The 45,003-nt window shown below is 75.7% G+C and carries 37 protein-coding genes and 1 riboswitch (1 of these 38 only partly in view); of the genes, 20 read left to right on the top strand and 17 right to left on the bottom strand.

The genetic code is table 11. From position 1 onward, the window contains the following. Nucleotides 1-298 precede the first annotated feature (298 nt). A riboswitch (SAM riboswitch) is annotated at nucleotides 299-393 on the top strand. Between the two features lie 308 nt (nucleotides 394-701). From ACRYM6_RS04335 to ACRYM6_RS04300, 8 genes are read left to right on the top strand one after another with little or no spacing between them, the layout of a single operon-like run. After that, the gene (locus tag ACRYM6_RS04335; protein WP_432541425.1) at nucleotides 702-2,354 is read left to right on the top strand and encodes a TIGR04028 family ABC transporter substrate-binding protein; all 1,653 of its coding nucleotides are present in this window, start codon (nucleotides 702-704) and stop codon (nucleotides 2,352-2,354) included. A gap of 37 nt (nucleotides 2,355-2,391) precedes the next feature. Continuing rightward, the gene (locus ACRYM6_RS04330) at nucleotides 2,392-3,327 is read left to right on the top strand and encodes an ABC transporter permease (protein ID WP_432541424.1); all 936 of its coding nucleotides are present in this window, start codon (nucleotides 2,392-2,394) and stop codon (nucleotides 3,325-3,327) included. Further along, nucleotides 3,324-4,169 (top strand): ABC transporter permease, encoded by an 846-nt coding sequence (locus ACRYM6_RS04325; protein ID WP_432541422.1) that lies wholly within the window; start codon nucleotides 3,324-3,326, stop codon nucleotides 4,167-4,169. The genes ACRYM6_RS04330 and ACRYM6_RS04325 overlap by 4 nt, the downstream gene beginning before the upstream one ends. Continuing rightward, a complete protein-coding gene (locus tag ACRYM6_RS04320) occupies nucleotides 4,166-5,824 on the top strand; it encodes a dipeptide ABC transporter ATP-binding protein (RefSeq protein ID WP_432541420.1) in 1,659 nt (552 codons plus the stop codon). Before ACRYM6_RS04325 ends, ACRYM6_RS04320 begins: the two co-directional genes overlap by 4 nt. Further along, complete coding sequence (locus tag ACRYM6_RS04315) at nucleotides 5,821-6,897, top strand: putative FMN-dependent luciferase-like monooxygenase (protein ID WP_432541418.1); 1,077 nt, start codon at nucleotides 5,821-5,823, stop codon at nucleotides 6,895-6,897. The genes ACRYM6_RS04320 and ACRYM6_RS04315 overlap by 4 nt, the downstream gene beginning before the upstream one ends. Further along, complete coding sequence (locus ACRYM6_RS04310; RefSeq protein WP_432541417.1) at nucleotides 6,894-7,529, top strand: CMD domain protein; 636 nt, start codon at nucleotides 6,894-6,896, stop codon at nucleotides 7,527-7,529. Before ACRYM6_RS04315 ends, ACRYM6_RS04310 begins: the two co-directional genes overlap by 4 nt. Next, a complete protein-coding gene (locus ACRYM6_RS04305; protein ID WP_432541415.1) occupies nucleotides 7,526-8,179 on the top strand; it encodes an alkylhydroperoxidase domain protein in 654 nt (217 codons plus the stop codon). Before ACRYM6_RS04310 ends, ACRYM6_RS04305 begins: the two co-directional genes overlap by 4 nt. Then, nucleotides 8,176-8,772: a VOC family protein gene (locus ACRYM6_RS04300; RefSeq protein WP_432541413.1), complete on the top strand. Its 597-nt coding sequence runs from the start codon at nucleotides 8,176-8,178 to the stop codon at nucleotides 8,770-8,772. Before ACRYM6_RS04305 ends, ACRYM6_RS04300 begins: the two co-directional genes overlap by 4 nt. Before the next feature lie 57 nt (nucleotides 8,773-8,829). Here the strand turns inward: ACRYM6_RS04300 and glgB are convergent, their stop codons facing one another. The 3 genes from glgB to ACRYM6_RS04285 all read right to left on the bottom strand — a co-directional run bounded on the left by glgB (nucleotide 8,830) and on the right by ACRYM6_RS04285 (nucleotide 14,644). Then, nucleotides 8,830-11,016 carry a 1,4-alpha-glucan branching protein GlgB gene (gene glgB / locus ACRYM6_RS04295; protein WP_432541412.1) on the bottom strand — a complete coding sequence of 729 codons (2,187 nt, stop codon included), beginning with the start codon at nucleotides 11,014-11,016 and terminating at the stop codon, nucleotides 8,830-8,832. 37 nt (nucleotides 11,017-11,053) lie between these two features. Continuing rightward, nucleotides 11,054-12,433 (bottom strand): maltokinase N-terminal cap-like domain-containing protein, encoded by a 1,380-nt coding sequence (locus ACRYM6_RS04290; protein ID WP_432541410.1) that lies wholly within the window; start codon nucleotides 12,431-12,433, stop codon nucleotides 11,054-11,056. A 180-nt stretch (nucleotides 12,434-12,613) separates the two neighbouring features. Continuing rightward, the gene (locus ACRYM6_RS04285; RefSeq protein ID WP_432541409.1) at nucleotides 12,614-14,644 is read right to left on the bottom strand and encodes an alpha-1,4-glucan--maltose-1-phosphate maltosyltransferase; all 2,031 of its coding nucleotides are present in this window, start codon (nucleotides 14,642-14,644) and stop codon (nucleotides 12,614-12,616) included. Nucleotides 14,645-14,745: 101 nt separating this feature from the next. Here ACRYM6_RS04285 and glgP point away from each other — a divergent pair, with 101 nt between their 5' ends. Next, nucleotides 14,746-17,310, top strand: coding sequence for an alpha-glucan family phosphorylase (glgP, locus tag ACRYM6_RS04280; RefSeq protein ID WP_432541407.1), 2,565 nt, complete (start codon nucleotides 14,746-14,748; stop codon nucleotides 17,308-17,310). Nucleotides 17,311-17,327: 17 nt separating this feature from the next. Here glgP and ACRYM6_RS04275 read toward each other — a convergent pair whose 3' ends face one another. Further along, on the bottom strand, nucleotides 17,328-17,540 hold the full coding sequence (locus ACRYM6_RS04275; protein ID WP_432541405.1) for a hypothetical protein: 213 nt from the start codon (nucleotides 17,538-17,540) through the stop codon (nucleotides 17,328-17,330). 34 nt (nucleotides 17,541-17,574) lie between these two features. Next, nucleotides 17,575-19,737, bottom strand: a complete 2,163-nt coding sequence (gene glgX / locus ACRYM6_RS04270) for a glycogen debranching protein GlgX (RefSeq protein WP_432541403.1) — start codon at nucleotides 19,735-19,737, stop codon at nucleotides 17,575-17,577. A 34-nt stretch (nucleotides 19,738-19,771) separates the two neighbouring features. Between glgX and ACRYM6_RS04265 the strand changes: the two genes are divergently transcribed. Together ACRYM6_RS04265 and mnmA are read left to right on the top strand one after the other, a co-directional pair. Beyond that, nucleotides 19,772-21,007: a cysteine desulfurase family protein gene (locus ACRYM6_RS04265; protein WP_432541402.1), complete on the top strand. Its 1,236-nt coding sequence runs from the start codon at nucleotides 19,772-19,774 to the stop codon at nucleotides 21,005-21,007. Further along, nucleotides 21,007-22,104 (top strand): tRNA 2-thiouridine(34) synthase MnmA, encoded by a 1,098-nt coding sequence (mnmA, locus tag ACRYM6_RS04260; protein WP_432541401.1) that lies wholly within the window; start codon nucleotides 21,007-21,009, stop codon nucleotides 22,102-22,104. Before ACRYM6_RS04265 ends, mnmA begins: the two co-directional genes overlap by 1 nt. Here the strand turns inward: mnmA and ACRYM6_RS04255 are convergent. The 3 genes from ACRYM6_RS04255 to ACRYM6_RS04245 all read right to left on the bottom strand — a co-directional run bounded on the left by ACRYM6_RS04255 (nucleotide 22,047) and on the right by ACRYM6_RS04245 (nucleotide 27,064). Then, nucleotides 22,047-23,987, bottom strand: a complete 1,941-nt coding sequence (locus tag ACRYM6_RS04255; RefSeq protein WP_432541400.1) for a putative bifunctional diguanylate cyclase/phosphodiesterase — start codon at nucleotides 23,985-23,987, stop codon at nucleotides 22,047-22,049. The two genes, mnmA and ACRYM6_RS04255, sit on opposite strands and share 58 nt — an antisense overlap. A gap of 76 nt (nucleotides 23,988-24,063) precedes the next feature. After that, nucleotides 24,064-25,332 carry a DUF445 domain-containing protein gene (locus ACRYM6_RS04250; RefSeq protein ID WP_432541399.1) on the bottom strand — a complete coding sequence of 423 codons (1,269 nt, stop codon included), beginning with the start codon at nucleotides 25,330-25,332 and terminating at the stop codon, nucleotides 24,064-24,066. Between the two features lie 73 nt (nucleotides 25,333-25,405). Then, nucleotides 25,406-27,064, bottom strand: coding sequence for an alpha/beta hydrolase (locus tag ACRYM6_RS04245; protein ID WP_432541398.1), 1,659 nt, complete (start codon nucleotides 27,062-27,064; stop codon nucleotides 25,406-25,408). Nucleotides 27,065-27,224: 160 nt separating this feature from the next. Here ACRYM6_RS04245 and ACRYM6_RS04240 point away from each other — a divergent pair, with 160 nt between their 5' ends. Then, nucleotides 27,225-28,223 (top strand): uroporphyrinogen decarboxylase/cobalamine-independent methonine synthase family protein, encoded by a 999-nt coding sequence (locus ACRYM6_RS04240; RefSeq protein ID WP_432541396.1) that lies wholly within the window; start codon nucleotides 27,225-27,227, stop codon nucleotides 28,221-28,223. Further along, nucleotides 28,216-28,758, top strand: coding sequence for a GNAT family N-acetyltransferase (locus ACRYM6_RS04235; protein WP_432541395.1), 543 nt, complete (start codon nucleotides 28,216-28,218; stop codon nucleotides 28,756-28,758). The genes ACRYM6_RS04240 and ACRYM6_RS04235 overlap by 8 nt, the downstream gene beginning before the upstream one ends. A gap of 42 nt (nucleotides 28,759-28,800) precedes the next feature. On the opposite strand, the gene ACRYM6_RS04230 is transcribed toward ACRYM6_RS04235, so the two are convergent. Continuing rightward, nucleotides 28,801-30,009 carry an esterase-like activity of phytase family protein gene (locus ACRYM6_RS04230; RefSeq protein ID WP_432541393.1) on the bottom strand — a complete coding sequence of 403 codons (1,209 nt, stop codon included), beginning with the start codon at nucleotides 30,007-30,009 and terminating at the stop codon, nucleotides 28,801-28,803. A gap of 84 nt (nucleotides 30,010-30,093) precedes the next feature. Here ACRYM6_RS04230 and ligA point away from each other — a divergent pair, with 84 nt between their 5' ends. Beyond that, complete coding sequence (ligA, locus tag ACRYM6_RS04225) at nucleotides 30,094-32,226, top strand: NAD-dependent DNA ligase LigA (protein ID WP_432541392.1); 2,133 nt, start codon at nucleotides 30,094-30,096, stop codon at nucleotides 32,224-32,226. 88 nt (nucleotides 32,227-32,314) lie between these two features. Continuing rightward, nucleotides 32,315-33,037 carry a hemerythrin domain-containing protein gene (locus ACRYM6_RS04220; RefSeq protein ID WP_432541390.1) on the top strand — a complete coding sequence of 241 codons (723 nt, stop codon included), beginning with the start codon at nucleotides 32,315-32,317 and terminating at the stop codon, nucleotides 33,035-33,037. A gap of 180 nt (nucleotides 33,038-33,217) precedes the next feature. On the opposite strand, the gene ddaH is transcribed toward ACRYM6_RS04220, so the two are convergent. Further along, on the bottom strand, nucleotides 33,218-34,039 hold the full coding sequence (gene ddaH / locus ACRYM6_RS04215) for a dimethylargininase (RefSeq protein ID WP_432541388.1): 822 nt from the start codon (nucleotides 34,037-34,039) through the stop codon (nucleotides 33,218-33,220). An 83-nt stretch (nucleotides 34,040-34,122) separates the two neighbouring features. Between ddaH and gatC the strand changes: the two genes are divergently transcribed. Genes gatC through gatB form a run of 3 tightly spaced genes read left to right on the top strand, consistent with a single transcriptional unit; the run spans nucleotide 34,123 to nucleotide 37,459 of the window. Beyond that, the gene (gene gatC, locus ACRYM6_RS04210) at nucleotides 34,123-34,422 is read left to right on the top strand and encodes an Asp-tRNA(Asn)/Glu-tRNA(Gln) amidotransferase subunit GatC (protein ID WP_432541387.1); all 300 of its coding nucleotides are present in this window, start codon (nucleotides 34,123-34,125) and stop codon (nucleotides 34,420-34,422) included. A 5-nt stretch (nucleotides 34,423-34,427) separates the two neighbouring features. After that, the gene (gene gatA, locus ACRYM6_RS04205; RefSeq protein WP_432541436.1) at nucleotides 34,428-35,945 is read left to right on the top strand and encodes an Asp-tRNA(Asn)/Glu-tRNA(Gln) amidotransferase subunit GatA; all 1,518 of its coding nucleotides are present in this window, start codon (nucleotides 34,428-34,430) and stop codon (nucleotides 35,943-35,945) included. Further along, a complete protein-coding gene (gene gatB / locus ACRYM6_RS04200; RefSeq protein ID WP_432541385.1) occupies nucleotides 35,942-37,459 on the top strand; it encodes an Asp-tRNA(Asn)/Glu-tRNA(Gln) amidotransferase subunit GatB in 1,518 nt (505 codons plus the stop codon). The genes gatA and gatB overlap by 4 nt, the downstream gene beginning before the upstream one ends. A gap of 50 nt (nucleotides 37,460-37,509) precedes the next feature. Here the strand turns inward: gatB and ACRYM6_RS04195 are convergent, their stop codons facing one another. Then, a complete protein-coding gene (locus ACRYM6_RS04195) occupies nucleotides 37,510-38,112 on the bottom strand; it encodes a DedA family protein (protein WP_432541384.1) in 603 nt (200 codons plus the stop codon). Nucleotides 38,113-38,150: 38 nt separating this feature from the next. Between ACRYM6_RS04195 and pdxY the strand changes: the two genes are divergently transcribed. After that, nucleotides 38,151-39,002 (top strand): pyridoxal kinase PdxY, encoded by an 852-nt coding sequence (gene pdxY / locus ACRYM6_RS04190; RefSeq protein WP_432541383.1) that lies wholly within the window; start codon nucleotides 38,151-38,153, stop codon nucleotides 39,000-39,002. A gap of 20 nt (nucleotides 39,003-39,022) precedes the next feature. On the opposite strand, the gene ACRYM6_RS04185 is transcribed toward pdxY, so the two are convergent. After that, nucleotides 39,023-40,192: a PQQ-dependent sugar dehydrogenase gene (locus ACRYM6_RS04185; protein ID WP_432541382.1), complete on the bottom strand. Its 1,170-nt coding sequence runs from the start codon at nucleotides 40,190-40,192 to the stop codon at nucleotides 39,023-39,025. Nucleotides 40,193-40,288: 96 nt separating this feature from the next. Here ACRYM6_RS04185 and ACRYM6_RS04180 point away from each other — a divergent pair, with 96 nt between their 5' ends. Then, nucleotides 40,289-41,209 (top strand): 2-hydroxyacid dehydrogenase, encoded by a 921-nt coding sequence (locus ACRYM6_RS04180; RefSeq protein ID WP_432541380.1) that lies wholly within the window; start codon nucleotides 40,289-40,291, stop codon nucleotides 41,207-41,209. Here the strand turns inward: ACRYM6_RS04180 and ACRYM6_RS04175 are convergent. The 5 genes in view from ACRYM6_RS04175 to nirB are tightly spaced (each overlapping or abutting the next) and all read right to left on the bottom strand, a layout consistent with a single transcriptional unit that may run on beyond the window. Continuing rightward, nucleotides 41,173-41,871, bottom strand: a complete 699-nt coding sequence (locus tag ACRYM6_RS04175; protein WP_432541379.1) for a sirohydrochlorin chelatase — start codon at nucleotides 41,869-41,871, stop codon at nucleotides 41,173-41,175. The two genes, ACRYM6_RS04180 and ACRYM6_RS04175, sit on opposite strands and share 37 nt — an antisense overlap. Further along, complete coding sequence (locus tag ACRYM6_RS04170; protein ID WP_432541377.1) at nucleotides 41,868-42,965, bottom strand: uroporphyrinogen-III synthase; 1,098 nt, start codon at nucleotides 42,963-42,965, stop codon at nucleotides 41,868-41,870. Before ACRYM6_RS04170 ends, ACRYM6_RS04175 begins: the two co-directional genes overlap by 4 nt. Continuing rightward, a complete protein-coding gene (gene cobA / locus ACRYM6_RS04165; RefSeq protein WP_432541376.1) occupies nucleotides 42,962-44,245 on the bottom strand; it encodes a uroporphyrinogen-III C-methyltransferase in 1,284 nt (427 codons plus the stop codon). Before cobA ends, ACRYM6_RS04170 begins: the two co-directional genes overlap by 4 nt. After that, on the bottom strand, nucleotides 44,242-44,562 hold the full coding sequence (locus ACRYM6_RS04160) for a Rieske (2Fe-2S) protein (RefSeq protein ID WP_432541374.1): 321 nt from the start codon (nucleotides 44,560-44,562) through the stop codon (nucleotides 44,242-44,244). Before ACRYM6_RS04160 ends, cobA begins: the two co-directional genes overlap by 4 nt. Further along, nucleotides 44,559-45,003: the end of a nitrite reductase large subunit NirB gene (gene nirB, locus ACRYM6_RS04155; protein WP_432541434.1), read on the bottom strand. 2,033 nt of this gene lie beyond the right edge of the window; only the last 445 of its 2,478 coding nucleotides appear in the window; its start codon lies off the right edge, out of view — the gene reads right to left on this strand; its stop codon occupies nucleotides 44,559-44,561. Before nirB ends, ACRYM6_RS04160 begins: the two co-directional genes overlap by 4 nt.

The following is a 45,003-nucleotide window of genomic DNA, read 5'->3' as shown; positions in this document are numbered from 1 at the left end:
GGTGATCCGCCCGGGCCGCGACCGTGCCGTCGCGGGGCCGACGGGCGCGTGCGGGGCACCCGGTCGTCAGCGTCGACGACCGGTGGACCCGCACCGCCCGGCCCGCCTCGCCGACCGGGTCCCGTCCCGCGCCCACGGCGCGGGGGACCGCGTCCCGCGACCGCCGACCGGCTCCTCCGGACCCTCGCGACGGCCCGGCCCGACGCCGCCGCCGCGCCGACCCCGGCGGGTGGCCCCGCGCGGGGACCGTCGCGCGTGTTGACACGCGCCGAACCCGTCCGGCATCGTGACCCGCGCACACCCATCCAGAGCGGCTGAGAGATCTGGCTCCGTGACTCCGCAGCAACCCTCCGCGCGAGCGGGCGTGGGTGCTTCCGCCAGAACCGATGGAGGAACGTTGTCGAGCAGTTGCGCCCGGGGGTTCTTCGCCTCGCGCCGTCGCCACATCGACTACTGCCGCTGCGGCGCCACGTTCTGTTCCTGACCCCCCACGCCCACCGGCGCTGACCCCCTCCGCGGGGCACGACCCGGGGCACGGCCGCACCGTGCCCGGGCCGCCGGTGAGGCGACCCGTGGCGCAGCCCCGCCGCGGACCCGCTCCCCGTTCGTGACGTCCCCCGGCCGTCGCGTCCCCGCACACCCCCACCGTCGACCCGGTCCTGCGCGCCAGGAGACCGGGCGCCCCACCGTTGGAGCCCACCATGCTCGTCCGTCGCCGCACCACCCTCGCCGCCGCGGCCGCCGCCGCCCTCGGCGGTCTCCTCGCCGGCTGCTCCTCGGGGGCCTCGGGGAACCAGGAACCGGCGGGGGAGCCGAAGGCCGGCGGCAAGCTCACCTACCTCGAACCGCAGACGTGGACCACGCTGTACCCGCCGGCCGCGGGGTTCTACCCCAACGGGGGGATCGTCAACAACATCACCGACCGGCTGCTGTGGCAGAACCCGCAGACCCTCGAGCTGGAACCGTGGATCGCGGTCGCCCTGCCAGAGGTGAACGCCGACGCCACCCAGTACACGTTCACGCTGCGCGAGGGCGTCACCTACTCCGACGGGTCCCCGCTGGACGCGGCCAACGTCGTCGCCAACCTCGACCTGTTCGGCAAGGGCGACCCCGCCAGGGCCCTGACGGTGTCGGAGGCCATCAACAACTACGACCGCGGCGAGGTCGTCGACGAGCGCACCGTCCGGTTCCACTTCACCGCTCCCGCACCGGGTTTCGCGCAGGCCGTGTCCACCATCAACTCCGGTCTGCTCGCGACGTCCACCCTGCAGCAGGACAGCGAGGGCTTCGGTCCCGGCAGCGCCGCGACCGTCGTCGGCTCCGGGCCGTTCGTGATCGACTCCGAGGAGGTCGGCACCCGGATCTCCCTGGTGGCGCGCGAGGACTACGCCTGGGCGCCGCCGTCGCGCCCCCGCCAGGGCCGCGCCTACCTCGACGGCATCGACGTCGTCGTGGCCGGGGAGGACAGCGTCCGCGTCGGCACCGTCGTCGCCGGCCAGGCCGACGTCGCCCGCCAGATCGAGGCCCCCGACGAGGCGCAGTTCCGCGCCGACGGCCTGGCGCTGCTGGCCGCCGCCACCAACGGCGTCAACAACGGGTTCAGCTTCCGGTTCCGCACCCCCCAGCTGCAGGACCTCGCCGTCCGGCAGGCCATCGTCGCCGGGATCGACCGGCAGGCCGTCATCGACACCCTGTTCAGCGACAGCTACGTGCTGGCCACCGGGGTCCTCGCGAAGTCGGCGCTCGGGTACGTCGACACCTCGCAGGAGTACCGGTACGACCCGGCCGCGGCGAAGCGGCTGCTCGACGGGGCCGGCTGGACCCCGGGCCCCGACGGCGTCCGCGAGAAGGACGGCGTGCCGCTGGCGATCACGTTCAACGAGGCGCTGCCGCAGCCGCGCTCGAAGGAGGTCGTCACCCTCGTCCAGGAGCAGCTGGCCGACCTCGGCGTCCGCGTCGACCTGTTCCCCGGCGACCAGGCCGCGCAGACCGCGGCCTCCCTGGACCCCGAGACCGTGCAGGTGTACCACTCCATGGTCGGGCGGGCCGACTTCGACGTCCTGAAGTCGCAGTTCTTCTCCAAGAACCGCAACACCCTGCTGAACCTGGACACCACCGACGGCTCCCTCGGCGACCCCGAGCTCGACGCCCTGCTGAACGCCGTCGCCTCCGAGCCCACCGCCGCCGGGCGCCAGGCCGCCTCCGAGGCCGCGCAGCGCCGGCTGGCCGAGCAGGCCTACGTCGTCCCGCTCTTCGAGGAACCGCAGGTGTTCGGGTTCCGCTCCGACGTGCAGGGTTTCGCGACCGAGTCGGTGGGCCGGCCGCTGTTCCACGCGACGTGGCTGGACCGGTGAGCACCCCGCACCGGACCGGCGCACCGGGAGGACGGCGGTGACGTACGTGCTGCGGCGCGCCGGCCAGGCCGTCGTCGTCCTGGTGCTGGCCTACGCGCTGACCTACGTGCTGCTCGCCGCGCTGCCCGGCGACGCCGTCCTGGCCCGCTTCGGCAGCCCCGAACTGGGGTTGTCCCCCGAGCAGCTGGCCGAGATCCGCGCCGCCTACGGGGCCGACCGGCCCCTGCCGGTGCGGTTCGCCGAGTCCGCGTGGGCCTTCCTCGGCGGGGACCTGGGGTACTCGGTGCAGAGCGGGGCCGCGGTCTCCACCCTCGTCGCCGCCGCCCTGCCGCCCACCCTGGTGCTGGCCGCGCTGGGACTGGCCGTCGCGGTCGTCCTGGCCGTGGTCATCGCCGTCACCGCCACCCACGGCCGGGTCCGCTGGCTGCGCCGGGCGTTCCGCAACCTCCCGCCGCTGTTCGTGTCCCTGCCGGTGTTCTGGATCGGCATCCTGCTCATCCAGGTCCTGTCCTTCCGCCTCGGCCTGGTGCCCGTCATCGGCGCCGGCCCCGTCGAGGCGCTGGTCCTGCCGGTCCTCACCATCGCGGTGCCGATCGCCGCGCCGCTGGCGCAGGTCCTGATGCGCAGCATCGACGACGTCGTGCGGATGCCGTTCGTCCCCGTGGTGCGCGCCCGCGGCGCCGGCACCGGCTGGCTGCTGTGGCACGACGTCAGCCGCAACGCCGTCCTGCCCGCGCTGACGATGGCCGGGCTGCTGTTCGGCGAGCTCGTCGGCGGCGCGGTGGTCACCGAGGCCGTCTTCGGGCGCGCCGGCATCGGGCAGCTCACCGCCCAGGCCGTCGCCAACCGCGACACCCCCGTCCTGCTGGCCGTGGTGGTCCTGTCCACGGTGGCCTACGTGGTCGTCAACCTCGTCGTCGACCTGCTCTACCCCGTCCTCGACGCGCGCCTGCGCACCGGAGCAGCCCGATGAGCGCCACCACCCTCCCCGCCCCGGCCCCCGACCGCCCGCGCCGCCCCCGGCGCCGGGTCCCGGTGGGGGTCCTGGTCCCCGCCGCCGTCGTCCTGCTCGCCCTGGCGTGGGCGCTGGTGCCGGGCCTGTTCGCCCCCGGCAGCCCCACCGCGACGGTCGCCCCGTCGCTGCAGGCCCCCAGCGCCGAGCACTGGTTCGGCACCGACGCCACCGGGCGCGACGTGTTCACCCGCGTCGTCCACGGGGCCTCGCACTCGATCCTCGGCGCCGTCGTGGCCGTCCTCGTCGGCTTCGTCGCCGGCACCCTGACCGGTGTCCTCGCCGGGTCGCTGGGCGGCGCGGTCGACGACGTCCTCATGCGCCTGGTCGACGTCCTGCTCGCCGTCCCCGGCCTGCTGCTGTCCCTCAGCGTCGTCATCCTGCTCGGCTTCGGCACCACCAACGCCGCCGTCGCCGTGGGCGTCACCTCCATCGCCGTCTTCGCCCGCCTCGCCCGCGCCGAGGTCGTGCGGGTGCGCGTCAGCGAGTACGTCGAGGCCGCCTACGGCTCCGGCGGCACCTTCGGCGCGGTCCTGCGCCGGCACGTCCTGCCGAACTCCCTGACCCCCGTCGTGGCGCTGGCGGCCCTGCAGCTCGGCTCGGCCGTCCTGCAGATCTCCACCCTCGGCTTCCTCGGCTACGGCGCCCCGCCGCCCACCCCGGAGTGGGGCCTGCTCATCGCCGAGGGCCGCAACTACGTCGCCACCGCCTGGTGGCTGACCGTCCTGCCCGGGGTCGTGGTCGTCGCCGTCGTGCTGGCCACCAACCGCCTCAGCCAGTCGATCCGGGGGAGCGTGGCGTGACCACCCTGCTGAGCGTGCGCGACCTGCGCGTGGACTACACCACCGCCCGCGGCGCCGTCCGCGCCGTCGACGGGGTGTCCCTCGACGTCGAACCGGGCCGGGTCACCGCCCTGGTGGGGGAGTCCGGCTCGGGCAAGTCCAGCGTCGCGCAGGCCGTCATCGGCCTGCTCGCCGGCAACGGCCGCGTCAGCGGCGGCCGGGTCGACCTGCGCGGGGAGGACCTGCTGGCCCTGTCCGAGCGGGAGCTGCGGGCGGTGCGCGGGCGCCGGATCGGCCTGGTCCCGCAGGACCCGGGCAACTCCCTGAACCCCGTCGCGACCATCGGGGCCAGCGTGGCCGCGGGCCTGCGCATCCACGGCGCGCGCGACCGGCGGGCCACCCGGGCCCGCGTCCTGGACCTGCTCGAGCGCGTCGGCATCGACGACCCCGCCCGGCGGGCCCGGCAGCACCCGCACGAGCTGTCCGGCGGCATGCGCCAGCGCGTCCTCATCGCCGCCGCCCTCGCCCTCGAACCCGAGCTCCTCATCGCCGACGAACCCACCAGCGCCCTCGACGTGACCGTCCAGGCCACCGTCCTGGACCTGCTCGACGACCTGCGCGCGGCCACCGGCACCGGCGTCCTGCTCATCACCCACGACCTCGCCGTGGCCGCCGAGCGGTCCGACGCGGTCGTCGTCCTGCGCCGCGGGACCGTCCAGGAGGCCGGCGCCACGGCCGACGTGCTGGCCCGCCCGCGCGCGGAGTACACGCGGGCCCTGCTGGCCGACGCCCCCTCGCTGACCCGCGTCGTGGACCGCGACCCCGTCGACCCCGGCGACGGGCCGCCGCTCGTGCGGGTCGAGGGGCTGCGGCAGGAGTTCCGCCGCCGCGGGGCCGACCCCCTGGTGGCCGTCGACGGCGTCTCCTTCACCGTCGCGCGCGGCACCACCCACGCCCTGGTGGGGGAGTCCGGTTCGGGCAAGACGACCACCGGGCGCGCGCTGGCCGGGTTCGGGCGGCCCACCGCCGGCACCGTCCTCGTCGGCGGCACCGACGTCACCGCCCTCGGCGGGCGCCCCACCTCCCGGGCCGCGCGCGCCTACCGCCGCACCGCCCAGCTGGTCCACCAGAACCCGTACGCCTCGCTGGACCCCCGCCTGGAGGTGGGGGCCATCGTCGCCGAGCCGCTGCTGAACTACCGGATCGGCGACGCCGCCGAGCGCCGCGATCGGGTCGCCCACCAGCTCGAGGTCGTCGGGCTGCCCGCCGACGTCGCCGGCCGCCGGCCGCGGGAGCTGTCCGGCGGGCAGCGCCAGCGGGTCGCCATCGCCCGCGCCCTGGTCCTCGAACCCGACCTCGTCGTCCTCGACGAGGCCGTCTCCGCCCTCGACGTGAGCGTGCAAGCGCAGGTGCTGCGCCTGCTGGCCCGGTTGCAGGCCGACCTGGGCCTGACCTACGTCTTCATCTCCCACGACCTCGCGGTCGTCCGGCAGGTCGCCGACACCGTCTCGGTCCTGCGCCGCGGCCGGCAGGTCGAGTCCGGCCCGGTGCGGGACGTCTTCGCCGACCCGCAGCACCCGTACACCCGCGAACTGCTCGACGCGGTCCCCGGCGCGGGCCGGTCCCGCCGCGCCGTCCCCCGCCAGCACGTCCCCACCGAGGAGGCCCGACGGTGACCGCGCCCACCACCCCCCGCCCGGGGTTCTTCACCCGCCTGCTCGAAGCGGCCCCCGCCCCCGACCGGTACCGCTTCGCGCTGGAGCAGGTCCAGCAGGCCGAGCGCCACGGCTTCGCCTCGGCCTGGGTCGCCCAGCACCACTTCGGCGAGCACGAGGGCGGTCTCCCGTCGCCGTTCGTGCTGCTCGCCGCCGCCGCCGAGCGCACCACCCGCATCGCGCTCGGCACCGGCGTGGTCACCCTGCCGATCGACGACCCCGTCCGCGCCGCCGAGGACGCCGCCGTCCTGGACGCCCTGTCCGGCGGCCGCGTCCAGCTCGGCGTCGCCTCCGGCGGCACCGACAGCTCCTTCGCCCCGTTCGCGCGCGAGGCCGGCCGCCGGCGCGACCTCTTCGACGACCACCTCGCCGTCTTCCTCGACGCCCTGCGGGGCAACGGGATCCGCGGTACCGGCGCCCACCTGTACCCGGCGGCGGGCACCCTGGCCGACCGGGTCTGGCAGGGCACGTTCTCCATCGCCGGAGCTCGGCGCGCCGGGGCCGCGGGCCACGGCCTGATGCTGTCGCGCACCCAGCCGCGCCCCGCCGGGGTACCGCTGCACGACGTGCAGCTCCCGATCGTCGAGGCCCACCTGAGCGCGCTGCCCCCGGGGGCCCCCGTCCGGGTCCTGGCCTCACGCACCGCGCTCGTCGTCGACGAGGAGGACCGCACCCGCGCCCTGGAACTGGCCGAGGACGGGCTGCGCCGCCTGGCCGCGACGTTCCTCGGCGTCGACGCCGACCACCTCGGCCTCGACGACCTCGTCGCCGTCACCGACACCCACGTCGGCACCGTCGAGGAGGTGACGGCCTCCCTGGCCGCCGACCGCACCCTGGAGGTCGCGACCGACGTCACGTTCCAGGTCCACTCCATCGCCGCCACCCACGACCTCACCCTGCGCAGCCTCGAACTGCTCGGCACCGCCGTCGCCCCGCGGCTGGGCTGGGCCACCGGCCCCGACGCGGCCACCGCGCTGCGCCACGCCCACGACCCCGAACCCGCCCTCGTCCCCACCCCCGGAGGAACCGCGTGAGCACCCCAGCGACGGCCCCGGCCGCCGACGTCATCGACCTCCTGGCCGGCATCGCCCCCGGCAGCCCCCTGGCCCGCACCCGCGACCAGCGCCCCCAGGCGCGCGAGAACGCCCAGCGCAGCTTCGAGGCCCTGCTCGAACCGGCCGAGGCGGGGGAGTTCACCCACGCCGAGCGCTACGCCGTCGCCCTGTTCGCCGCCCGGCTCCACGGTTTCGACCGGGCCGCCGCCTTCTACGCCGACCTGCTCGCCGACCAGGCCGACGACACCCTCCTGGACGGGGTGGAGGACGCCGCGAGCGCCGCCGCCGCCACCGGCCCCGTCGGCACCTACCGCGAACCGGGACTGGCCGCCGAGAGCGCACCCACCACCGCCTGGGTGCCCGACGCGGCGCTCGCGGCGGCGCTGGGGACGCGGCTGAGCGCGGCCCTGGCCCACACCCACCTGCTGGTGTTCCGCCCGCGCGAGGCGAGCCCGGCGGCGCTGCGCGCGCTCGTCGAGGCGGGGTGGAGCGCCGACCACGTCGTCAGCCTCTCCCAGCTCGTCGCGTTCCTCAGCTTCCAGCTGCGCACGGCGTGGGGCCTGTCCGTCCTGCAGTCCCACCCCGCCACCGCCACGGAGGCCACCCGATGACCGACACGCTCCCCGCCGCCGCCGACGCCGACGTGGTCACCGAGCACCCCGACCTGCACCGCCCGGAGGCGTTCACCCAGCAGGGCCTGGGGTGGGTGCCGTGGCTGCGGCCCGTCGCCGAGGCCGACCTCACCGACGTCCAGCGCGAGGCGCTGGTCGAGCCGTCCCGGGCGGCGATGCCGTACTTCCGCCTGCTGGCCCGCGACCCCGAGGCGCTGCGCGCCCGCACGCTGACCGACCTGGACATCTTCTTCAACACCGACGGCGGGGTCGGCCGCGCCGAGCGGGAACTGGCCGCCGCGGCCACCTCCCGGCACAACGGGTGCGTCTTCTGCGCCTCCGTCCACGCCGCGGCCGCCACCCGCGAGTCCGGTCGCCGGGACGACGTGCAGCGCCTGCTCGACGAGGGCGTGCACGCCGACTTGGGCGACGAGCGGTGGAACGCCGTCGTGGCCGCCTCGGTGCACTTGGCCGAGACCCCGCTCGCGTTCGGCGCCGCCGACGTCGAGCGGCTGCGCGCGGCGGGGCTGGACGACGCCGAGATCGTCGACGTCGTCAACGGGGCCGCGTTCTTCAACTGGGCCAACCGCCTGATGCTCTCCCTCGGGGAACCGGAGGTCCCCACCTCCCGGCGGGGCGGCGCCGCGTGAGCTTCCCGCCGCTGCTCGACCACGTCGTCGTCGCCGGCCCGGACCTCGGGGAGCTCGTCGCCCGGTTCGCCGACGCCACCGGCGTCACCGCCGCCCCCGGCGGGGTGCACCCCGGCGCGGGCACCGCCAACGCGCTGGTCGCGCTGACCGTCGCGGGGGAGCGCCGCCCGCACTACGTCGAGCTCATCGGCCCCGACCCCGACGGCACCGTCGAACCGGCGATCTTCGGCATCGCGGAGCTGACCGGCCCGCGGGTGGTCACGTACGCGGTGCACCCGGCCGACCTCGACGCGACGGTCGCGGCGTGGCGCGCGCGCGGCGACGACCCCGGCCCGGTGGAGGCGATGTCCCGCCGGACGCCGGACGGGACGCTGCTGAGCTGGCGGCTGACCCGCGCCCGGCCCGGGCGCCCCGACGTGCCGTTCCTCATCGACTGGGGCACCACGCCGCACCCGGGGACCACGGTCGGGCCGGCGCTGGACCTCCTCGGCTTCGGCCCGCCGGAGGCGGGGGGACCGGGGTACGTGCTGCGCGTCCGCGGCACCGACGGCGGCCCCGTCGCGCTGGGGGAGGGACTCGCGCCCCGCCGGTGAGCGGACACGGCGAAGGCCCCCACCGCACGCGGTGGGGGCCTTCTCCGGGGAGGGGGGTCAGGCCGGGACGAGCCAGGTCACGCCCAGCGGCGGGACCCGCAGCCCGGTGGAGAACCGCTGCCCGTTCCACGGCGTGTCCTCCCCGGCGAGGGTCCCGGTGTTCACGACCCCGGACCCGCCGAACTCGGGGGCGTCGGTGTTGAGGAGCTCCCGCCACGGCCCCGGCTGGGGCAGCCCGACGCGGAAGTCCTCGTACGCCGCACCGGAGAAGTTGCAGACCGCCACCAGCGGTTTCCGGTCGGTGCTCCACCGGACGAACGAGACGATGTTGCGCGTGTCGTCGCTGCCGTCGATCCACTCGAAGCCGCTCGCGCTGAAGTCGTCCGACCACAGCTCCGGCTGCGCCTTGTACACGGCGTTCAGCCGACTCACCAGGTGGTGCAGGCCCTGGTGCCACGGGGTGTCCAGCAGCCACCAGTCCAGCGAGCGCGCCTCGGACCACTCGGCCTCCTGACCGAGCTCGGACCCCATGAACAGCAGCTGCTTGCCGGGGTGGGACCACATGAACGCCAGGTACGCGCGGACGTTCGCGAGCTGCTGCCACCGGTCGCCGGGCATCTTGCGCAGCAGGGACCCCTTGCCGTGCACGACCTCGTCGTGCGAGATCGGTAGGCAGAAGTTCTCGCTGAAGGCGTAGACGAGGCTGAAGGTGATCTGGTGGTGGTGGTACCGCCGGTTCACCGGGTCCTCGGCGGTGTACGCCAGCGAGTCGTGCATCCAGCCCATGTTCCACTTCAGCCCGAACCCGAGCCCGCCGGCGTCGGTGGGGGCCGTGACGCCCGGGTAGGCGGTGGACTCCTCGGCGATCATCATGATGCCGGGGGTGCGCTTGTAGGCGGTGGCGTTGGCCTCCTGGAGGAAGGCGATCGCCTCCAGGTTCTCCCGGCCGCCGTAGCGGTTGGGCACCCACTCGCCCTCGTTGCGGGAGTAGTCGAGGTACAGCATCGAGGCGACGGCGTCGACGCGCAGGCCGTCGGCGTGGAACTCCTCCAGCCAGTACAGCCCGGACGCCACGAGGAAGTTGCGGACCTCGCTGCGCCCGAAGTTGGGGATGTACGTGCCCCAGTCCATGTGCTCGCCCAGGCGCGGGTCCGGGTGCTCGTACAGCGCCGTCCCGTCGAACTTCGCCAGGGCGAACTCGTCCTTGGGGAAGTGCCCGGGGACCCAGTCGATGATGACGCCGATCCCGGCCCGGTGCAGGGCGTCGATGAGGTGCCGCAGCTCGTCGGGGGTCCCGAACCGCGAGGTCGGCGCGAAGTACCCCGTGACCTGGTAGCCCCACGACCCGCCGAAGGGGTGCTCCATGACGGGCAGGAACTCCACGTGGGTGAACCCGGCGTCCTTGACGTACTCCACCAGCTCGGTGGCGAGGTCGGTGTAGGACAGCCCCTGCCGCCACGACCCGAGGTGGACCTCGTAGATGGAGACCGGCCCGTCCTGGGCGACCGTGGCAGCCCGCTGCTGCATCCACTCGTCGTCCTGCCACTGGTAGGACGACTCCGTGACGACCGAGGCCGTCGCGGGCGGGACCTCGCTGAACCGGGCCATCGGGTCGGCCTTCTGCCGCCAGTGCCCGTCCGCGCCGAGGATCTCGTACTTGTACCGGGAACCGGCCCCGACGCCGGGCAGGAACAGCTCCCAGACCCCGGAGGAGCCCAGCGTCCGCATGGCCTCGCCCCGGCCGTTCCAGTGGTTGTGGTCGCCGACGACGCGGACCGCGCGGGCGTTGGGCGCCCACACCGCGAACGACGTGCCGTCGACCGGGCCCATCGGGCCCTGCCAGTGCCGCACGTGCGAGCCCAGGACGTTCCACAGCTCCTCGTGCCGGCCCTCGCCGATGAGGTGCAGGTCGACCTCGCCGACGGTGGGCAGGAACCGGTACGGGTCGTCCAGCAGCACCGGCTCGGCGTCCGGGTAGGTCACCTCGACGCGGTAGTCGCCGACGGTCCCGCCGGGCAGCACCCCGGCCCAGACGCCGTCGTACTCGTGCACCAGCCCGACGCGGCCGCCGTCCTCGGTGACGACGGTCACGGAGGAGGCGAACGGCTTCAGGACGCGGTACGTCACCGCGTCGTCGTGCGTGTGCGCCCCGAGGACCGAGTGCGGCGACCAGTGCGCCCCGGCAGCGACCCGGGCCAGGTCGTCGGCGTCCACAGGGCGGGGGGTGGGGGGGTGACCGGACATGCGTGTGAGTCTCCCGTGATCGTCGGGGACCCGCCTCTCAGGACGGGTCGGAGAGCAGCCGGTGGACGGCGTCCAGCGGGATGCGCAGCCAGTCGGGCCGGTTGCGCGCTTCGTACACCACCTCGTAGAGGGCCTTGTCGAGCTCGAGCGCGGCCAGCAGCACCGCCGACGGCCCCACCCGCGGGTCGGACCCGGCGACGGCCGCGTAGCCGTCGAGGAACGCCGCGCGCGCCGCCGCCCCCCACGACCCGGGGTCGGCGACGGTGGAGGCGGCGTAGTCGAAGGACCGCAGCATGCCCGCGACGTCGCGCAGGGCCAGGTCGGGCAGGCTGCGCTCGGCCAGCGGCCGCAGCGGTTCGCCCTCGAAGTCCAGCAGCACCCAGCCGCGCGCGGCCGAGTGCAGCACCTGGCCCAGGTGGTAGTCGCCGTGCACGCGCTGCAGGTCCGGGGCGCCGGTGACGTGCCGGACGGCGTCGACGCGCTCCCGGGCCGCGGCCGCGACCCCGTGCAGCTGCGGGACGGCCGTCGTGGCCCAGGCGACCCGTTCGAGCAGGCCGTCGGCCAGCGCCGCGAGCCGTTCGGGGGTCGCCGGCTGCGTGGGCAGCTCGGCGGCCAGCACGGCGTGCACCTCGGCGGTGGCGCGGCCCAGCTCGGCCGCCTCGGCGGAGAAGTCGCGGCCCTCGGCCACGGCGGCCGTGGCCACCCGCCAGGCGTCCTGGGAACCGGCCAGGAACTCGGTGACGTGCGCGAGGTGGCCGTGCGCGGCCGTCCCGTCCGGGCCGGTCCACTGCCCGTCGACCCAGCCGGCCGGGCGGGGCACCCGCCCGCACCCGGCGTCGGCCAGCGCCGTCTGCACCACCACGTCGGGGTTGTCGCCGGCGGACAGCACCCGGAACACCTTGGCGATGAGCGGCACCTCGCCCTCGTCGGCCGACACCACGATCGAGGTGTTCGACTGCTCGCCCGAGAGCACCTTCGTCCGCAGCCCGGCGGGCACCGGCAGACCGCCCTCGGCGCTGTGCCCGTGGACGCCGAACGTGCGCGAGCCCGCGCCCTCCTCGCTGGCGACCAGCGTCAGCAGCGCCCGCGTCCACGTCGGGTCGTGCGGGCCGTCGTAGACCCAGGCCGGGGCGCCGTCGACGTCGGGCAGTTCCCCGACGAGGGCGGCGGCCAGCGCCTCGTCGGGCGCCGGGCGCACCGAGATCGGCACCGAGTAGACGGTGCGGGGCGCGTCCTCGCCCTCACCGGCCCGCACGGTCAGCGCGACGAGCTGGGCGACGCCGCCCTCGTCCAAGGGGGTGCGCTCCAGGCGCACGACGTGCGTCGCGACGCCCTTGTGCGCGAACCACCGCTGCCGCGGCGCCCACTCGCGCAGGAGTTCGGCGATCGCCTCGTCGGAGGCCTGCGACGTCTTCACGGGTGCTCCCACGGTCAGGACACCTCCGGTCGTTGGGGACCCCGGCTGGGGTGGGGCGAGTTGTTCACGGACAGCACCGTCTCACCATCGGCCCCGGCCGACCTCCCGGGGACGGGAGCCACCGGCCCCCGGTCGAGGGGGGTCACCCGACGGGCCGCGGGTCGGGCGGACCCGCCACCCTCAGCCCCGGACGTGGAAGACGTGCACGGGCTCGACGTGCGGGTCGAGCCGGACGAAGTTGTGCTCGCCCCACTCGTACTCCGCGCCCGTCAGCTCGTCGTGCACGGGCAGCCGGTCCCACCACTGCCGGCCGAGCGCACCCATGTCCAGGTGGACGGTCGTCTCCCGCGTCGCGTGCGGGTCGAGGTTCACCACGACGATCAGCAGGTCCTCGCTGCCGTCGGCCTCGACGCGGCGGCGGGAGAACGCCAGGACGTTCTCGTCGTCGCTGGCGTGGAACACGGTGCCCCGCAGCTGCTTCAGCGCCGGGTGCTGGTTGCGGACCTGGTTCAGCCGGCCCAGGTACGGGGCCAGCGACCAGCCCTCCCGCTCGGCCTTGGCGAAGTCGCGGGGGCGGTACTGGTACTTCTCGTTGTCGAGCTGCTCCTCGGCGCCGGGGCGGGCGGCGTGCTCGATCAGCTCGTACCCGGTGTAGATGCCCCACGACGGCGACAGCAGCGCCGCCAGCGCCGCGCGCAGCTTGAACACCGGCGGCCCGCCGTACTGCATGGTGGGGGTGAGGATGTCGTGGGTCGTCGGCCAGAAGTTCGGGATCATGTAGTGCGCCGACTCGGTGGTCAGCTGCGTCAGGTACTCCCGCAGCTCCCAGGCCTGGTTGCGCCACGCGAAGTACGTGTACGACTGCTGGAAACCCACCTTCGCCAGCGTGTGCATCATCGCGGGCTTGGTGAACGCCTCGGCCAGCCAGATGACCTCCGGGTGCTCGGCGTTGACCTCCGCGATCAGCCACTCCCAGAACTCGACGGGCTTGGTGTGCGGGTTGTCGACGCGGAACAGCGTCACGCCGTGCTCGACCCAGAGCAGGATCATGCGCTTGACCTCGGCGTAGATCCCGGCGGGGTCGTTGTCGAAGTTCAGCGGGTAGATGTCCTGGTACTTCTTCGGCGGGTTCTCCGCGTAGGCGATGGACCCGTCGGCGCGGGTGGTGAACCACTCCGGGTGCTCGGTGACCCACGGGTGGTCGGGGGCGCACTGCAGGGCGATGTCCATCGCGACCTCCAGGCCCAGCTCCTTGGCGCGCGCGACGAAGAAGTCGAAGTCCTCGAACGTGCCCAGGTCGGGGTGCAGGGCGTCGTGACCGCCCTCGGCCGCCCCGATCGCGTAGGGCGACCCCGGGTCCAGCGGCCCGGCCGTCAGGGAGTTGTTCGGGCCCTTGCGGTTGACGCGGCCGATGGGGTGGATCGGGGTCAGGTACGCGATGTCGAACCCCATCTCCTTGATCGCCGGGAGGCGCTCGGCCGCGGTGCGGAACGTCCCGGAGATCCAGCGCTGCTCCTGCTCGTCCCAGCGCGCGCCCTCGGAGCGGGGGAAGAACTCGTACCAGGCGCTGAACGCGGCGCGCTCGCGCTCGACCCGCACGGGGTAGGTCGCCGACGGGCTGACCAGCTCGCGCACCGGCAGCCGGTCCAGGACGGCGCGCACGGCCTCGCTGCGCCCGGCGTCCAGGCGCTCGTGGTCGCCGCGGGAGGTGTCGCGCAGGGCGTTCGCGGCCTCGCGCAGCACGTCCGCGTCCTCGCCGGAGCGGCCCGGCTGCGCGGCGGCGCCCTCCAGCAGCCGCGCGCCCTCCTCCAGCATGAGGGCGACGTCGACGCCGGCCTCGACCTTGATCGTCGCGTCGTGGTCCCAGGTGCCGTACGGGTCCGACCAGCCCTCCACCCGCAGGCCCCACAGGCCCTCGGCGTCGGGGGACAGGGTCGCCGCCCAGGTGCTCAGGCCCGCGTTCTCCACGGTCATCCGCGCCGACGGGCCGTCGGTGCCGTCGGGCCGCACGAGCACCGCGGTGGCGGCGACGGCGTCGTGCCCCTCGCGGAACACGGTGGCGCGCACCGGGATCAGCTCGCCGGGGACGGCCTGGGAGGGCCACCTCCCGCCGTCGACGACGGGTTGGACGTCGAGCACGGGGATGCGCCCCACCACCGGGGTCCCGGTAGCGCTCGTCTGCACGGTCAGCCGGTCCTGGTCGATCGTCACGGTGCGAACCTACCCAGACGGGGGCCGATCGTCGCGCGGGAGCACCGGGGCCTTCCCCGATCCCGTCGCGCGGGGGTGATCACCGGTCTAGGGTCGGCGCCGTGAGAGCTATCAGGCGCTTCACCGTCCGGACCGTCCTGCCCTCCCCGCTCGCGCCCCTGGGCGAGCTGGCGAGCAACCTGCGCTGGTCGTGGCACAAACCCACCCGGGACCTGTTCGAGTCGATGGACCCGGCGGCCTGGGTGGCCGTCCACCGCGAGCCGGGCGCGCTGCTGGGAGCCCTGAGCACCGAGCGCCTCGAGGCCCTCGCCGCCGACGCCGCCTTCGTCGAGCGGGTCCGCGCCACCGCCGCCGACCTGCGGGCCTACCTGTCCCGGCCGGGCTGGTACGCCGGGCTGGGCGCCGACGCCCCGGCCTCCATCGCCTACTTCTCCATGGAGTTCGGCATCACCGGGGCCCTGCCCCAGTACTCCGGCGGCCTGGGCATCCTCGCCGGGGACCACCTGAAGTCCGCCAGCGACCTGGCCGTGCCGATCGTGGGCGTCGGGTTGTTCTACGCCACCGGCTACTTCAAGCAGTCGCTGTCGCGCGACGGGTGGCAGCAGGAGACCTACCCCGTCCTGGACCCCGACGGCCTGCCGCTGGCGCTGCTGCGCGAACCCGACGGCAGCCCCGCGAAGGTGTCCGTGGACCTGCCCGGCGGCCGGCGGCTGCACGCGCAGGTCTGGAAGGCGCAGGTCGGGCGGGTGCCGCTGCTGCTGCTGGACTCCGACGTGGAGGACAACGACGACGCCGCCCGCGGTGTCACCGACCGCCTCTACGGCGGCGGCGGGGAGCACCGGCTGCAGCAGGAACTGCTGTGCGGGATCGGCGGGGTCCGCGCGCTGCGGCTGTGGTCGCGGCTCACCGGCGCGCCCGAGCCGGAGGTCTACCACACCAACGAGGGGCACGCGGGGTTCCTGTCGGTCGAGCGCATCCGCGAGCAGGTCGAGCGCGGGCTCAGCTACGACGAGGCCCTGGAGGCCGTGCGCGCGGCGACCGTCTTCACCACCCACACCCCGGTCCCGGCCGGGATCGACCGGTTCGGCCGCGACCAGATCGAGCTGTACTTCGGCGGCGACAACCCGCTGCCGGGGGTCCCGACCGAGCGCATCCTCGCCCTCGGTGCGGAGGACTACCCCGGCGGGGACCCGAGCGTCTTCAACATGGCCGTCATGGGCCTGCGCCTGGCCCAGCGCGCCAACGGCGTGTCCCAGCTGCACGGCGCCGTCAGCCGCGGCATGTTCGACGGGCTGTGGCCCGGGTTCGACGCCCCCGAGGTGCCGATCTCGTCCATCACCAACGGGGTGCACGCCCCCACGTGGGTGGCCCCGGAGGTCATCGCGATGGGCAAGCAGTACATCGGGCCCGAACTGCCCCGGGAGGGGCTCGGGTTCGAGAAGGTCGGCCAGGTGCCCGACGAGGAGATCTGGCGGACGCGGCGGCTGCTGCGCGGCCGGCTCGTCGAGGACGCCCGCCGCCGCCTGAAGCTGTCCTGGCTCCAGCGCGGCGCCTCCGAACCCGAGCTCGCCTGGACCAAGGACGTCCTGGACCCCGACGTGCTGACGATCGGCTTCGCCCGCCGGGTCCCGACGTACAAGCGGCTGACGCTGATGCTGCGCGACCCCGAGCGGCTGAAGTCGCTGCTGCTGCACCCGCAGCGGCCCGTGCAGCTCGTCATCGCCGGCAAGTCCCACCCGGCCGACGAGACCGGCAAGCGCCTCATCCAGCAGATGGTCCGCTTCGCCGACGACCCCGCCGTGCGGCACCGCATCGTGTTCCTGCCGAACTACGACATCACCATGGCCCTGAGCCTGTACCCCGGCTGCGACGTGTGGCTGAACAACCCGCTGCGGCCCTTCGAGGCGTGCGGCACGTCGGGCATGAAGGCCGCGCTCAACGGCGGGCTGAACCTGTCGATCCTCGACGGCTGGTGGGACGAGTGGTACGACGGCGGGAACGGCTGGGCCATCCCCACCGCCGACGGCGTCGAGGACCCCGACCACCGCGACGACCTGGAGGCCGCCGCGCTGTACGACCTCGTCGAGAACTCGGTGGCGGCGCGGTTCTACGACCGCGACGAGCGGGGCCTGCCCGCGCGCTGGCTGGAGATGGTGCGGCACACGCTGGCCTCCCTGGGCCCGAAGGTCCTCGCCAGCCGCATGGTCACCGACTACGTCCAGCAGCTGTACGTCCCCGCCGCCCGCGCCGGGCGCTCGGCGCTGGCCTCCTCGGCGGCCGGGGCGAAGGACCTGGCGCGCTGGAAGCAGGCCGTGCGCGGGTCCTGGCCGGCGGTGCGGGTCGACCACGTGGAGTCCTCCGGCGTGGGGGACTCCGCGCAGATCGGCGACGTCGTGCACGTGCGCGGCGTCGTCTCCCTCGGGGAGCTGTCCGTGGACGACGTGGAGGTGCAGGTCGTGCACGGCCGCGTCAGCGAGTCCGACGAGCTGCGGCCCTCCGGGACCGTCCGGCTCACCCCCACCGAGTCCCTCGGGGACGGCCGGCACCGGTTCGAGGGGGAGTTCACGCTGCACCAGACCGGGCCGTTCGGGTACACGGTGCGGGTCCTGCCCCGGCACGAGGGGCTCGCGGTGCCCGCTGAGCTGGGGCTCGTCGCGAACGCCTGACGTTCCCCGGGAGGGGTTCAGCGGGGGGCGGGGTGGAGGACCGCGAACGCGTGCCGGGCGGTCCACACCGCGGCCTGGCCCCGGCGCAGCGACCGGGGCGGCCCCGGGCCCGTCCCCCCGCCCCGTGCGGCCCCCTCGGGAGCCGGGTGACTCACCGGCCCCCGGACGGCGTCCAGGACCGCGGGGTCGAGGGCGTGGAACGTCACCAGCGGGTCCACGACGTCGGGCACGCGGCCGGGGTGCCAGCCCCCGGCCCCGGCGCGCTCAGGAACCGGCCAGCACCCGCACCGACCACGGCGCCAGCCGCAGCGCCCGGCCGGCCGCGGTGGCGCGGCGACGGCGGTCGGGGGTGGAGGCCCACCGGGGGGTGAACCTCGTCAGGCCCTCCACGGTGGGCAGGGTGACGTCCAGCTGCCGCGCCCCGCCGTTCACGACGACCAGCACCGAGTCCTGGCCCCGGTCGCGGCCGTCGACGAGGACCTGCAGGATCCGCCGGTCGCCCTCGTGCCACTTCTCCACGCTCATCGGGGCACCGTCCTCGGCGAACCACAGCAGGTCCTGCCGCTGCTCGCGCACCGGCGACCCGCGGCGCACCCCGGCCTCGCGCAGGACCGGGTAGCGCCGGCGCAGGGCCAGCAGCTCGCGCACGTCGCCGAGCAGGTCGCGCTGCCAGTCGGCGAGGTCCCAGTCGACCCAGCCGACCTCGTTGTCCTGGCAGTAGGCGTTGTTGTTCCCGCCCTGGCTGCGGCCGAACTCGTCGCCCGCGGTGATCATCGGGACGCCGGAGGACAGCACGAGCGTCGCGAACAGGTTGCGGATGCTGCGGCGGCGCAGCTCCAGCACCGCCGGGTCGGCCGTCTCGCCCTCGACGCCGTGGTTCCAGCTGGTGTCGGAGTCGCTGCCGTCGCGGTTGCCCTCGCCGTTGGCCTCGTTGTGCTTGCGGTCGTACGCCACGAGGTCGGCCAGGGTGAACCCGTCGTGGGCGGTCACGAAGTTCACGCTGGTCAGCCGGCCGCGCTGGACGTCGAAGGTGTCGGCGGACCCGGCGAAGCGGGTCGCGAACTCCCGCAGGCCCCGGCCGGCGGCCACCGGCGGGGAGTACCCCGCGCTGATCTCCCGCGCGTCCGACAGCCAGAACCGGCGCACCCCGTCGCGGAACCGGTCGTTCCACTCGTGCAGCGGCGGCGGGAACTGGCCGGTGCGCCAGCCGAAGGGGCCGACGTCCCAGGGTTCGGCGACGAGCTTGGTCTGCGCCAGCACCGGGTCCGCGGCCAGCGCGACGAGGAACGGGTGGTCGGGGGAGAAGCCGTCGCGGCCGCGGGCCAGCGTCGTCATGAGGTCGAACCGGAAACCGTCCACGCCGTACTCGGTGACCCAGTACCGCAGCGAGTCCAGCGCGAACTGCACGACGCGGTGCTCGGCGAAGTCGAGGGAGTTCCCGCAGCCGGTGACGTCGAACGGCCGCCCCCCGGCGTCGCGCAGGTAGTACGTCGCGTCGTCCAGCCCGCGCAGCGACAGGTGCGGGCCGTCGGGCCCCTCCTCGCAGGTGTGGTTGTAGACGACGTCGAGCAGGACCTCGATGCCCGCGGCGTGCAGGGCCGCGACCGCCCGCCGGAACTCCTCGCGCACCGCCTGCGGCCCCGCCTCGCGCGCCGCGCGGGTCGCGTACCCCGGGTGCGGGGCGTTGAAGGCGAGGGTGTTGTAGCCCCAGTAGTTCGACAGCCCGCGCCGGCGCAGCGCGATCTCGGAGGTGCTGGCGTGGATCGGCAGCAGCTCCAGCGCGGTGACGCCCAGGGACGTCAGGTGCTCCAGGACGGCGGGGTGGGCCAGCGCCGCGTAGGTGCCGCGCTCGTCCTCGGGGACGGCGGCCAGGCGCCGGGTCAGGCCGCGCACGTGCGCCTCGTAGACCACCGTGTCCGCCCACGGCACCCGCGGCCGCTCGTCCTCGCCCACCCGCAGGTCCGCCGGCAGCGGGGCGACGACGACGCCCCGGGGCACGTGCGGGGCGCTGTCGCGGGGGTCGGGGACCGTCAGGTCGCCGCGCAGGTCCTCGCCCACGGCGTGGCCGAAGATCTCCGGCCGCAGCGCCACCTCGCCCTCGACGCCGCGGGCGTACGGGTCCAGCAGCAGCTTCGCCGGGTTGTGCCGCAGCCCCCGCTCGGGGTCCCAGCGGCCGTGCACCCGCAGGCCGTAGCGGGACCCGGCGACCAGCCCCGGGACGTGCCCGTGCCAGACGCCGAGCTCGACGTCCGGCAGCCGGGTGCGGGTCTCGGTGCCGTCCGCGGCGAACACGCACACCTCCACGGCGTCGGCGTGCGCGGCGAGCACCGCGACGTCCGACCCGGACCCGTCCGCGCGCGGGGTCACGCCCAGCGGGTGGCTGCGGGTGGTCTCGGCGGCGGCTGCGGGGCGGATCGGGACGGGCACCGGGGCAGTCTTGCAGTTCCTTACACTCGAGGGCGTGACGGCGGACCCCCAGCGCGCCTACCTCGACCACGCCTCGACGACGGCGCTGCGACCGCAGGCCCGCGACGCGTGGGTCGCCGAGACGTCCCGGGGCGCGGGCAACCCCTCCTCGCTGCACTCGGCCGGGCGGCGGGCCCGGGTGAGCGTGGAGGAGAGCCGCGAGACCGTCGCCGAGCTGCTCGGCGCCCGCCCCGGGGAGGTCGTCTGGACCTCCGGCGGCACCGAGAGCGACAACCTCGCGCTGACCGGCCTGTACCGCGCCCGCCGCGACGCCGACCCCCGCCGCCGCCGGGTCCTGCTGACCGCCACCGAGCACCACGCCGTCCTGGACTGCGTGGAGTGGCTGCAGGCCCGCGAGGGCGCGCAGGTCACCTGGCTGCCGGTCGACGGCACCGGCCTGGTCGACCTCGACGCGCTGGCCGCGGAGCTGGACGGCGACGCCGCGGGCACCGTGGCCTGCGTCTCGCTGATGTGGGCCAACAACGAGGTCGGGACCGTCCAGCCCGTCGCGGCGGCCGCGGCCCTGGCGCGCGCCGCCGGGGTGCCCCTCCACACCGACGCCGTGCAGGCCGTCGGGCAGCTGCCCGTCGACTTCGCCGCCTCCGGCGCGGACCTGCTGTCGTTGTCGGCGCACAAGTTCGGCGGCCCGGTCGGCACCGGCGCCCTGCTCGTGCGGCGCGGGACGACGCTGGTGCCGCTGCTGCAGGGCGGCGGTCAGGAGCTCGGGGTCCGCTCCGGCACCCTCGACGCCCCCGGGGCCGTGGCGACCGCCGCCGCGCTGCGCGCCGCCGTCGGGGACCAGCCGGGCCAGGCGGCGCGGCTGTCCGCGCTGCGCGACCGGCTGCTGGCGGGGCTGGCGGCGGTGCCCGGCGCGGTGGTCCGGGGGGCCGCGACGGGCCCGGGCCGGCTGCCGGGGAACGCGCACGTCACCTTCGCCGGCTGCGAGGGCGACTCCCTGACCTACCTGCTCGACGCCGCGGGCGTGCAGTGCTCCACCGGGTCGGCCTGCCAGGCCGGTGTCCCGCAGCCCAGCCACGTCCTGCTGGCGATGGGCGTGGACCCGGCCGAGGCGGCCGGGGCGCTGCGCTTCTCCCTGGGCTGGAGCTCCACCGACGCCGACGTCGACGCGGCCCTGGCCGCCATCGGCCCGGCCGTCGAACGGGCCCGGCGCGCCTCCGGGGCCCGCCGCGGCCGGTCCCGCCGCCGCCCCGCCCTGGCGGGGGGTGCCTGATGCGCGTCCTGGCCGCGATGAGCGGCGGCGTCGACTCCGCGGTCGCCGCCGCCCGGGCCGTCGACGCCGGGCACGAGGTCGTCGGCGTGCACATGGCCCTCAACCGCAACCCCGGCACCCTGCGGACCGGGTCCCGGGGGTGCTGCACCATCGAGGACTCCCTGGACGCCCGCCGCGCCGCGGACCTGCTGGGCATCCCCTTCTACGTGTGGGACCTGTCCGACGACTTCGTCGAGGACGTCGTCGCGGACTTCGTCGCCGAGTACGGCGCGGGCCGCACGCCCAACCCGTGCGTGCGCTGCAACGAGCGCATCAAGTTCGCGGCGCTGCTGGACAAGGGGATCGCCCTCGGCTTCGACGCCGTCGCCACCGGCCACTACGCCCGCGTCGTGACCGGCCCGGACGGCACCGCGGAGCTGCACCGCGCCGCCGACGCCGCCAAGGACCAGTCGTACGTGCTGGCGGTGCTGGACGCCGACCAGGTCGCCCACGCCATGTTCCCCCTCGGCGACGCCCCCACGAAGGCGCAGGTCCGGGCCGAGGCCGAGCGCCGGGGGCTGCCGGTGGCGGCCAAGCCCGACAGCCACGACATCTGCTTCATCCCCGACGGCGACACCCGCGGGTTCCTGGCCGACAAGCTCGGGGAGGTGCCCGGCGAGATCCTCGACGAGGACGGGCGGGTCCTGGGCACCCACAGCGGCACGTACGGCTTCACCGTCGGCCAGCGCAAGGGACTGGGGATCTCCCGGCCCGCGCCGGACGGCCGACCCCGGTACGTCCTGGGCATCGAGCCGGTGCGGCGCACCGTGACCGTCGGCCCGGCGGAGCGGCTGGCGGTGTCGGGGCTGCGGGCCGTCGACCCGGTCTGGAACTGCCCGCCGCCGGCCGGGCCCGTCGAGGTCCACGTCCAGGTCCGCGCCCACGGCGAGCCCGTCCCCGCGGTCGCCGAGCTGCGCCCGGCCGCCGGGGCCGGCCCGGAGCTGCACGTCGAGCTGCGCGAGCCGCTGACCGGCGTCGCCCCCGGCCAGACGGTGGCGGTCTACCGGGGGACCCGCGTCCTGGGGTCGGCGACGATCGCGGGCACCACCGGAGCCTGAGCGGGGGCCTGAGCCGGGACCTGGGCCGGGTCCGCCGGCACCTCCCCGGCCGGCTGGGGCCGGGCGTACAGGTAGCCCTGCGCGTACGTGCACGACAGGTCGCGCAGCACCTGCGCCTGCTGCTCGGTCTCCACGCCCTCGGCCACCACGTCCAGGCCCAGGCTGCGGGCCAGCTCGATGATCGAGGCGACCAGGGTCGTCGCCGACCCGCCGTGGGTCAGGTCGCCGATGAACGACCGGTCGATCTTGACGGTGTCCACCGGCAGCCGGCGCAGGTACGACAGGCTGGAGTACCCCGTGCCGAAGTCGTCGATCGCGACGAGCACCCCCGCCGCCCGCAGCTGCGCCAGCCGCGCCGACACCGCCTCCAGGTCGTCGACCAGCAGGCTCTCTGTGACCTCCAGGGTCAGCTGGTGCGGGCGCAGCCCGCTGTCGCGCAGCGCGTCCCGCACGACGGCCAGGACGTCGTCGGAGGCCAGCTGCACGGCCGACAGGTTCACCGCGACGCCGACGGGGTAGCCGCGCTCGGCGGTCCACCGCGCGGCCTGCTGCGTCGCCGTGCGCAGCACCCACGACCCGATGGGCAGGATGTCGCCGCTGGCCTCGGCCAGCGGCACGAACTCCAGCGGGGGGACCATGCCGCGCTCGGGGTGGCGCCAGCGCAGCAGCGCCTCGTACCCCTTGGCCCGCGGCTGCTCGCCGTCGACGGTGCGGCGGAAGTCGATCGTCGCCTGGTAGTGGACCTCCAGCTGCCCCAGCGCGAGCGCCCGGCCCAGGTCCTCGCGCAGCGCCGCCTTGTCCTGCGCCTCCTTCGCCATGCCCTCGGAGTAGGCGACGAGCCGGTTCTTGCCGCTGGACTTGGCCCAGTACATCGCCAGGTCCGCGTTGCGCAGCAGCTCGGCGGAGGCGTCCAGCTCCGAGCGGGACCCGCACATCGTGGCGGTGTCGGCCGTGCCGAGGCTGGCGTGGACGTGCACCTGCTGGCCCTCGACGTCGACGGGCTGGGCCAGGCTGGCGAGGAACCGCTCGCCGACCCGGCGGGCCGGGGCGTGCCCGCCGTGGATGACGACGGCGAACTCGTCCCCGCCCAGCCGGGCGACGAGGTCGCCGCCGCGCACGCACGCCCGCAGCCGCTGCGCGACGGCCAGCAGCAGCTGGTCGCCGGCGGCGTGGCCGCGGGAGTCGTTGACGTTCTTGAAGTCGTCGAGGTCGACGAACAGGACCCCGACCTCGTCGCGCCGGGCCAGCGCCCGGGTGAGGAACTCCTGCAGCAGCGTCCGGTTCGCCAGCCCCGTCAGCGGGTCCCGCAGGCCCTGCTGCTCGTTGAGCCGCCACGACGCCAGGTGCGTCAGGCTGGCGGCCAGGACGAACCCGGCGTGGACGGCCATCCAGGCCCACGGGTGCTCGTGGGCGGCGTGATGGCTGTACACGAACTGCGGTCGCAGCGCGCCCAGGAGGCCGTGGTGGACGACGACGACGCCGAGCCCGATCGAGAACGGCACCCAGTCCTGGTACAGGGCGACGAGGCCGACCATGACGAAGAAGTGGAAGTGCGCCTCGGTCTGCCCCTCCCAGAACTGCACGAGCACCGTGGAGGCGAGGAACAGGCTCACCGAGGCCCCCGCCGAGCGCAGCTTCCGCCCCTGGGAGGCGGGCAGCGCCAGCACCAGGGGGGCCGCGACGAGCACCCCGCCGGCCACGCACGCCAGCGCTGCGTGCCCCAGGAAGGCGCCGAAGAGCACCAGGAGGGCGGCCTGCGCGGCGGCGACCCGCACGACCGCCCGGTGCCGCCGCTGCCACACCTCGTCGGGCAGCATCCGCCCGCGCGGCAGCAGGGAGAAGGCGGTCACGGCGCGACGGCGCAGGTCGCGGGCGGGGCTCACCCGGTGCCCATCGGCGCGCCGGGTCCCCGACCCGCGTCTAGAACACCCGATCGGTCCAGGCGCACCGGTCACCGGCTCAGCTGACCAGCACCGTCACCGCGTGGATGAACAGACCCACGAGCCCGCCGACGACCGTCCCGTTGATCCGGATGAACTGCAGGTCCCGGCCCACGTGCAGCTCGATGCGGCGCGCGGCGTCGTCGCCGTCCCAGCGGGCGACGGTGTCGGAGATGACGGTCGCCAGCTCGGGCGCGAAGCGGCGCACGACGTGCCCGGCGGCGTCGGTCAGGTGCCCCTGCACGCGCAGCGCGAACGCCTCGTCCTGCACGAGCCGGTGCCCCACGTCGACGAGGGCCTCGGTGCTGCGCACCCGCAGCGAGCTGCCCGGGTCGTCCAGCGCCTCCCGCAGCAGGCCCCGCACGGTGGACCACAGCCCGGCGACCGTGTCGGCCAGGCCGGGGGAGCTGAGCAGCCGCCGCTGGAACTCGTCGGCCTTGGCGCGGGTCTCGGGGTCGTTCTGGAGGGCGTCGGCGTAGCGGGCCAGCAGGTCGTCGATGGCCTTGCGCCCGGCGTGCCCGCGGTCGGCGACGACGTCGTCCACCCACGTCTGGGCCTCGGTGTACACCCGCTTGCCGAGGCGGTCGTTGAGCCAGTCCGGCGCCCACAGCGGGGCGCGGTCGGTGACCATGCGGCGCACCCGGTCCTCGTTGGCGCGCAGCCAGGTCTGGACCTCCACGAGCGTCAGGTCCACCACGGGGTGGTGGGTGCCCTCGTTGACGACCTCGCCCAGCAGCCGCCCCAGCGTGGGGCTCCACGGCTGCGCCCCGAGGCGGCGCACCAGGACCTGGTCGATGACGGTGGTGACCTCCTCGTCGCGCAGGATCCCCAGCGCGCCGGTGAGGATCGTGGACGCCTCCTCCACCACGCGGGCCGACCCGCCCCGCTCGACCAGCCAGGTCCCCACCCGCCGGGGGATGCCGGCCCGCACCACCTTGTCCCGCACGACGTCCTCGGCGAGGAAGTTCTCCGCGACGAACTGCTCCAGGCTCTGGCCGAGGGCCTCCTTGCGGCGCGGGATGAGCGCGGTGTGCGGGATGGGCAGCCGCAGCGGGTGCCGGAAGATCGCCGTCACCGCGAACCAGTCGGCCACGGCGCCCACCATGGCCGCCTCGGCGGCCGCGTTGACGAACCCCCACCCGCCCGCGCGCCCGGTCGTCAGGGCGTACACGACGGCGGCCAGCACCAGCAGGCCGGTGGCCAGCCACCGCATGCGGCGCAGCGCCAGGCGGCGCTCCTCGTCGGAGACGCCGTCGGCGCCGAGGGCGGGCGGGCGGGGGGTGCTCACGTGGTCGACCTCACGGGGTCATCCTCACCCACCCGCCGCCGGGGGCACGAACGACCTCACCCGCACCGCGTGATCACCGGGTCGCCGCCGACCGGGCCGCGCGCAGCACCTCGGCGAGGACGTCGGCGCCGCCGGAGGAGGCGGTCACCGGGGCCGGGGAGCCCTGGCAGGTCACGTCCCCGGCCGGGACCTCGCCGTCGGTGAGGAACGCCCCGACGACGTCGTCGACGCAGGCGTTGCCCATGCCGTACAGGCCGTGGTCACCCTCGTCCTCGACGGTGATCATCACCGAGGAGCCCAGCGCCTCGTGGGTCTTCAGCGCGCCCTCGTAGGCCGTCGCGGGGTCGTTGCGGGACTGCACGATGAGCAGCGGCGGCAGGTCGGCGCCCGTCACCGCGGGCAGGTCCAGCCCGGGGCGGTCCCAGTACGCGCAGACCTGGGTGGACCGGCTGTAGCCCACCAGCGGGTACTTCGCGCCCTGCTCGTCGCCGTAGGCGTCCCAGTAGGCCTGGTCGGTGGTCCACGGGCTGTCGTTGCAGGTGGTGGCGAAGAAGGTGGCCTGCATCTTCTGGGCCTCGGTGGGGCCGGCGGGGCTCAGCTGCCGCACGAGGTCGGCCAGGTGCGCCGACACGCCCGCCGGGACGGGGGCGCCGGTGCCGCCGCGCAGCCCCTCGACGGCCTGCAGCGCCGCCAGGACCCACGCCTGCAGCGCGAAGGAGTCCTTCGCGTACAGGGCCTGGACGGTCAGGGAGTCCAGGGCGTTGCCGTCGACCTGCAGCAGCCCCGGCAGCACCAGGGGGTGCTGCACCAGGCCCGCGCGCAGCCGCTCGTACGTCGCCCCGACCTCCTCTGCGCTCGCGCCCAGGCCGAACGTGGCGTGCCGGGAGGCCACCCACGGCAGGAAGTCCTGCTCGAACCGGCGCTGGAACGCCATGGGCTGGTAGGAGAACACCTCCTGGTACCCGGCGGTGGCGTCGACCGTGGAGTCGAGCACGAACCGGCCGACGCGGCCGGGCAGGTGCGTCGCGTACTGCGTGCCCAGCCAGGTGCCGCCGGAGTACCCGACCCAGTCGATCGTCTCGCGGTCCAGCGCGTCGCGGACGAGGTCGATGTCGTAGACCGTCTGCCGGGTGTCGACGACGTCGGCCAGCGGGTCCGCCGCGCACACCTCGGCGACCGTCCGCGCCTGCTCGGCGGCCAGGGCCAGCGCCTCGGGGGAGCGGTCGCGCACGTCCGGCGCGGCCTCGCCCGCCGGGACGGCTGCCCCGCAGGTCAGGGCGGAGCTGGCGCCGGTGCCGCGCACGTCGAGGCCGATGACCTCGGTGCCGGCCAGCGCCGGCACCGACGAGCCCAGCGCCGCCATCGACAGGCCCGCGCCGCCCGGACCACCGGGGTTGGTGATGATCGTCCGCTCCGGCCGCGGGCCCTGCCGCGGTTCGCGGCTGATGGTGACCTGCAGCGGGTCCCCGGTCTCGGGGGCGTCCCAGTCGCGCGGGACGGCGACCTGGGCGCACTCCAGCGCGCCGACCAGGCTCGCCAGGAAGCCGACCTGCTCCGCCGAGCACGGCGCCCAGGTGAGCTGCTGGTCGCGGTAGCGCTCGGGGGTGCGCTCGGCGAACTCCCGCTCGACGGCGCTGACCGGGGCGGCCGCGGCGGGCTGGACGGCGAGCAGGAGCGACCCGGCGAGGGTGAGGACGCCTGCGGCGGCGACGGCTGGACGGCGGTGGTGCACGGTGGGCCCTTCCCAGGAGTCTGCTGTGGACGACTCCCATCCAGTCGCCCCCCGCCCCCGGGCGCCAGTGACCTGCGGTGGGGGCCGGGTCAGACCTTCGTCGGACCGCCGCGCGCGACCGCCGGGGCGTCCGGGCGCGGTGGGCGGGTAGCGTCGCGGCGTGCCAGGAACCGCTGCCGCCGTCGGGTCGATGCCCGGCGAGGACCCCCGTGAGGCCGCCCGGACCGTCTTCGGCGAGCTCGGCGACCCCCCGCACGTCCCGCACCTGGCCCAGCTGCCCGACCGCGGCCCCGGCGCGGACCCGGTGGGCCGCACCGCGGCCCTGCTCGTGGACCTGCCCGTGGACCGCCAGCCCGCCGGCTGGCGGTTCGTCGACGCCCCCGGCCGCGACGCCGCCCGCGCGGGCGCGTTCTGGCGGGCCGACCTCGACGAGCTGGCCGAGGCCGCCGACGGCTGGACCGGTCCGCTCGCGCTCGCCGTCGTCGGCCCGTGGTCGCTGCTGGCGGCCGTCGAGCTGACCCGCGGGGAGCGGTCGGTGTCCGACCCCGGTGCCCGCCGCGACGTCGTGGCCTCCCTGGCCGAGGGCCTGGCTCGGCACGTCGCGGACGTGCGCCGCCTGGTGCCCGGCGCCGAGCCGGTCGTCCACGTGGAGGAGCCCTCGCTCGCCGCGGTCCTCGCCGGCCGGCTGCCGACCCAGTCGGGGTACGGGGCGTTGCGGGCCGTGGACCGGGCCGAGGTGCGCGACGGGCTGCGGGACGTGCTGGCCGCCGTCCGCTCCGCCGGTGCCGAGCCGGTCGTCCGGCTGGCCGCCGAGGAGGCGCCGTGGGCGCTGGTCCGCGAGGCCGGCGCCGCCGGGGTCGCGGTGGACGTCCGCGCGCTCGGCGCGGCCGGGTGGGAGTCGGTGGCGGCCTGCGTCGAGGAGGGCCTGCGGCTGTGGGCCGGGGTGCTGCCGGTGGACGCGGCCCCGCCGCCGGTGGCGGCGCTCGTCGACGCCGTGCGGGGGCCGTGGCGGCGCGTGGGCCTGCCCGCGGCCGGGCTCGCCGACGTCGTGGTGACCCCGGTGGCGGGGCTGGCCGGCACCGACCCCGCCGCGGTGCGCGGCCGGCTGACCCGGCTGCGCGAGGCGGCCGCTGCCCTGGAGGAGGCGTCCGGTGACTGACCTGGTGTTCCGCGAGGCGACCGCGGCCGACGTCGCGGCCGTCGTCGCGCTCGTCGAGTCCGCCTACCGCGGCGAGTCCAGCCGGGGCGGCTGGACGACCGAGGCGGACCTGCTGGAGGGGCAGCGCACCGACGCCGCCGGGATCGGCGCCGTCGTCGACGGCGCGGACTCGGTGCTGCTGCTGGCCGAGCGCGGCGAGGACCTGCTGGGCTGCTGCGAGCTGCGCCGGGCCGGGGAGGGCGGCTACTTCGGGACCTTCGCCGTCAGCCCCGCCGCCCAGGGCGGCGGGGTCGGCCGCCGGCTCCTCGCGCACGCCGACGCCGAGGCCGTGCGGCGCTGGCGGGCGCCGTTCCTGGAGATGACGGTCATCGCCCAGCGCGGGGACCTCATCGCCTGGTACGAGCGGCTCGGGTTCGCCCGCACCGGGGACCGCAAGCCCTTCCCGTACGGCGACGAGCGGTTCGGGCGCCCGCTGCGCGACGACCTGGAGTTCGTCGTGCTGCGGCGCCCGACCGCCGCGCCCGCGGGTCCCTGACCGGCACCCCCGCCCCGGCGGCCGCCGGGGCGGGGGCGGGCGTCAGGACAGGTCGGCCTGCACCTCGATGGTGAGGAACTCGTCGTCGTCCGGCGTCCCCTCGACCCGGCCGGCCGAGAACGGGAAGTTGTTGTCGTTGCCGACGACGATGGTGTGCTCGCCGGTGACGTCGACGCTCTCGATCGTGGTGAACGGGAAGGTGAGGAAACCCGAGGCCTCGCTCAGCTCGCCGGCGACCCCGTCGGGGTCCGGGACGGCCATGAGGTTCACCAGCTGGGTCTTCAGCGGGTGCCCGGCGGCGTCGGTGACGCTGGTGTCGACGAGGAACACCGCCTTGAACACGGCGGTCGGGCCCTGGCCGCCGTCGCGCTCCAGGACGAGGAACCGGTGGTCGTCGACCTGGGTGAGGTCGCCGATCGCGTTGCGCGGCGACTCCATCCGGTAGGTGAACGCCTCGCCGCGGTACCGGTTCTCGACGGTGTCGAACCGCAGCACCCGCAGGTCCTGCGGGTCGTCGCCGGCGACGGGGCCCTCGAGCATCGGGAACAGGTACCGCCCGTCGGCGGACTGGGCCATGCCCTCGAAACCCTTGCTGGAAGCCAGGTTCGGCTCACCGTCCCCGAGCTCGGGGTTGTCGGGGGAGGCGACGCCGGGCAGCGGCACCGGCGCTTCGATCAGCCGGCCGGCGGCGTCGGTGTGCAGCAGGTACGGGCCGAACTCCTCGCCGAACCAGAACGTGCCGTCGGGGGCCTGGCGGAAGCTCTCGGGGTCGAAGTCGGAACCGGTCAGCCGCCGGTCCTCGCGGGTCAGGTCCCAGGTGACCTTCCGGTACGGGTCGGACAGGGTGAACCCGCCGGGGGCCACGGCGAGGGTGCCGTCGCCGGTGTCGGTGAGGCGGTGCACGGCGAGCAGGAAGTCGCCGCTGTTGGCCTTCGTGCCGTAGCCGTTGTCCGACAGCACCAGGTAGGAGCCGTCGGGCTGGACGAGGTTGCCGGAGAAGCCCTGGACGGGCTGGGCCTCGAAGGGGACCGGCACCCCGTTGGCGGTCTCGACGGCGGCGCCGCTGGGCACGGGCTCGCCGAAGGTGGCGGCCGGCAGGACCTGCCGGTCGAGCAGCTTCGCGCTCTGCGCGGGGATCGCCAGGTCGGGGGCGTCGTCGCCGGCGGTGGCGGTCAGGGCCGAGCCGGCGACGGCGGCGGCGGCCAGCGCGGCCGACAGCGCGAGGGTCCTGCGGGTGCGGGGGGTGATCATGGCGGTGACCGTAGGGTCGCTGAGCGTCCCCCGAGCGTCCTGCCGGTGAACGCACGTGGGCGCGTGTCGGACCCTCGCGGCAGGATGGGACCCGTGAGCGACGACAGTGCGATCCCCTCGCCGGCCCGGCACCGCTGGGAGGAGCTCGTGGCCCGGATCGAGGCCGCGCGCTTCGCGTACTACGTGCGCAACTCCTCGCCCCTGAGCGACGGGCAGTACGACGAGCTGGAGCGGGAGCTGCGCGCCCTGGAGGAGCAGCACCCCCAGCTGCGGACCCCCGGCTCGCCCACCCAGACCGTCGGCGGCACGTTCTCCACCGAGTTCGCCACCGTCGACCACCCCGAGCGGATGCTCAGCCTGGACAACGCCTTCACCCTCGACGAGCTGTCCGCGTGGGCGGCCCGGGTGGAGAAGGAGGTCGGGTCGGGCGCGCGGTACCTGTGCGAGCCGAAGATCGACGGCCTCGCGATCGACCTTGTCTACGAGCGCGGCCGGCTGGTGCGCGGCGTCACCCGCGGCGACGGCCGCACGGGCGAGGACGTCACGTACAACGTCCGCACCATCGACGACGTCCCCCAGCAGCTCACCGGCGACGACGTGCCGGAGTTCCTGGAGGTCCGCGGCGAGGTCTTCTTCCACCTCGACGGTTTCGCGGCCATCAACGCCGGGCTGGTCGAGGCCGGGAAACCGCCGTTCGCCAACCCCCGCAACGCCGCGGCGGGGTCGTTGCGGCAGAAGGACCCCCGCGTCACCGCGACCCGGCCGCTGCGGATGCTGGTGCACGGCATCGGGGCCCGCCGCGGCATGGAGAACGCGTCCCAGTTCGAGGCGTACGCCAAGCTCGCCGCGTGGGGGCTGCCGACCTCGCCGCGGGTGAAGGTCGTCGACACCCTGCCCGAGGTCGCCGACTACGTGCGGGACTACGGCGAGCACCGGCACGACGTGGAGCACGAGATCGACGGCGTCGTCGTCAAGGTCGACCAGGTCCCGTTGCAGCGCAGGCTGGGGACGACCTCGCGCGCCCCCCGGTGGGCGATCGCCTACAAGTACCCGCCGGAGGAGGTGACGACGGTCCTGCACGACGTCCAGGTCAACGTCGGCCGCACGGGCCGGGTCACCCCGTTCGCCGTCCTCGAACCCGTCCTCGTCGCCGGGTCCACCGTGAAGATGGCGACCCTGCACAACGCCGACGAGGTCAAGCGCAAGGGCGTGCTCATCGGCGACACCGTCGTGGTCCGCAAGGCCGGTGACGTGATCCCCGAGGTGCTGGGGCCCGTCGTGGAGTCCCGCACCGGCGACGAGCGCGAGTTCGTCATGCCCACCGAGTGCCCCGAGTGCGGGACGCCGCTGGCCCGGCAGAAGGCCGACGACGTCGACATCCGCTGCCCCAACTCCCGCAGCTGCCCCGCGCAGCTGCGCGAGCGCGTGTTCCACCTCGCCGGGCGCGGTTCCTTCGACGTCGAGGCCCTGGGCTACGAGGCCGCGGCGGCGCTGCTGCAGGCCGGCGTCGTCGAGGACGAGGGCGACGTGTTCACCCTCACCGAGGAGGACCTGGCGCGCGTCCCCCTCTTCCTCACCAAGGCCGGTGCCGTCTCGGCCAACGGCCGCAAGCTCCTGAGGAACCTCGACGCCGCCAAGGACCAGCCGTTGTGGCGGGTCCTGGTCGGGTTGTCGATCCGGCACGTCGGCCCCACCGCGGCCCGGGCGCTGGCCGAGCAGTTCGGGTCGATGGCCGCGATCGAGGCCGCCACCGCCGAGCAGCTGGCCTCCGCCGAGGGCGTCGGCCCGACCATCGCCGACGCCGTCGTGGAGTGGCTGACCGTCGACTGGCACCGCGAGGTCGTCCGCAAGTGGCGCGAGGCCGGGGTGCGCATGGAGGACGAGCGCGACGAGTCCCTCGCCCGCACCCTGGAGGGTCTGACGGTCGTCGTGACGGGCTCGCTGGCGGGCTACTCCCGCGACGAGGCCAAGGAGGCGATCCTGTCCCGCGGCGGGAAGGCGTCGGGGTCGGTGTCGAAGAAGACCGACTTCGTGGTCGTGGGGGAGGCCGCCGGGTCGAAGGCCGACAAGGCCGAGCAGCTGGGGCTGCGGATCCTGGACGAGGCGGGGTTCACGGCGCTGCTGGAGGGCGGCCCGGACGCGGTGGCGCTGCCCGAGGACCCGGCCGAGGACCCGGCCGAGGACCCGGCCGAGGACCCGGGGGACGCGCCCGCCTGAGCGGGCGCCCGCCGGGGTGGTCCGACCCCGGGCGGGGTTCGTCCCGCCCCGCACGTGTGAAGTCCGCCGCAACGGGCAGACCAGGGGCATGACGAACCCACGAGGCAACGGGCTGCGGTCGGTGGCCGACCAGTCGGAGCAGGAGCGGGGCGGGCCGGGCAGCATCCTGTCCCGGCAGAGCCGCGACCACGCCGAGCTCGACGAGCTCATGCGGTCCTACGACCGGGCCACCGGCCCCGCCGAGCGCGGGCGGGTCGTGGCGGAGGTGGGGGAACGCGCCCTGCGGCACGCCTTCGCCGAGGAGACCGTGCTGTTCCCGGCCTACCGCCGGTTCCTGGCCGGGGACGACGACGAGCTCACCCGGCACATCGAGGGCGACCACCAGACGGTGAACGAGGCGCTGGAGCGCCTGCAGGGCGCCGACCCCGCGGACGCCGGGTACGACGAGGTCGTCCGGCACGCCTTCGAGGTCATCCGGCACGACGCCCACGACGAGGAGGACGACCTGCTGCCGCGGTTGCAGCAGGCGGTCGGCGTCGAGGAGCTGCGCTCGATCGGGGCGGCGTGGGAGGTGCAGCGCCGCCTCTCCCCGACCCGGCCGCACCCGCGGGTCCCGCGCGAACCCCCGGGGAACGTGCTGGCGGGCATCCCGCTCGCGGTCTCCGACCGGGTCAAGGACGCCTTCGACGCGGGGGGCGCCCGGCGGGGGGTCGCCGTCGCGGTCGTCGCCGTGGCCGCCGCGGGCGCCCTGGTGGTGCTCGCCCGCGCGGTGCGCCGCGCGGGGCGGGGTGGAGCGGGCCCCAGGGCTTGAACCTGGCCCTCCCCGGTGGAACCGGGGCGCGTCACCACGGACGCCTGACCCGCACGGTGCGCCGCCCTCGCGGGCGCCGCTCGTGCGACCACCGTACGACGGCGGCGCCCGGGTCCGCACGGACCGTGACCCGTACGGCCCAGCGCCGCGGGCACCGGGGCGGCCGGCGCCCCCGCGCGGTCAGCCCCGCAGCACCAGCACGCAGCACTTCGGCCCGCCGCCGCCGCGCAGCAGCTCCGACAGGTCCACCGGCACCGGCTCGTACCCCCGCTCCCGCAGCGCCCGCGCGTACCCGGTGGCGCGCGGGGAGAGCACCACGTGCCGCCCGTCGCCGATCGCGTTCATCCCCAGGACCCCGGCGGTCGCCTCGTCGGTGACCAGCGCGCCGGGGAACAGCTCGCGCAGCACCGCGCGCGACGGCTCGTCGAACGCGCCCGGGAAGTACGCGACGTCGGGGTGGTCGGGGTCGTCGTCGAGCACGGTGAGCGCGGTGTCCAGGTGGTAGAACCGCGGGTCCACCAGCCGCAGCGACGTCACCGGCCGGCCCAGCACCCGGGCCAGCTCCCCGTGCGCGGCCCGGGTCGTGCGGAAGCCGTGCCCGGCGAGCAGGTGCTCCCCGACGGGCAGGACGTCGCCCTCGCCCTCGTTGACCTCCACCGGGCGGTGCACCGGCCCGAACCCGGCCCCGGTGAGCCACGCGTCGAGCAGCTCCTGCTCACCGGCCCGCTGGGGGTGCGCGAAGCGGGCCCCGACCGTCCCCTCCGGGGTCACCAGCCCGCCGTTGGCGGTGTAGACCATGTCCGGCAGCCCCGGCCCGCCGGGCACCAGCTCCACGGCGTGCCCCAGCCCCTCCAGCGTCGCGCGCAGCCCGTCCCACTGCGCGAGCGCGCGGGCCACGTCGACCGGCCGCGCCGGGTCCATCCAGGGGTTGATCTCGTAGGAGACGGCGAAGTGCTCGGGGCGGCACATCAGCAGCCGCAGCGGGCGGGCGGTCCGGGTCACCTCCCGATCATCGGGTCCCGCGCGGCGCGGGGCGCGCCCGGTGCCCGGGGGCACCCCGGCCCACCCGAATAGACTCACCGATCGTGTCCGCCATCTCCCGATCCGAGGTCGAGCACCTCGCGCGCCTGGCGCGCATCGACATGTCCGACGAGGAGCTGGACCGCATGGCGGGTCAGCTCGACGCGGTCCTCGATGCCGTCGCAGCCGTCGCGAAGGTCGCCACCGACGACGTCCCCGCCACCTCCCACCCCGTCCCCCTGACGAACGTGACCCGCCCCGACGAGGTCGGGCAGGTCCTCAGCGCCGACGAGGCCCTCGCCGGGGCCCCCGCCGCCGAGGACGGCCGCTTCCGCGTCCCGATGATCCTGGGGGAGGAGGCGTGAGCGAGCTGATCCACCGCACCGCCGCCGAGCTGTCGCAGGCGCTGACCGCCGGGGAGGTCTCCGCCGTCGAGGTCGCGCAGGCCCACCTGGACCGCATCGACGCCGTCGACGGACCCGCCGAGAGCGGCGTCCACGCGTTCCTGCACGTCGACCACGAGGGCGCCCTGGCCCGCGCCCGGCAGATCGACGCCGACCGCGCCGCCGGTGCCGAGCTCGGCCCCCTGGCCGGGGTCCCGATCGGCGTCAAGGACGTCCTGACCACCAGGGGCCTGCCCACCACGGCCGGGTCCCGCATGCTCGAGGGCTGGGTCCCGCCGTACGACGCGACCGTGGTGCGCGCCCTGCACGACGCCGGTCTGGTCGTCCTCGGCAAGACCAACATGGACGAGTTCGCGATGGGCTCCACGACCGAGCACTCCGCGTTCGGCGACACCCGCAACCCGTGGGACCCCACCCGCATCCCCGGCGGTTCCGGCGGCGGGTCCGCGGCGGCGCTCGCCGCGTTCGAGGCGCCGCTGACCATCGGCTCCGACACCGGCGGCTCGATCCGCCAGCCCGCGGCCGTCACCGGCACGGTCGGCGTCAAGCCGACCTACGGCGCGGTCTCGCGGTACGGCCTCATCGCGCTGGCCAGCTCGCTGGACCAGGCGGGCCCGTGCGCCCGCACGGTGCTGGACACCGCGCTGCTGCACGCCGTGATCGCCGGGCACGACCCGCTGGACTCCACCTCGATCCCCGCGCCCGTCCCCGACGTCGTGGGGGCCGCGACGCTCGGCGCGTCCGGGGACCTGGGCGGCGTGCGGATCGGCGTGGTGAAGGAGCTGTCCGGGGAGGGCTACGAGCCGGGCGTCCTCGCGCGGTTCGAGGAGTCGCTGGACGAGTTCCGCGCCGCGGGCGCGCAGGTCGTCGAGCTGAGCCTGCCGAACATCGTGCACGCGCTCGCCGCGTACTACCTCATCCTGCCGAGCGAGGCGTCGAGCAACCTCGCCAAGTTCGACGGCATGCGGTACGGCCTGCGCGTGGTGCCCGAGGGCGAGCACGTCACCGCCGAGGCCGTCATGCGGGCCACCCGCGCCGCCGGGTTCGGCGACGAGGCCAAGCGCCGCATCGTCCTCGGCACGTACGCGCTGTCGGCCGGCTACTACGACGCCTACTACGGCAGCGCGCAGAAGGTCCGCACCCTCGTGCAGCGCGACTTCGACGCCGCGTTCGGGCAGGTCGACGTGCTGGTCTCCCCGACCGCGCCGACGGTCGCGTACCGGCTGGGGGAGAAGCTCGACGACCCGCTGGCGATGTACGCCGGCGACGTCGCGACGATCCCGGCGAACCTGGCCGGGATCCCGGGCATGTCGCTGCCCGCGGGCCTGTCCGACGGGCTGCCGGTGGGTCTGCAGATCCTCGCCCCGCAGCAGGCCGACGACCGGCTGTACCGGGTCGGGGCGGCGCTGGAGGCGCGGTTGAACGACAGGTGGGGCGGGCCGTTGCTCGCGAAGGTCCCGACGTGGCAGGGGGTGTCGGCGTGAGCGTCGAACTGGTCGACTACGACGAGGCGGTGGCGGAGTTCGACCCCGTCCTCGGTCTCGAGGTGCACGTCGAGCTGAACACGAGGACCAAGATGTTCTCGGGGGCGCCGACGGAGTTCGGCGCCGAGCCGAACACCCAGGTGGACCCCACGTCGCTGGGGCTGCCCGGGGCGATGCCCGTCCTGAACGCGAAGGCGCTGGAGTCGGCGATCCGCATCGGCCTCGCGCTGAACTGCGAGATCGCGCAGTCCTGCCGGTTCGCCCGGAAGAACTACTTCTACCCGGACATGCCGAAGAACTTCCAGACGTCGCAGTACGACGAGCCCATCGCGTTCGACGGCCACCTCGACGTCGACGTCCCGGCCAGCGAGGACGGGACGAAACCGGCCTTCACGTACCGCGTGCTCATCGAGCGCGCGCACATGGAGGAGGACACCGGCAAGTCGCTGCACGTCGGCGGCTCCACCGGCCGCATCCACGGCGCCGAGTTCTCCCTCGTGGACTACAACCGCGCCGGGATCCCGCTCATCGAGATCGTCACGAAGCCGCTGGAGGGGACCGGCGACCGCGCCCCCGACGTCGCCAAGGCGTACGTGGCGGCGCTGCGCGACGTGCTGCGCTCCCTCGACGTCTCGGACGTGAAGATGGAGCAGGGCTCGCTGCGCTGCGACGTCAACCTGTCGCTGCGGCCCTCCCCGACCTCGAAGCTCGGGACGCGCTCGGAGACGAAGAACGTGAACTCGCTGCGGTCGGTCGAGCGGGCCGTCCGCTACGAGGTGTCCCGGCACGCCGCGATCCTGCGCGCGGGGGAGAAGGTCGTCCAGGAGACGCGGCACTGGCACGAGGACACCGGCCTGACGACCTCGGGCCGGGAGAAGTCCGACGCCGAGGACTACCGGTACTTCCCCGAGCCCGACCTCGTCCCGATCGTGCCGGACCGGGCGTGGGTGGAGGAGCTGCGCGCCGCGCTGCCCGAACCCCCCGCCCAGCGCCGCAAGCGGCTGCACGCCGAGTGGGGCTTCTCCGACCTGGAGTTCCGCGACCTCGTCAACGCGGGTGCGCTGGACGTCGTGGAGGCCACCGTCGCGGCGGGCGCCTCGCCCGCGGCGGCCCGCAAGTGGTGGTCCGGGGAACTGGCCCGCCGCGCGAACACCGACGGCGTGGACCTGGCGGAGCTGCCCGTGACGCCCGCCGACGTCGCCGAGCTCGCGCAGCTCGTCGAGGCGGGCGAGCTCACCGACCGCCTGGCGCGCCAGGCCCTCGACGGCGTCCTGGCCGGTGAGGGGTCGGTGGCCGAGGTCGTGCAGGCGCGCGGTCTGGTCGTCGTGCAGGACGACGGCGCGCTGGCCGCGGCCGTCGACACGGTCCTCGCGGCGAACCCGGACGTGGTCGAGAAGATCCGCGGCGGGAAGGCGCAGGCCGCCGGTGCGCTCATCGGCCAGGTCATGAAGGAGATGCAGGGCAAGGCGGACGCGGCGAAGATCCGCGAGCTGATCGCCGCCCGCGTCGGCTGACCCCGCCCGCGGCGACCGGGGACCCGCACCGGGTCCCCGGTCACCGCGGTTCAGGGCGTGCGGGAGCGGACGACCCGGTTCAGCACGAGGTCCACGACGAACCCGAGCGCGAGCGCGACGGCGATCCCGAGGGCGGCGCCCACCAGCGGCGTCGACTCGACCCAGTGCCCGGCCAGGGAGCCGATGGCGACGGAGTACGCCGCCCAGGTGAGCGCGGCGATCGCGCTGAGCCCGACGAACCGGCGCCGCGGGAACCGCGCGGCCCCGGCGGTGAGGTTCACCGCGGTCCGCCCGATCGGCACGTAGCGCGCGGCGAGGACCGCGAAGGCGCCCCGCTCGTCGAGCTCGCGGGCGGCGCGGGTGAACGCCCGCTCCAGGCGGCGGTGGCCGGCGACCCAGCGGCGCAGCGGGGAGTGGCGGCCCACCGCGTACGTGAGGTTGTCCCCGGCGAACGCCCCGAGGGCCGCGCACGCGAACAGCGCCCACCGGTCCGGGTGGCCGGTGCCGGCGGCGACGGCCGACAGGCCGATCACGATCGACTCGCTGGGCAGCGGCGGCACGAAGGCGTCCAGGGCGGACAGGCAGAGCACCACCGCCAGCACCCACGGGGCGCCCGCGTGCCCGGCGACGAGCGCGTTCAGCTGCTCCACCACCGGATCAGCGTGCCACGCCGCGGCGTACCCTGGGGCGGGTGAAGGTCCTCTCCGTCCAGTCCGCCGTCGCCTACGGCCACGTGGGCAACTCGGCCGCCGTCTTCCCCCTGCAGCGCATCGGGGTCGAGGTGATCCCCGTCTACACCGTGAACTTCTCCAACCACACGGGGTACGGCGCGTGGCGCGGGCCGCTCATCGCCCCCTCCGACGTCGCCGACGTCATCACCGGCGTCGAGGAGCGCGGCGCCTTCCCGGACGTCGACGTCGTCCTGTCGGGGTACCAGGGCGGGGCCGGCATCGCCGACGTGGTCGTCGACGCCGTCCGCCGGGTGAAGGCCGCGAACCCGTCGGCGATCTACGCGTGCGACCCCGTCATGGGCAACGCGAGGTCGGGGTGCTTCGTGGCGCCGGAGATCCCCGACCTGCTGCGCGACCGGGTCGTGCCCGTCGCCGACGTCATCACCCCCAACCAGTTCGAGCTCGGCTACCTGACCGGCACCGAGCCGTCCACGCTGGAGTCGACGCTCGCCTCGGTCGACGCGGCCCGCGCGATGGGACCGGCCACGGTCCTGGTCACCAGCGTCGAGCGCCCCGACCGCGAGGAGGGCACCATCGAGACCCTCGTGGCCGACGACGCCGGCGCCTGGCTGGTGCGGACGCCGCTGCTGCCGTTCAAGGCCAACGGTTCCGGTGACGTGACCGCGGCGCTGTTCACGGCGCACTACCGCTCGACGGGCGACGCGAGGGTCTCCCTGGAACGCACCGTCTCCAGCGTGTTCGACCTCATCGAGACGACGTTCCGCTCGGGGCAGCGGGAACTGCAGCTCGTCGAGGCGCAGGAGTTCTACGCCCACCCCCGGCTGCAGTTCACCGCCGAGCGCGTCCGCTGACGCGGGAACCCCGGGTCAGGTCAGGTCAGCGGGACCGACACCAGCCGGTCGTCGCCCGGCCGCGGTTCGCCGCGGAACGTGTTCGACGTCAGCACCCACAACGTCCCGTCCGGCCCCACCTCGACGGTCCGCAGCCTCCCGAGCGTCCCGTCGAGGTAGGCGTCCGGGGTCCCGGTCGGGCCGTCGGGGTTGAGGGGAACCCGCCACAGCTTCTGGCCCCGCAGCGCCGCGACGTACACCGCGTCGGGGGTGACGACCACCCCCGACGGGGACGCCTCGTCGGTCCTCCAGGTCTGCACCGGCGCGATGAACTCCCCGCCCCCGTCGCCGGGCCCCTCCACCTGCGGCCAGCCGTAGTTCCCGCCGGGGCGGATGACGTTCAGCTCGTCCCAGGTGTCCTGCCCGAACTCCGAGGCGATGAGCCGCCCCGCGGCGTCCCAGCCGAAACCCTGCGGGTTGCGGTGGCCGTAGGACCAGGTGCGCGACCCGGCGAACGGGTTGTCCGGCGGGATCGAGCCGTCGGCGTTGACGCGCAGCACCTTCCCGCCGAGGGAGTTCACGTCCTGCGCCGAGGGGCGGTCCTGGGCGTCGCCGGTGCCGACGTACAGCTTGCCGTCGGGGCCGAACGCGATCCGGCCGCCGTTGTGCGTGGAGTTGCGCGGGATGCCCGTGACGACCTCGGTCGCCCCGGTCAGCCGGTCCTGGGCCAGGGTGTACCGCACGACGCGGTTGTCGTCGCGGGTGGTCAGGTAGAGGAAGACGTGCCCGTCGGTCGCGAAGTCCGGCGACAGCGCGATCCCCAGCAGCCCGCCCTCGCCGCCGGGGGCGACGCCCGGCACCCGGCCCTGCTCGCCGTCGGCGCCCACGGCGGTCGAGACGCCCGGGCCGACGCGCACGACGCGGGCCTGGTCCCGCAGCGTCACCAGCGCGGTCCCGTCGGGCAGCACCGCCAGCCCCCACGGCACGTCCAGCCCGGTCGCGACGTCCACCGGGTCCCCGGGGAAGCCGACGGCGGCGGCCAGCGGGTCCGGCGGCGGGGGCGCCGCCGGGGCGGGGGCGGCCGGGGAGGAGGTGGAGGTGGCCGGGGGTGGGCCGTCGGCGTCCGGCGCGCCGGAGCAGCCGGCCAGCAGGGCCGCGGTCAGGACCGCGACGGCGCTGCGGGGGAGCGGGGCGGTGCGTCCACGGGGCACCGCCCCATCCTCACCCGGCCGTCCCCGCCCGGCCACCGCCCGGCCACCGGCCCGACCACCGCCGGTGAGCGGCGGCGGCTCGGTAGCGTGCGGCCGGTGAGCACCGGCCCCCTCGTCGTGAGCGTCCCGTCCGCCTCCTGGGCCCGCGCCCTCGGGCCCCTCGACGGCGCCGAGGTCGTCGTGTGGGACGGCCGCGGCGACGCGCCGGACCCCGGCCCCGTCCTCGTGGTGCCCGAGTACGTCGCGACCCCGGACCTGTCGCGGCTGCCGGCGGCGACCCGCTGGGTGCAGCTGCTGACCATCGGCTTCGACGGGGTCCGCGAGCAGCTGCCCGCGGGCGTCGCGCTCTGCAACGCCGCCGGGGTGCACGAGACCTCCACCGCGGAACTGGCCGTGGGCTTGACCGTCGCGGCGCTGCGCGGGCTCGACGACGACGCGCGCCGCATGGCCACCGGGACGTGGGGTCCCTCGCGGCGCACCTCGCTGGCCGACCGCTGCGTCCTCGTCGTCGGCTGGGGCGGGGTGGGGCGGGCCACCGCCGCGCGCCTGGCCCCCTTCGAGTGCTCCGTGACGGCGGTCGGGACGCGCGCGCGGGTGCAGGACGGGGTGCCGGTCCACGCCGTGGAGGAACTGCCCGAGCTGCTGCCGCGGCACGACGTGGTCGTGCTGGCCTGCCCGCTGACCGACCGGACCCGCGGCCTGGCCGGCCGGGAGTTCCTGGCGGCGCTGCCCGACGGCGCGCTCGTGGTGAACGTCGCGCGCGGACCCGTCGTGGACACCGCCGCGCTCGTCGCGGAGCTGCGCACCGGGCGGCTGCGCGCCGCCCTCGACGTCACCGACCCCGAGCCGCTCCCGGCCGGCCACGAGCTGTGGACGCTGCCGGGGGTCCTCGTCACCCCGCACGTCGGCGGGAACTCCACGGCGTTCCGGCCGCGCATGGTCGCGCTGCTGCGCGAGCAGGTGGCCCGGCTCGTCGCCGGTCAGGAACCGCGCAACGTCGTCAGCGCCGCGTCGTAGCGCTCCAGCACCAGGTCGACGAGCGCGGGGTGCACGCCCAGGGGCTCGGTGACGACGGTGGCGCCCGCGCGGGCCAGGCGCTCGGAGAACACCCCCGGCGCCAGCAGGTAGCTGACGACCGCGACCGGTCCCGGGCCCGCCGCGGCGACCGCGTCGGCGACCGACGGCTCCTGCGCGGACAGGAACCCCGAGGTGACCGGGGCGCCGAGCCGCTCGGCGAGCAGCCGCGCCGCCTCGGCCACGTCGGCCTGCGCGCGCGCGTCGGAGGACCCCGCGGCGGCCAGCACGACGCGGCCCTCGAAGCGGCCCAGCCGCTCGAGCAGGACGTCGGTGACGACCTCGCCGGGGCCCAGCGCGGGCGCGGCCACGGCCCGGCCGCCGCCGCGGGCGACGGCCTCGGCGATGTCGACGTGCACGTGGTACCCGCTGGACAGCAGCAGCGGCACCACGACCGCGTCCCGGTCGGCGCAGACGCGGTCCACGACGTCGGCCAGGAACGGGCCGTGGACGTCGACCTGCGCGGCCTCCACCTCCAGCCCCGGCCGCGCCGCCCGCACCGCCGCGCGCAGCCCGTCCACGACCGAACGCCCCGTGGCCGACCGGGTCCCGTGCGAGCAGGCGACGAGCACGGGAGGTTCCGCCGCGCTCACTGCGGGGCTCACGCGGTCACGTCCAGCCGGTAGCCGCGCTTGACCACGGTCCGCACCAGGGTCGGGTCGGGCAGCGCCGAGCGCAGCCGGCCGATGGTCACCTCGACGGCGTGCGCGTCGGCGGCCCCGGGCAGCTCGGCGAGCAGCTCCTCGCGGGTGCAGACCGCGCCCGCGGCCTGGGCCAGCCGGCGCAGCAGCGCCTGCGGGCCCGGGGCGAGGTCCAGCACGGCGTCGGCCAGGACGACGGCCCCGGCCCGCACGGTCAGCGTCCCGTGCGGGGTCTCCACCTGCGCCTGCGGGTGCTGGGCGAGGTGGGCGGTGAGGGTGCGCAGCAGCGCTCCGAGCCGCCAGCGGTCCGGGACGAGCGGCTCGACCCCCACGGCCCGCAGCGGCTCGGCGGTGACGTCGCCGACCGCGCAGGCCACGACGCCCGAGCGCATCCCGGCCACGAGGTCGTCGTGCCGCCCCCGGGCCCGGGCCGCGGCCAGCAGCGCCACCGCACCGGGGGCGCTGGTGAAGGTGACGGCGTCCAGCGCGCGGTCGGCGACGCGGTCGACGAGGCGGTCGACGGCGGCCGGGTCGTCCGGCGGCAGCCAGCGGTACACGGAGATGCCGCGCACCCGGGCCCCGGCCGCGACGAGCGGCGCGAGCTGGTCCTGGTCGGCGGCCCCGTGCAGCTGCACGACGACCGACAGGCCCGCGACGCCCTCGGCGAGCAGCCGCTCGACGGCCTCGGCGGTCTGCTCCGAGGCCGCCGACCACGCCTCCCGCAGGCCGTTGGCGCGGATCACGCCGGTCGCCTTCGGCCCGCGGGCCACCACCCGGGCCCGGGCGAAGGTCTCCAGCAGCGGGGCGGCCAGCCCGGCGGCGTCGGCGGCCTCCACCCAGCCCCGCAGCCCGATGCCGGTGGTGACCAGGACGACGTCGGGCGGGTCGGCGATGACGTCGCGGGTCCCGGCGAGCAGCTCGTCGTCCTCGGTGAGCGGGACGATGCGCATCGTGGGGGCGTGCACGACCCGGGCGCCCTTGCGCTCGAACGTGGCGATCATGTCGTCGGACCGGCGGTCGCTGGTGATCCCGATCGTCACGCCGAGGAGTTCGCTCACGTGAGCGGACGGTAGGGGACCCCGTCGGCGAAAGCCATCTCCGACGTGCTCCCCACCTCCGTGTCGGACGCCGTGTCGGACGCCGCGTCGGAGGCCGTGTCGGACCCCAGGTCCGCCACCGCCCCCACGACGACGACCGCCGGGTTGCGCACCCCCCGGCGCGCGGCGACCCCGGCGATCGCCGCCAGCGGGGCGCGGGTCGTGCGCTGCCCCGCGCGCCAGCCGTTCTCGACGATCGCGACGGGCGTGGCGGGGTCCTTGCCCGCGGCCAGCAGCCCCTCGGCGATGCGCGGCAGCATCGTGACGCCCATGAGGAACACCAGCGTGCCCCCGACGCGCGCGAGCGCCGCGCCGTCGACCTCCTCGTGGCCGCTGACCACCGTCACCGAGCGGGCCAGGCCGCGGTGGGTCACGGGGATGCCGGCGGCGGCGGGGACGGCGAAGGCGCTCGTGACGCCGGGCACCACGTCGACGTCGACCCCGGCCGCGCGGCAGGCGACGACCTCCTCCCCGCCGCGGCCCAGGACGTACGGGTCGCCGCCCTTGAGCCGCACGACGCGGCGGCCGGCGAGGGCGTGCCCGACGATGATCCGGTTGATCTCGTCCTGGGGGACGGGGTGGTGGTCGGGCGTCTTGCCCACGTCGACGACCTCGACCCCGGGGTCGAGCTCGGCCAGGACGTCGGTGGGCGCCAGCCGGTCGACGACGACGACGTCGGCCTCGGCCAGCCGGCGCCGCCCGCGCAGCGTCAGCAGGTCGACCTCGCCGGGGCCGCCGCCCACGAGCGTGACCCGCCCGCGCCCGGGGCGGTGGCGGCGCAGCGGGGCCGCGCCGGAGTCCAGCCAGCGCGACAGCGCCTCGCGCAGCCCGGCGGCCCGGCGGGGGTCGCCGCCGGCGGTGGCGGACACGGTGACCTCGCCGTCGCCCACGTCGCGGCGGACGACGACGGGCGTCCACGCCGCCGACGCCGCGGCGTCGTCGGCGCGCACGCACCAGACCCGCAGGGCGTCCGCGGCCGCCGCGACCGCGGAGTCGGCCGCCGGGTCGCCCGTGGCGGTGTGCACGAGCCACACGTCGGCGACGTCGGCGGGCTCGACCTCGCGGGCCTCCCAGCGCAGCTGCGGCAGCAGGTCGCGCAGGTCCTCGCACAGGGCCGGGGCGACGACCAGGACGTCCGCGCCGGCGGCCACGAGGTCGCCGGCCCGGCGCGCCGCGACGGGCCCGCCGCCGGCCACCAGCACCCGGCGGCCGGTCACGTCGAGGTGCAGCGGGTACCTCACAGCGACACCTCCACGCGCCCACCGGCCGTGACCCGGCACGGGTGCACGGCGATCGACCCCTCCCCGCCCGCGGACTCACCGGTGGTGAGGTCGAACGCGGTCAGGTGCAGGGGGCAGACGACGACTGTCTCATCGATCTGCCCGTCCGCCAACGGCCCACCGGCGTGCGGGCAGGCGGCCTGCACGGCGCTGACCCGGCCGCTGCGGTGCCGGAAGAGGGCGACCTGCTCACCGTCCACGACGTAGGTGCGGCCCTCGCCGACGGGCAGGTCCTCCACGTCGCACACCGGCACGGCCCGGACCGCGGGGCGGTTCACGAGCGCACCGCCGGCATGCCCAGGGGGAGCGCGGGGCGGAACTGCCCGGTCGTCACGGGTTCGGCGCCTTCCTGCCAGGGATCGCGGTAGTTGTCGACGGTGGCCTGCACGCGCTCGTCCAGGCCCGCCGCCAGCCCGTCGGAGTCGTCCACGAGGACGTTGCGGACCCGGTCGATCCCGAGCCGGGGGACGAACTCGTAGGTCCGTTCCAGCCAGTTGCCCCACTCCCGGTAGAACTGGATGAAGCGCCCGACCAGGGTCAGCACCTCGGCGGCGGAGCCGACCGTGGTGAGCAGGTCGGCCTTGCGGACGGTGGCCCCGGCGGCCCCGCCCACGTAGACCTCCCACTTCCCGGCGCCGACGGCGACGACGCCGATGTCCTTGACGTAGGCCTCAGCGCAGTTGCGGGGGCAGCCCACGACGCCCAGCTTGAGCTTGGCG

This window comes from Kineococcus rugosus (assembly GCF_050871975.1).
GTDB lineage: Bacteria > Actinomycetota > Actinomycetes > Actinomycetales > Kineococcaceae > Kineococcus.
The sequence above is the reverse complement of the archived record's forward strand: the minus strand, read 5'-3'. Positions and strand labels throughout refer to the sequence as shown.

Excerpts from the sequence above, each read along its gene's own strand:
- glgB (WP_432541412.1), bottom strand. The coding sequence starts at position 11,016 with ATGTCCGGTCACCCCCCCACCCCCCGCCCTGTGGACGCCGACGACCTG.
- ligA (WP_432541392.1), top strand. The coding sequence starts at position 30,094 with ATGGGACCCGTGAGCGACGACAGTGCGATCCCCTCGCCGGCCCGGCAC.
- ACRYM6_RS04220 (WP_432541390.1), top strand. The coding sequence starts at position 32,315 with ATGACGAACCCACGAGGCAACGGGCTGCGGTCGGTGGCCGACCAGTCG.
- ACRYM6_RS04325 (WP_432541422.1), top strand. The coding sequence starts at position 3,324 with ATGAGCGCCACCACCCTCCCCGCCCCGGCCCCCGACCGCCCGCGCCGC.
- mnmA (WP_432541401.1), top strand. The coding sequence starts at position 21,007 with ATGCGCGTCCTGGCCGCGATGAGCGGCGGCGTCGACTCCGCGGTCGCC.
- ACRYM6_RS04335 (WP_432541425.1), top strand. The coding sequence starts at position 702 with ATGCTCGTCCGTCGCCGCACCACCCTCGCCGCCGCGGCCGCCGCCGCC.
- ACRYM6_RS04230 (WP_432541393.1), bottom strand. The coding sequence starts at position 30,009 with ATGATCACCCCCCGCACCCGCAGGACCCTCGCGCTGTCGGCCGCGCTG.
- ACRYM6_RS04305 (WP_432541415.1), top strand. The coding sequence starts at position 7,526 with ATGACCGACACGCTCCCCGCCGCCGCCGACGCCGACGTGGTCACCGAG.